The sequence below is a fragment of the Kitasatospora sp. NPDC002551 genome (assembly GCF_040296005.1).
Classification (GTDB): domain Bacteria; phylum Actinomycetota; class Actinomycetes; order Streptomycetales; family Streptomycetaceae; genus Kitasatospora.
The window spans coordinates 56,566-103,348 of the sequence record NZ_JBEOWI010000033.1 but is presented as its reverse complement, the minus strand read 5'-3'; the positions used below and the strand labels follow the sequence as shown (position 1 = coordinate 103,348).

At 75.7% G+C, this 46,783-nt stretch carries 39 protein-coding genes; 24 read left to right on the top strand and 15 right to left on the bottom strand.

From position 1 onward, the window contains the following. Window positions 1–75: 75 nt before the first annotated feature. From ABT093_RS25730 to ABT093_RS25710, 5 genes are all read right to left on the bottom strand, one after another. Window positions 76–1,401, bottom strand: a complete 1,326-nt coding sequence (locus ABT093_RS25730; protein ID WP_350568524.1) for a hypothetical protein — start codon at window positions 1,399–1,401, stop codon at window positions 76–78. A gap of 462 nt (window positions 1,402–1,863) precedes the next feature. After that, window positions 1,864–4,206: an FdhF/YdeP family oxidoreductase gene (locus ABT093_RS25725; RefSeq protein WP_350568522.1), complete on the bottom strand. Its 2,343-nt coding sequence runs from the start codon at window positions 4,204–4,206 to the stop codon at window positions 1,864–1,866. A gap of 87 nt (window positions 4,207–4,293) precedes the next feature. After that, window positions 4,294–5,211 carry a LysR family transcriptional regulator gene (locus ABT093_RS25720; protein WP_350568520.1) on the bottom strand — a complete coding sequence of 306 codons (918 nt, stop codon included), beginning with the start codon at window positions 5,209–5,211 and terminating at the stop codon, window positions 4,294–4,296. Window positions 5,212–5,342: 131 nt separating this feature from the next. Further along, window positions 5,343–6,617 (bottom strand): MFS transporter, encoded by a 1,275-nt coding sequence (locus tag ABT093_RS25715; protein ID WP_350568519.1) that lies wholly within the window; start codon window positions 6,615–6,617, stop codon window positions 5,343–5,345. A 15-nt stretch (window positions 6,618–6,632) separates the two neighbouring features. Further along, window positions 6,633–6,860, bottom strand: coding sequence for a hypothetical protein (locus tag ABT093_RS25710; protein WP_350568518.1), 228 nt, complete (start codon window positions 6,858–6,860; stop codon window positions 6,633–6,635). 492 nt (window positions 6,861–7,352) lie between these two features. Here ABT093_RS25710 and ABT093_RS25705 point away from each other — a divergent pair, with 492 nt between their 5' ends. The 10 genes from ABT093_RS25705 to ABT093_RS25660 all read left to right on the top strand — a co-directional run bounded on the left by ABT093_RS25705 (window position 7,353) and on the right by ABT093_RS25660 (window position 22,170). Continuing rightward, the gene (locus tag ABT093_RS25705) at window positions 7,353–8,570 is read left to right on the top strand and encodes an Hsp70 family protein (protein WP_350568517.1); all 1,218 of its coding nucleotides are present in this window, start codon (window positions 7,353–7,355) and stop codon (window positions 8,568–8,570) included. Between the two features lie 176 nt (window positions 8,571–8,746). Further along, complete coding sequence (locus ABT093_RS25700; protein WP_350568516.1) at window positions 8,747–9,643, top strand: TRAFAC clade GTPase domain-containing protein; 897 nt, start codon at window positions 8,747–8,749, stop codon at window positions 9,641–9,643. A gap of 116 nt (window positions 9,644–9,759) precedes the next feature. Continuing rightward, window positions 9,760–10,815, top strand: a complete 1,056-nt coding sequence (locus ABT093_RS25695) for a hypothetical protein (RefSeq protein WP_350568515.1) — start codon at window positions 9,760–9,762, stop codon at window positions 10,813–10,815. A 109-nt stretch (window positions 10,816–10,924) separates the two neighbouring features. Further along, a complete protein-coding gene (locus tag ABT093_RS25690; protein ID WP_350568513.1) occupies window positions 10,925–12,442 on the top strand; it encodes a hypothetical protein in 1,518 nt (505 codons plus the stop codon). Next, window positions 12,439–14,499: a dynamin family protein gene (locus tag ABT093_RS25685; RefSeq protein WP_350568511.1), complete on the top strand. Its 2,061-nt coding sequence runs from the start codon at window positions 12,439–12,441 to the stop codon at window positions 14,497–14,499. The genes ABT093_RS25690 and ABT093_RS25685 overlap by 4 nt, the downstream gene beginning before the upstream one ends. Before the next feature lie 4 nt (window positions 14,500–14,503). Further along, window positions 14,504–15,448, top strand: a complete 945-nt coding sequence (locus ABT093_RS25680) for a TRAFAC clade GTPase domain-containing protein (protein WP_350568510.1) — start codon at window positions 14,504–14,506, stop codon at window positions 15,446–15,448. Beyond that, window positions 15,445–16,944 carry a dynamin family protein gene (locus tag ABT093_RS25675; protein ID WP_350568509.1) on the top strand — a complete coding sequence of 500 codons (1,500 nt, stop codon included), beginning with the start codon at window positions 15,445–15,447 and terminating at the stop codon, window positions 16,942–16,944. The genes ABT093_RS25680 and ABT093_RS25675 overlap by 4 nt, the downstream gene beginning before the upstream one ends. A gap of 247 nt (window positions 16,945–17,191) precedes the next feature. Next, the gene (locus ABT093_RS25670; protein ID WP_350568508.1) at window positions 17,192–18,331 is read left to right on the top strand and encodes a competence protein CoiA family protein; all 1,140 of its coding nucleotides are present in this window, start codon (window positions 17,192–17,194) and stop codon (window positions 18,329–18,331) included. 474 nt (window positions 18,332–18,805) lie between these two features. Beyond that, window positions 18,806–19,414 (top strand): hypothetical protein, encoded by a 609-nt coding sequence (locus ABT093_RS25665; RefSeq protein WP_350568507.1) that lies wholly within the window; start codon window positions 18,806–18,808, stop codon window positions 19,412–19,414. 131 nt (window positions 19,415–19,545) lie between these two features. Beyond that, on the top strand, window positions 19,546–22,170 hold the full coding sequence (locus tag ABT093_RS25660) for an NACHT domain-containing protein (protein WP_350568506.1): 2,625 nt from the start codon (window positions 19,546–19,548) through the stop codon (window positions 22,168–22,170). 19 nt (window positions 22,171–22,189) lie between these two features. On the opposite strand, the gene ABT093_RS25655 is transcribed toward ABT093_RS25660, so the two are convergent. Together ABT093_RS25655 and ABT093_RS25650 are read right to left on the bottom strand one after the other, a co-directional pair. Continuing rightward, window positions 22,190–23,248 (bottom strand): hypothetical protein, encoded by a 1,059-nt coding sequence (locus ABT093_RS25655; protein ID WP_350568505.1) that lies wholly within the window; start codon window positions 23,246–23,248, stop codon window positions 22,190–22,192. Then, window positions 23,245–23,934: a Crp/Fnr family transcriptional regulator gene (locus tag ABT093_RS25650; RefSeq protein ID WP_350568503.1), complete on the bottom strand. Its 690-nt coding sequence runs from the start codon at window positions 23,932–23,934 to the stop codon at window positions 23,245–23,247. Before ABT093_RS25650 ends, ABT093_RS25655 begins: the two co-directional genes overlap by 4 nt. 329 nt (window positions 23,935–24,263) lie before the next feature. On the opposite strand from ABT093_RS25650, the gene ABT093_RS25645 reads away from it, so the two are divergent. Next, complete coding sequence (locus tag ABT093_RS25645; protein WP_350568502.1) at window positions 24,264–25,802, top strand: S8 family peptidase; 1,539 nt, start codon at window positions 24,264–24,266, stop codon at window positions 25,800–25,802. Between the two features lie 13 nt (window positions 25,803–25,815). On the opposite strand, the gene ABT093_RS25640 is transcribed toward ABT093_RS25645, so the two are convergent. After that, the gene (locus ABT093_RS25640) at window positions 25,816–26,718 is read right to left on the bottom strand and encodes a LysR family transcriptional regulator (RefSeq protein WP_350568501.1); all 903 of its coding nucleotides are present in this window, start codon (window positions 26,716–26,718) and stop codon (window positions 25,816–25,818) included. A 114-nt stretch (window positions 26,719–26,832) separates the two neighbouring features. Here ABT093_RS25640 and ABT093_RS25635 point away from each other — a divergent pair, with 114 nt between their 5' ends. The 3 genes from ABT093_RS25635 (at window position 26,833) to ABT093_RS25625 (ending at window position 29,111) form a co-directional block, all read left to right on the top strand. Then, window positions 26,833–27,759: a pseudouridine-5'-phosphate glycosidase gene (locus tag ABT093_RS25635; protein ID WP_350568500.1), complete on the top strand. Its 927-nt coding sequence runs from the start codon at window positions 26,833–26,835 to the stop codon at window positions 27,757–27,759. A gap of 3 nt (window positions 27,760–27,762) precedes the next feature. Continuing rightward, the gene (locus ABT093_RS25630; protein WP_350568499.1) at window positions 27,763–28,668 is read left to right on the top strand and encodes a carbohydrate kinase family protein; all 906 of its coding nucleotides are present in this window, start codon (window positions 27,763–27,765) and stop codon (window positions 28,666–28,668) included. A 209-nt stretch (window positions 28,669–28,877) separates the two neighbouring features. After that, on the top strand, window positions 28,878–29,111 hold the full coding sequence (locus ABT093_RS25625) for a hypothetical protein (RefSeq protein ID WP_350568497.1): 234 nt from the start codon (window positions 28,878–28,880) through the stop codon (window positions 29,109–29,111). Between the two features lie 171 nt (window positions 29,112–29,282). Here the strand turns inward: ABT093_RS25625 and ABT093_RS25620 are convergent, their stop codons facing one another. Then, complete coding sequence (locus ABT093_RS25620; RefSeq protein ID WP_350568496.1) at window positions 29,283–29,900, bottom strand: HAD-IA family hydrolase; 618 nt, start codon at window positions 29,898–29,900, stop codon at window positions 29,283–29,285. A gap of 350 nt (window positions 29,901–30,250) precedes the next feature. On the opposite strand from ABT093_RS25620, the gene ABT093_RS25615 reads away from it, so the two are divergent. The 5 genes from ABT093_RS25615 to ABT093_RS25595 all read left to right on the top strand — a co-directional run bounded on the left by ABT093_RS25615 (window position 30,251) and on the right by ABT093_RS25595 (window position 34,742). Then, window positions 30,251–31,018, top strand: coding sequence for a putative protein N(5)-glutamine methyltransferase (locus ABT093_RS25615; protein WP_350568530.1), 768 nt, complete (start codon window positions 30,251–30,253; stop codon window positions 31,016–31,018). 109 nt (window positions 31,019–31,127) lie between these two features. Beyond that, entirely contained in the window at window positions 31,128–31,994 is an 867-nt protein-coding gene (locus ABT093_RS25610) for a Rossmann-fold NAD(P)-binding domain-containing protein (protein ID WP_502884316.1), read from the top strand. A gap of 98 nt (window positions 31,995–32,092) precedes the next feature. After that, window positions 32,093–32,446: an anthrone oxygenase family protein gene (locus ABT093_RS25605; RefSeq protein WP_350568492.1), complete on the top strand. Its 354-nt coding sequence runs from the start codon at window positions 32,093–32,095 to the stop codon at window positions 32,444–32,446. 66 nt (window positions 32,447–32,512) lie between these two features. Then, window positions 32,513–33,283, top strand: a complete 771-nt coding sequence (locus ABT093_RS25600) for an HAD hydrolase family protein (protein ID WP_350568490.1) — start codon at window positions 32,513–32,515, stop codon at window positions 33,281–33,283. 223 nt (window positions 33,284–33,506) lie between these two features. Then, window positions 33,507–34,742: a hypothetical protein gene (locus tag ABT093_RS25595; protein WP_502884315.1), complete on the top strand. Its 1,236-nt coding sequence runs from the start codon at window positions 33,507–33,509 to the stop codon at window positions 34,740–34,742. 194 nt (window positions 34,743–34,936) lie between these two features. Here ABT093_RS25595 and ABT093_RS25590 read toward each other — a convergent pair whose 3' ends face one another. After that, the gene (locus ABT093_RS25590) at window positions 34,937–35,674 is read right to left on the bottom strand and encodes a VOC family protein (RefSeq protein WP_350568486.1); all 738 of its coding nucleotides are present in this window, start codon (window positions 35,672–35,674) and stop codon (window positions 34,937–34,939) included. A gap of 91 nt (window positions 35,675–35,765) precedes the next feature. Here ABT093_RS25590 and ABT093_RS25585 point away from each other — a divergent pair, with 91 nt between their 5' ends. Continuing rightward, window positions 35,766–36,821 (top strand): AraC family transcriptional regulator, encoded by a 1,056-nt coding sequence (locus ABT093_RS25585; RefSeq protein WP_350568485.1) that lies wholly within the window; start codon window positions 35,766–35,768, stop codon window positions 36,819–36,821. 26 nt (window positions 36,822–36,847) lie between these two features. Here the strand turns inward: ABT093_RS25585 and ABT093_RS25580 are convergent, their stop codons facing one another. The 4 genes from ABT093_RS25580 to ABT093_RS25565 all read right to left on the bottom strand — a co-directional run bounded on the left by ABT093_RS25580 (window position 36,848) and on the right by ABT093_RS25565 (window position 39,800). After that, the gene (locus tag ABT093_RS25580) at window positions 36,848–37,336 is read right to left on the bottom strand and encodes an anthrone oxygenase family protein (protein WP_350568483.1); all 489 of its coding nucleotides are present in this window, start codon (window positions 37,334–37,336) and stop codon (window positions 36,848–36,850) included. Between the two features lie 168 nt (window positions 37,337–37,504). After that, window positions 37,505–38,203: a histone deacetylase gene (locus tag ABT093_RS25575; RefSeq protein ID WP_350568481.1), complete on the bottom strand. Its 699-nt coding sequence runs from the start codon at window positions 38,201–38,203 to the stop codon at window positions 37,505–37,507. Between the two features lie 84 nt (window positions 38,204–38,287). Further along, window positions 38,288–39,232, bottom strand: a complete 945-nt coding sequence (locus ABT093_RS25570; RefSeq protein WP_350568479.1) for an NUDIX domain-containing protein — start codon at window positions 39,230–39,232, stop codon at window positions 38,288–38,290. Between the two features lie 55 nt (window positions 39,233–39,287). Further along, window positions 39,288–39,800 carry a GNAT family N-acetyltransferase gene (locus ABT093_RS25565; protein WP_350568477.1) on the bottom strand — a complete coding sequence of 171 codons (513 nt, stop codon included), beginning with the start codon at window positions 39,798–39,800 and terminating at the stop codon, window positions 39,288–39,290. A 667-nt stretch (window positions 39,801–40,467) separates the two neighbouring features. Here ABT093_RS25565 and ABT093_RS25560 point away from each other — a divergent pair. Together ABT093_RS25560 and ABT093_RS25555 are read left to right on the top strand one after the other, a co-directional pair. Next, entirely contained in the window at window positions 40,468–42,306 is a 1,839-nt protein-coding gene (locus tag ABT093_RS25560) for a serine/threonine-protein kinase (RefSeq protein ID WP_350568475.1), read from the top strand. A gap of 78 nt (window positions 42,307–42,384) precedes the next feature. Further along, on the top strand, window positions 42,385–42,876 hold the full coding sequence (locus ABT093_RS25555) for a histidine kinase (protein WP_350568473.1): 492 nt from the start codon (window positions 42,385–42,387) through the stop codon (window positions 42,874–42,876). Between the two features lie 15 nt (window positions 42,877–42,891). Here the strand turns inward: ABT093_RS25555 and ABT093_RS25550 are convergent, their stop codons facing one another. Beyond that, complete coding sequence (locus ABT093_RS25550; RefSeq protein ID WP_350568471.1) at window positions 42,892–43,680, bottom strand: methyltransferase domain-containing protein; 789 nt, start codon at window positions 43,678–43,680, stop codon at window positions 42,892–42,894. Between the two features lie 28 nt (window positions 43,681–43,708). On the opposite strand from ABT093_RS25550, the gene ABT093_RS25545 reads away from it, so the two are divergent. Beyond that, on the top strand, window positions 43,709–44,200 hold the full coding sequence (locus ABT093_RS25545; protein ID WP_350568469.1) for a MerR family transcriptional regulator: 492 nt from the start codon (window positions 43,709–43,711) through the stop codon (window positions 44,198–44,200). A gap of 5 nt (window positions 44,201–44,205) precedes the next feature. Further along, on the top strand, window positions 44,206–46,737 hold the full coding sequence (gene pepN, locus ABT093_RS25540; RefSeq protein WP_350568468.1) for an aminopeptidase N: 2,532 nt from the start codon (window positions 44,206–44,208) through the stop codon (window positions 46,735–46,737). Window positions 46,738–46,783: the final 46 nt, after the last annotated feature.

Sequence of the window (46,783 nt, the reverse complement as noted above, 5' to 3'; positions counted from 1 at the left end):
CTCCCAGACGTACGCCGCCGAGACCGGGTGGCTGCGGTACTTCTCCCACTTCGGCAGGCACGCCGCTGGGGAGGGTCAGCCCTTCGTCGTGGCGGGCCGACGCTGCCGCCGGCGCTCCACCAGGGTGCCGACGCCGAACATCGCGGTGGTGAAGGCGACGGCGCCGACCACCTCGATCGCGAACACCGCCACCGGGTCCAGGCGGCGGAGGGCGTTCGTGGTGTTCAGCCAGATCACGAACATCGGCCACAGGACCAAGGCCCCGAGACCGGCGCGCTGGCCCAACTCGAAGACCAGTACCGGCGACGAGAGATGCAGGCGTCGATCGGCGGCGGCCGGTGCGTCGGCGAGGACGGTGGAAGTCCCGGTGGCGCGGTGCTCGGAGCCCCAGTGTGTTTCGCCGTCGTCGAGGACCAGGACGGCCAGGCTGTCGCCGCGGTCCCCGGCCTGCATCCCGAGCCAGCCGGCGGCACCGGCCAGCCGGACGGCGGTCCGCTCGGCGACGTCCGTGTCGGCGAAGCGGTCGGCGTACTCCTGGAAGGCGACCGGGGCCGGCTCCGGGCCGGCGGGGGAGTCGGTGGCCTCGGGGTCGAGTCGGAGGCCGGACCGCCAGGTGGTTCCTGAGTCCTCGTCGCTGTTCGTCCGGAGGCTCCAGGAGAGGACGGTGCCGTGGACCCGCACCCGCCTCCAGGATGCCGACGGCGGGGCGGTGTCATCGGGGGGCTCGGTTGCGGAGGAGCGGTCCGTGGTCCGCAGCCATCTGACGGGAAGCAGGGCGCGGCGGCCGTGCACCGGGATCAGGATGCACGACCAGATCAGCAGCACGACACCGGCGACGACCAGGAAGCCGACGGTCGCGACCGGTCGGCCGGGGTGGACCAGGGGGAGGTACGGCTCGGGGAAGGTGCCGAGCTCCGGGTGCTCCAGGTCGAGCAGGACTCGGAGGGTGTCCCCGGCGGCATAGCCGCCCAGCTTCTCGCGCTCGTTGGTGAGTGCGAGGGACATCTCGGGGTGCCCGTCGGGGTGCACCGCGAGAGCGCTGCCGGACGGACGTGGCCGGCCCGCGGCTTCGTAGGTGGACAGCGCCACCGTACAGTCCGTCCAGCGGGCGCCTGCCGCGACCAACGCCGAGTGGCGGTCGATCAGTTGACGTTCGAGCGGTTGGTGCGCGGTGAGGAAGACGACCGGGGCCACCCACAGCGCGGGCATCACCATCGCCCAGCCGGTCAGCACCGACCACCTGCTGCGCCTGGCCGCCTTCGCGGTGACCTCGCGCAGATCGGCGCGCGACGGCGGGGGTTGGGGCGGGACCGGCTCGGCGCGTTCGGCCTCGGGGGCGAGCCGGGAGGCGAGCAGCCAGAGCAGGCCGAGCGCCAGGGTGACGGCGAACGGTGCGAGCACTTCCCACCGCGTCCCCGGATGCCACGCGACGACCAGCACGGTGCCCAGCGACCACGTCGCCGCCAACACGGCGGCGCAGCCGGTCCCGAAAGTCCATGGGGTGGCCCGCCGCCCGGTCGTCGCCCCCGCCGCCGCCGGCTGCCGCTCGGCCGGCGGATCCACGTACCCGTTCACGGCACCCCCCTGTGCCCGACGACATCGCGGTGACCACGTTAGCCCGGTCGAACGCTCGGCCACGCCGGGCTGCCCCCGGATAGAGTTCTCCCGCGCCCACCACGCGAAGCACCCTGAAGGACCGAAATGCCCGAATCCCAACAAGTTGCAGAATCCGGCCCCACCGCTGCATAAACCGGCAGCTCACGAACTCTGCTCCCCGCACGCGCGGGGACGGTCCCGGATGGGTCGAAGGCCGGCAAGGGGGACGGGGCGTGGGTCGCTCCGAGTCGAGCAGTCGGCCACGCGTCAGGCTGCGGCCTTCGTCACCGTGACCTTCAGGTGCTTCATGATCGGCTGGTCGCTCTGGGTGCTGTAGTCGCCGATCGCGCACAGCACGTTCAGCTCCGGCATGTACCCGGCCGCGCAGCCGCGCGGGATGTCGTAGGGGACGGCCAGGAAGCCGTGCACCGAGCGGGTGCTGCCGTCCCGGGCGGTGCTGGTGATGTCGACCCGGTCGAACTCGGCCAGGCCGCGCCGGCGCATGTCGTCCCGGTTCATGAAGACCAGGGTGCGCAGGTTCCTGATGCCCCGGTAGCGGTCGTTGTCGGAGTAGATGGTGGTGTTCCACTGGTCGTGCGAGCGCATCGTACCCAGCGCCAGGGTGTCCGGCTCGGGGACGACGTCGGGCAGCGGGGCGGCGGAGAACTCGGCCTTGCCGGACGGGGTCTCGAAGACCAGTTCGCGGGCCGGCTGCTTGATCCGGAAGCCGAGCGGGAGCCGTACCCGGCGGTTGAAGTCCTCGAAGCCGTCCAGGACCCGGGCCATGGTGTCGCGGATCCGGTCGTAGTCCTCGATGTACCACTCCCACGGCGTGGGGCTGTCCGGCAGCGCGGCGCGGGCCATCCCGGCGACGATCGCGGGTTCGGAGAGCAGGTGCGGCGAGGCCGGGCGCTTCATGCCGACCGACAGGTGCACCATGCTCATCGAGTCCTCGACCGAGGTGGACTGCACCCCGGCCCGCTGGTGGTCCTTCTCGGTCCGTCCCAGGCACGGCAGGATCAGCGCGCGCCGGCCGTGCACCAGGTGGCTGCGGTTCAGCTTGGTGCTCACCTGGACGGTCAACTCGCAGGACTCCAGGGCCCGGTAGGTGTACGGGGTGTCGGGCGCGGCGAGGGCGAAGTTGCCGCCCATGCCGACGAACACCTTGATGTCGCCGCGCCGCATCGCCTCGATCGTGCCGACGGTGTCCAGCCCGTGCTCGCGCGGCGGTTCGATGCCGCAGACCTCGGCGAGCCGGTCCAGGAAGCGGGCGGCGGGCCGGTGGTCGATGCCGCAGGTGCGGTTGCCCTGGACGTTGCTGTGCCCGCGCACCGGGGAGGGGCCGGCTCCCTCGCGGCCCAGGTTGCCGCGCAGCAGCAGGAGGTTGACGATCTCGCGGACGGTGTCCACCCCGTGTTCGTGCTGGGTGACGCCCAGGCACCAGCTGAAGATCGAGCGGTCGGCCTCCCGGTAGACCCGGGCGGCCTTGAGGACGTCGGCCCGCTCCAGCCCGCTCTGGCGCTCGATCTCCTCCCAGGGTGTGGACTCGCAGAGGGCGCGGTAGGCCTCGAAGCCGGTGGTGTGGCGGTCGATGAACAGCCGGTCCAGCGCCCGCTCGTCGGTCGCGGACTGTTCCAGGATCGCCTTCGCCATGCCGCGCAGCAGGGCCATGTCGCCGCCGATCCGCGGCTGGAGGTTCAGGGTGCTGGTGCGGGTGGACCGGTTCAGCGCCATGTCGGTGAAGTCGTGCGGGATGATCGTCCGCGTCGCGGCCGCCTCGACCAGCGGGTTGACGTGCACGATCTGCGCGCCGCGCTTGTACGCCTCGGCGAGCGAGGTGAGCATCCGCGGCGCGTTGGAGGCCGCGTTGACGCCCAGGATGAACAGCGCGTCGGTGACCTCCCAGTCCTTGAGGTCGACCGTGCCCTTCCCGGTGCCGAGCGCGGCCTGCAGGGCCCGGCCGCTGGCCTCGTGGCACATGTTGGAGCAGTCGGGCAGGTTGTTGGTGCCCAGCTCGCGGGCGAGCAGCTGGTAGAGGAAGGTCGCCTCGTTGCCGAGCCGCCCGGAGGTGTAGAACGCGGCCTGGTGGGGGGTGTCCAGCCCGCGCAGGGTGTGGCCGACCAGCTCGAAGGCGTCCTTCCAGCTGATCGGGACGTAGTGGTCGGTGGCCGGGTCGTAGACCATCGGCTCGGTGAGGCGGCCCTGGTCCTCCAGTGCGAAGTCGCTCCACCCGGACAGCTCGGTCACCGTGTGGGCGGCGAAGAACTCCCGGCCGACGCGCTTGCGGGTCATCTCCCAGGTGACGTGCTTGATGCCGTTCTCGCAGATGTCCAGGTGCAGGCCCTTGGTGTCGTCGGGCCAGGCGCAGCCGGGGCAGTCGAAGCCGGTGTTCTCGTGGTTCATCCGCATGACCGCCCGCGGCCCGTCCAGGTAGGCGCCCTCGCGGAGCAGGAAGCGGGTGACGCTCTTGGCGGCGCCCCAGCCGGCGGCCGGGTGGTGGTACGGCCCGGCCTGGGGCGGGCCGGCTGGGGAGGGACCGACGTCCTCCTTCCGCTCCTGCGGCTCCCGCGGCTGCTGCGGGGGAGTGACGGCGTCGTCGGAGGTGGTCACGGTGGTCGCCTTCCGTCGCAGGGGGGGTCTGACACCCGGCGCTGGGTCGAGGCTACGTCGGCGGCCCGGGGCCCGCGCGTCGAGCGCTCACGTGTCCGGCAGGCTGCCCAGGACGGCGGCCACCTCGGTGCGCCGGGCGACCTCCAGCAGCGCGCGGGCCATCACCGAGCCGGGCTCCCTGGCGGCGGTCACCAGCCCGATGGGAGCGCTGTGCGCCGGCTCCGTCAGCGGGACGGCCCGCATCCCGCGCGGCACGCCGAACACGTGCAGCCAGGCGTACGGCACGATGCCCGCCCACTGGCCGGTGCGGACGTGGGCGAACAGCGAGGCGACCGAGTCGGTCTCGATCCGGGGCGCCGGCTCCAGCCCGAGGCGCGTGAACACCTCGTCCAGCACCCGGCGGCCCTGCATGCCCGGGTGGAGCAGGCACAGCGGCAGCCGGGCGGCCTCCTCCCAGGTCGCCCGCGGGTGCCGGGCCAGGTCCTCGGCCGGGCCGGTCAGCAGGACGTACCGCTCCTCGTAGAGCGGCAGCGCGCGCAGGCCGTCGGCGCCCGGCCCGGGCAGGTAGGTGATGCCCGCGTCGATCTCGAAGTTCCGCACCTGGCGCAGGAGGTCCTCGGCGCGCAGGTCGGTGGAGAGCTCCACGGCGGCCAGCGGGTGGGCGGCGCAGAACGGTGCGGTGAGCAGCGGGACGGCGCCCGAGGCGGTCGGCACCGAGCCGATCCGCAGCCGTCCGCCCAGGCCGGTGCGCAGCGCGTCCACCTCGTCGCGCAGGGCATCCCGGTCGGCGAGGATGCGCTGTGCCCGGAGCACGATCCGCTCGCCCTCGGGGGTCAGGCCCTCGTAGGCGCGGCCGCGCCGCACCAGCAGCACCTTGAGCTCGTCCTCCAGCTTGCGCAGGGCCTCGGAGAGGGCGGGCTGGGAGACGTGGCAGGCCTGGGCGGCGCGCGCGAAGTGGCGCTCCCGGGCGAGCGCGACGAGGTACTCGAGCTGGCGGAAGAGCATCTACTCGGCTCCGGCGGTGGCCTCGACGCGGCCGCGCGGGCCGCGAGAGGAGGGGGTGGCGGAACCGCGCTCCGGCGAGGGGCCGGGACGGCGCCGGGGCGAGTCCGGGCGAGGCGCTCTGCGGGGTGCGGTCACTCGGCCCACGGTCGTCGGCTCCTCGGTTCGGTCGGCCCGGTAGGTGCGGCCGGTGCGGAGGCTACGGATGCATCCTCGCGCGTCCGGGCGTCCGGGGGCACGCCGGCGGGCAGGTGGCGGCGGCTGTGGGCGGCGGTGACCGCCAGGCAGAGCAGGCCGACGGCCGCCATGCCCGCCAGCAGCGCCGGGTACGAGGCGTGGCCGGCGGTACCGGCGAGCAGCAGTGGGGTGAGGAAGCCGCTGGAGGTGGTGCTCTGGTAGAGGGAGGCGGAGGTCGGCCCGGAGGACCGCGGGGTCAGCCGCTCGACCTCGTGCAGCCCGGCGCCGAGCGTCAGCCCGTACCCCGTGCCGAGGACGAGGGCGGCGGCCAGCACCAGGCCCACCGAGTCGCGGGCGGCGGCGAGGGAGCCGAGCAGCAGCCCGGCGATCACGGTGGCCATCGCGGTGAGGGTGGCCCGGGCGCTTCCCGCGTCGTCCAGCCGGGCGGCGAAGGGCTGTGCGACCACGCCCGTGGCCAGGGTCAGCGCCGCGACCAGGCCGCTGAACAGCGGCGCGTAGCCGGGCACCCGGTCGGCGACCAGTGGGGGCAGCACCACGTACGCCACCGTGGCGGCGCCGAGCACGGCCGGGCTGGCGGGCAGGACGACGTAGCGGAACCGGGGGTGGCGGACGGCCGCCGTGCGGTGCGGTGGCGGGCCGTGATGGCCGCGGGTGGTCTCCGGGAGGGCGCGGGTGGCCCGCAGGACCAGCAGGCAGCCCAGCGCGTGGGCGAGCGCGGGCAGCACCGTCGGGCCGGGCAGCCACTCGGCGATCACCCCGGAGGCCAGCGCGCCCGCCGCGAAGCCGGTGCCGGTGGCGTACATCGCCCGGCGGGCGGCCTGCTCGGGCGGGACAGCGGGCCCGGAGAGCTCGCGCAGCCAGGTGGTCCCGGCCAGGAAGACCAGCCCGGCGGCGAAGCCGGTGGCCAGGCGGGCGGCGTACACGGACGGCTCGTCCGGCAGCGCCAGCAGGACGCTGGCGGCGGCGGACAGGCCCAGGGCGCCGCGCACCGTAGGCCGCCGGCCGTACCGGTCGGCGGCGGGGCCTCCCAGCAGCAGGCCGGGCACCAGGCCGACCAGGTAGACCGAGAACATCGCGGCCAGCGACAGCGCCGACCAGTCGGTGCGCGCCCGGTACACGGTGGCCAGCGCGGTGAACTGGTTGGCGCCCCAGGCGGCGACGGCGACGGCGGCGGCCGCCGGGAGCCAGCGGGCGGTGCGGGACGGGGGCATCTGCTGCTCGTCCCCTCAGGCCGCGGGGGGTGTGGGGACCGGCACCGCCGTCGAATCGAGCACGTCGGCGAGGGAATTCCCGCGGAGGAATTCGACGGTGTGCTCGGCGGTGTGCGCGGGGGCGTTCTCGCCGTATTCGATGAGGCGCGGATCATTCGGCACCGGCCCCGGCTGGGCGCGTGCGGTGCGGCGCGGGGAGGTCCGGGCGAGCACGTACCCCACCGGGTCGTCCATGGTGCTCATGCTCGGCGCCGCCCCTTTTCCGGGTTTTCGGGAATTGTGGATCCATTGTCGGATCGAATTCCGGATCGCGTCAAAGAGGTGTTTCCTGTGACGTGATAGGCGCGACTTGTCGAGGGGATTTCGACGGCCGGGTGGGTGCGTCCGGGCGGGAATTCCGCTCGTCGGTCCGGTCGCGGGAGGCCGTGCTGTGGGAGGGCGGGACGTCCGGCGGGGCGGGTCGGCGGGAAGGCGTGCGGATTCGGTCACCTGACGGTGTCTTGGCCGGGCGTCGCGCCGAGACTGGTCGAGGCACCCCGGGCCGGGGGCGGGGTGCCGCCCGGGAGGGGGTCCGGGGAGCGGCTATCCAGTAATGAACATGTCATTGTTACAAGATGTGCTGATTTTCTCCACAGTTCCCCCCGGGGCCCTACCATCCTGCGCGGGGGTGTCGGAGGCCCTTCCTCCGGCTCCGTCCGTGCGCCGTGCTCCGCCGCAACTGCCTTGCGAGGAAACGTGTCTGACTGGTCGTTGGCGATCGACTTCGGTACCTGCTTCACCACCGCGGCCGTGCGCGCAGAGCAGGCCGGCGCCGGGTCCGGCGCGGTGGCGGCGGTCGAGATCGAGAACAGCCGGTACCTGCCGTCCCTGGTCTGCCTGGACGACGACGGCCGGCTGCTCACCGGCCGGGCCGCCGTCCACCTCGCCGCCCAGTGGCCGGAACGCGCCGAGCAGCACCCCAAACGGGCGCTGCTCCGGCAGTCGGCCGTGCTGCTGGACGACCGCGAGGTGGACACGGTCGAGCTGGCCGCCGCCGTGCTCGCCCGCGTGCTGGAGGAGGTGCGGGCGCGGCACGGCGGGACCCGGCCGGGGCGTACCGTGCTCACCCACCCCGCCGACTGGTCGCCGGGTGATCTCGGCAGGCTGGTCGAGGCGGCCGGCCGGGCCGGGCTGGAGGCGCCGGAGCTGCTGCCGGAGCCGGTGGCCGCCGCCCGCTTCCACGCGGCGGACGCCGAGGCGGACGGGGGCGGGGAGGGAGAGCGGCCGATCGCCGTCTACGACCTCGGCGGCGGCACCGTGGACACCGCCGTGCTGCGCCGGGAGGGCGACGACTTCCGGGCCGTCGCGGTGGCGGGGGATCCGGACTTCGGCGGCCGCGACCTCGACCAGGCCCTGTTCGAACTGCTCCGCGAGCGGGCACTGGACCTCGACCCCGAGCCCTGGCAGCGGCTCTGGGCCGACCCGGCACCCGCCGCGGCCCACCAACGAGCTCAGCTGGCGCGCGAGTTGACCATGGCCAAGGAGTCCCTGTCCGCCACCGGCACGGTCTACCTCGCGGTGCCGGGCTACCCGGACCGGTTCGTGGTCCAGGGCGGCGAGTACCGGGCGGCCGTCACCCCCGCGCTCACCGCCTCGGTCGGTCTGCTGGAGCGGACCGTCGCCAGGGCCGGTCTGACCCCGGCCGACCTCGGGACCGTCGTGCTCTGCGGGGCGGCCAGCAGTACGCCGCCGCTGGCCGATCTGGTGGCCGCCTGGCTGGGCCGGTCGCCCGACATCGCCGCCGACCCGAAGGCCGCCGTGGCCCTCGGGGCGCTCACCGATCCGCCCGCCCGTCCGGCCCCGGCCGACACCGGGACCGCCGGTGACGGGGAGGGCGGCGGGCCGGTGGCCGGCCCCGGTCGCTGGACCGTCACCCACTACCCCGACGAGGTCGACCCCGGGCTCTGGTTCTGAGCCCGCCGGCCCGGGCCGTCCGGGCCGGAACACCGCGACACCCGCACGACACCACGAGATCTTCACCCCACCGCGCCACCGTCCCGGCGCCGACCGCGGCACCGCCGTGCCGCGCCCCGCCCTGCCCCGCGACGGACCGCCCGCCCGAGGACCCGCGAGAACCGCGAGGAAACCGCATGGACATCGTGATGCTCGGCCACAGCGCGGCCGGGAAGACCAGCTACCTCTCCCTGATGTACGCCGCCATGTGCGACGGCGTCGAGGGCATGACCCTGCGCACCGCCGACCGCGACGCCCACAGCTCGCTGCTGGCCGACGCCCGCGCCATCCTGCGCGGGCGCTACCCCCGCGCCAGCGACCGGCCCCACCGCTACGAGTTCGTGCTCTGCCACGAGGGCGAGGAGATCTTCCCGTTCCGCTGGAGCGACCACCGCGGCGGCGCGCTCACCGAACACCGCCGCTCCAGCCCGCAGGCCGCCCGGCTGCACGACGACCTGGTCGCGGCGGACGGCATCGTGCTGTTCGTCGACGCCCTGAGCCTGGACACCGACCCCGAGGCGGAGGAGGACGTGCGCCGGCTCGTCGTCCGCGTCCACCAGGCCGTCGCCGACCGGGAGGAGAGCGTGACCCCGCTGGTGATCGCCCTCACCAAGACCGACCTGGTCGACCTCGACGCCCCCGACGCGGACGAGCGCTTCGTCGGCCCGTTCCTGCCGCTGATCGAGGCCGTCCAGGAGACCCGGCACATCCAGGGGGCGTTCATCCCGCTGGTCTGCGGGCCGGAGCCGGACGGCGTCGCGCTGCCGGTGCTGTGGACGCTCCGGTTCGGCATCATCGGCCGGGCCATGGAGCTGTCCGCCTCGATCGACAGCCTGATGGCCTCCGCCCGGCTCGCCGACCAGCGCGACACGCTGTGGGACCGGATCAGCAGCTGGTGGGAGGACGAGCCGTCCTGGGCCTCCATCCGTGACCGCGACCGCGCCCGGGCGGCCGCCGAACTGGCCCGCCTGGAACCGCTGGTGGAGCCGGCCGACCGGCTCGGCGAGCTGCTGGAGGACGTCCTCTCGTTCTGACCGGCCGCCGGCCGCGTCACGTCGGCCCACCGCCCCGCCCGTACCACCGACCCCTGCCCCGCCCGTACCCCGGCCACCGTCACCGACGGCCCCGACGAGACGAAGGACAGCGCGCGATGACCGTCCCCACCCTCACCCTGACCATGCTCGGAGCCAGCGGCTCCGGCAAGACCGCCTACCTGCACGGCATGTACAACCGCCTCTCCATGGGCGTGCAGGGCTACTACCTCTACACCACCGACCCCGACCTCGACCTCGACCTCGCCGCGGACTGGGCCCGGCTGCGCCGCACCGGCGCGATGCCCAAGGCCACCTCGGACAAGCCGATCTCCTACGAGTTCGTGTTCCGCCGGGGCATGCGCGACCTGATGACGATCGACTGCGTCGACTTCCGCGGCAACGCCGCCCTGGACCGCCGTGCCGACGCCGAGGACGTCGCACTGCTGGAGGACAGGCTGATGCGGTCCGACAGCATCGTCCTGGCGCTGGACTCCGAGCACGTGGCGGAGTGGATCAACCACGGCGCGCCCGGCAACCTCGACCGGGACGACGACCCGATGGAGATCTCCCGGTTCAGCCGGGCGATCTCCCGGGTCTTCAGCCGGCGCCTGGCGGACGGCGACCCGGTCCCCGGGGTGACCGTCCTGTTCACCAAGGCGGACCTGCTGGCCGAGCGCACCGGCCTGCGGCCGGCCGAGGCGCTCCAGCTGGCGGGGCGCAACTTCCCCAAGCTGGTGCCGGTCCTGGCCGGCGACGACGCCGAGGGCGTCACGGTGGCGCTCTGCGCCGTCCAGCTCGGCTACTTCGGCGCGGCGGACCAGACCACCGTGGACGCCAGCCGGATCGCCCCGAAGAACCTCCACCTGCCGATCATCTTCAGCCTCCGCCACTACCTCAGCGAGGGCATCGTGCGGAACCGGCAGGAGATGGACCGGCTCGCCGAGAGCCTCGACTCCTCGCGCGGCGAACTGGCCGCGCTCAGCCAGGGGCTGTTCGGCGGGCTGTTCAAGGGCGCGCAGAAGAACAGCGCCCGCCAGGAGATCGACCGGCTGCTCGCCAGCAGCTCGGCGACCTCGGCCGACCTGGAGCGGGCCCAGGACCGCTGCCGGGAGCTGGACGAGGAGCTGCGCGGGGTCGTCATCTACAGCGACGGCCAGCTGCTGACGGACTGACGGGACGGACAGGACGGACAGGACCGACAGGACTGACCGGGCCGACGGAGTGACCGAGTGACCGAGTGACCGAGTGACCGGCCGAGGAACCGAGGGACGGACGAATTCCATGACGAGTACGACGAACCACGGGCCGCGGTCCGGGCCCGGGACGGACGGTGCGGCCCCCGGCGGCTGGTCGGCGGTCGTCTACGGCCGCACCCTGCAGGTCGACCAGTGGTGGCGGGCGCTGCCCGCCGGGGTCGCCCGGCAGGGGCCGGTCGGGGACGCGGTGCGCGCCGCCGTCGCCGGCGGGAACCGGCTGGAGCACGGACCGCGCTTCCTGCTGCACCGCGACGAGGGCGGCGTGCTGGTCGGGGCCGCCTGCGAACTGGGCCTGATCAGCCGGGAGATGGTGCACGACCGGTTCGGCCGCGCGCTGTACGGCTTCGTGGGCTGGTACCGGCCCGCGTCGCTGGACGGCGGCGGGCGGATCCCCGAACTCGCCGAGCTGGCCGAGCACCTGGCCGACTGGGCCGGACCGGTCTACGCCGAGTGGATCGCGCCGACCTGGGAGGCGGTGGACCGGGTGGAAGCCGAACCGCTGACCACCCGGCCGGTGGCCGCCCCATGGCCGGAGCGGACACCGGAGCAGGCCGTGGGGGCGGCGGGCCCGGAGCCGCTGCCGCCGGCCTGGCGGCCCGTCCATCCGCAGGGGAGCCACCTGCTGCCCGAGGCGGTCGCGCCCGGCCTCTGGACGGCGGCCGCGGCCGGGCGCGACCGGTGCGTCCTGGTCACCGGCTGGCGGCGGCGCTCCGACGCGGAAACGGGCCGGATCACCCATCTGACCAGTACGGACTGCCACGGCTACGAGCTGCTGCTGCCCCCTCCGCCACCACCGCCCCCGCCACCACCGCCACCACCGCCCCCGCCGCCGCCCGCGCCCCCGCGGCCCGGGACGGTGCCGGGACAGGGGCCCGAGCCGGGCCCCGGACCGAAGCCCGGTGGGACGCCCGGTGCGCGGTCCGGGGCCGCGCAGCCCGGTGCGAAGCCGGGACCGAGGCCCGGGGCGAGGACCGGCCCGTCCGCGTGGGGGAGGGCCGCGCGCGGACTGGGGGAGGGGCTGGGCAAGGGCCTGGGGAAGCTGCGGAGGGAGGTGGCCGACGCCTTCTGGTCGGAGGATCCCGCGCAGCAGGAAACCGGTGGGAACGCCCCCGAACGGCAGGAGCCCGCCCCGAAGCACCCGGGCGACGGTCCCCGGTTCGGCCAGGGGCCGGGCCGCGACCCGTACGACGGCCTGGGCACGCCGCCCGCGCAGGACACGTTCCGCACCGGTGCGCCCGGCACCGGCGCGCCCGGGGCGGCTGCCCCGGGGGCCGCCCCACTCCGGCCGGGGCCCGCCGAGCGGCCGCGCTGGCGCACCCGCGCCGTCGACCCCCAACAGGCCGACTTCACCGGCATGTTCGGCGAATTCGACGACGAACCCGCCCCGCCGCCGACCGCCCCGCCGCCGTCAGCCCCGTCCGCCCCGCCCACCGCCCCGGCCCCGCCCGCCCCGCCGACGGGCGCCGCGCCCGGGCACCCGCCGAAGAGCCCCTCCACCGACCCCGGCGACCGGACCGCCTCCGACACGGGAGAACCCTCATGACCGCGCCCCGCCCCGAAACCCCCTCCCACGCCCGCGTCCTGGACTACGCGGCCCGCACCGCCGACCTCCTCGAACGCGCCGCCCGCACCGCCGCCGCCGAAGCCCCGGCGGAGGCCCCCGGCACCCCCGGCAGCCCCGAAGCGGCGGCCGGGACGGCCGAGTCGGCCGCCGGCGCCACCGCCGAAGGCGCCCGGCGCCTGCGCGCGGAGGCCGCCCGGGCCGCCGACGGCGCCGCCTCCCTCGTCGTCGTCGGCGAGAAGAAACGCGGCAAGAGCTCCACCATCAACAGCCTGGTCGGCGTCTGGGACCTCCTCCCGGTCGACGCCGACGTCGCCACCGGCGTGCACGTCGTCGTCCGGCACGGCGAACGCCCGCGCGCCGACGCCTACCTGCTGCCCGCCGCTCCCGGCACCGCCAACCCCGGCACCGCCACCCCCGCCTCCGCCGGCGCCGACCCGCGCCCGGAGACGATCCCGCTGGAGCGGATCGCCGAGTACGCGGCCGTCGACCCGGCCACCGGCCGGCCGCACCGCCTCGACGTCCACCACGTGGAGGTCGAACTGCCCGTCCCGCTGCTCGCCGCCGGCCTGGAGCTCGTCGACACCCCCGGCGTCGGCGGCCTGGTCAGCGGCCACGCCCGACTCGCCCTGGCCGCCCTGGAGAACGCCGACGCGCTGGTCTTCGTGGTCGACGGTTCCAGCGAACTCACCCGCTCCGAGCTGGACTTCCTCGCCCGGGCGACCGAACGCACCGCCGAGACGGTGTTCGTGCTCACCAAGACCGACAGCCACGACGCCTGGCCCGCCGTCCTCGAACGCAACCGCGAACTGCTCGCCCGGCACGCCCCCCGGCACGCCGACGCCCCCTGGTTCCCGGTCAGCAACCGGGCCCGCCGGGACGCCGCCGACGCCGCCGGATCGGGTGAACTCCAGGACGCCGCCGAGCTCCTGGAGGAGAGCGGCTTCGAACCGCTGGACGCGCTGCTGCGCCGCCGGATCGCCGCCCGTGCCGCCGAGCTGCGGCTGGCCAACGTGGTGCACGTCGCCCTCGCCGCGCTCGCCGCCCCGCTCGCCGAGCAGGAGCTGCGCCTGCGCTCGCTCCAGCAGGACCCGACCCTGGCGGCCGAGGTCGAGCGCGCCGAGGAGGCGCTGCGCCTGCTCCAGCCGGAGAGCGCCCAGTGGCGGCGCGTGCTGACGACCGGCGCCCGTGACCTCAAGAACACCCTCCAGCTCGGCTTCCGGCGCAGCATCAACGACGTCCGCCAGCTCGCCGAGGCGAAGATCGCCACCTCCGAACCGGCCGCGCTCGCCCAGGAGTTCCCGGCCGACCTGGAGGCCCAGGTGGAGGCGCTCTGGCTCCAGCTGGACAACGCCGCCCGGCGCGGCCTGGCCGTGCTGGAGGAGCGGGTGCGGCACGAGTGCGCCGCGGTGCTGGACGCCGGGCGGCCGGACGGCGCGGGCCCCGGCGCGGAGCTCGCCGTGGTCGAGGACGGCGCCGTCATCCGCGCCGAACGCGGCGCCGCGCTGCCGGAGATGGTGCGCTCCACCCACCGGGACGGCGGCGCCCTGGGCGTGATCGAGAACATCATCCCGTCGATCGGCACCGCCGCCACCTTCGGCACCGTGGTCGCCCTGGTCACCAGCAGTGTGATGCTGCCCGCCGTCGCCAGCTACGCGATGCTCGCCGTGCTCACCCGCCGCCGTCGCCAGCGCGCCGAACTCGGCCGGGTACGCGGCGACGCCACCCGCCACCTCAACCGGGTGATCACCGAGCTGAGTACCGAGATCCCCGCCCAGATCACCAGCCACGTCGACGAGTTGACCGACCGGCTCGCTCTCGCGCTCGACCAGGCGATCGCCGACGAGCGGCTCCGGCTGGAGCGGCGGCTCGGCGAGCACCGGCGCAACCTGGCCACCGCCGCCGCCGACCTCGGCGCCGCCCGGGACCGCGCCAAGCGCCGGATCGGCTCGCTCACCGCGCTGCGCGACGAGGGCCTCGCCCTCGCCGGGGCGCTGGGTGGAACCACCAACGGCACCCCCGGCCCGGACCGGAGCTGACCTCATGGACCTGATGAACCTGCGAGTGGTCGCCCTCGGCCACAGCAGCGCCGGCAAGAGCAGCTACCTCGCCGCGATGTTCAGCCACCTCGCGCGCGCCCGCAAGGGCTTCCGGCTGGTCGCCGCCGACCGCCTGATCGCCGAGGAACTGACCGCCGCGGGCGGGAGGTTGCGCAAGGGCTTCTACCCGCCGCCGTCCTCCCGCCGCACCGACCTGAAGGCCGAACTGCGGTACGGGCGCGGCGAACTGCTCGGCTTCGACTGGACGGACTACCGGGGCGGCGCGCTCACCGGCTCGGCCGCCGACGACCCGGAGACCGCGCGGCTGCTGGAACGGCTCACCCACGCGGACGCGGTGGTCGTCTTCGCCGACGCCCACCGCCTCGCCACCGATCCCGAATCCCACGACGAGGTGCGCCGCACCGTCGTGCTGCTGCACCGCGCCGTCGACGGGCAGGGGCCGCCGCTGCCGATCGTCCTCGCCTACACCAAGGCCGACCTGGTCACCGACCCGGCCGACTGGGCGCGCGCCCGGGCCGCCATGGCCCCGCTGGAGGAGCTGGTCGCCGACGGCGGCCGGGTGCGCGGCACGGCGGTCGCGCTCTCCTGCGGGCCCTCGCCGCGCGGCGTGGCGGTGCCCGTCCTGTGGTGCCTCTCCACCCTGCTCACCCACCGGGCGCAGGAGGCGCAGGGGCGGCTGGCGACGGCCGAGGGCTTCGTCAAGGACCTCCGCAAGGAGGCCAACGGGATCGACAGCCTGGTCTCCTGGTTCAAGGGCGTGGAGAGCGCGGCCAAGCGGCTCACGTACTGGGAGGAGGAACTGCGCGAGCGCACGGAGGAACTGGCCGGGCTGCGCCGCCCGGCCCGGCGGCTCGCCAGGCTGCTGGAGCGCGAGCAGCGCGGCACCGCCCCGCCGGCCGGCGCGCCCGCCCGGGCGGCGGCCCGGTGACCGCCGCGCCGGGCCAGGGGGCGGGCGGCCCGCCGCCGTCGGACGAACTCGCCCCGTTGGTGGCCGCGTTCTGCGCCGAGCTGGCCGGCCGGCTGCCGCCGGGACCGGCGGAGAAGGCGGTGCGGGCGGTCCACGAGCGGCTGGCCGAGCGCACCCTGCGGATCGCCGTCGGCGGCCGGATGAACGCGGGCAAGTCCACCCTGGTGAACGCCCTGCTCGGCCGCCGGCTCGCCGCCTCGGCCGCCACCGAGTGCACCACGGTGGTCGCCTGGTTCCGGCCCGGCCGGCTCAACCGGCTCCAGGTCCGGCTGCGGGACGGCACCGCCCACTGGCAGCCCGGCGGCCTGCCCCGCGACCCCCGGGGCCTCGGGGCGGGCGCCGAGCAGATCGCCGAGGTCGTCGTCGAGGCCGCCGGACTGCGGCCCGCCGGCGACTGCGTGCTCGTCGACACCCCCGGCCTCGACTCGCTCAGCGGCCTCGACGAGCCCGCGCTGGACGCCCTCGCCCGGGCCGACGCGATGATTTACGTCATGCCGCACCCCGGCGCCGGCGACGCCGAGGCACTGGGCGCCCTGCGCGCCCAGGCCGACGGCCGGATGACCGCGCTCAACGCCGTCGGCGTGCTCAGCCGGATCGACCTGCTCGGCGAGGGCCACGGCGACCCCTGGCCGCGCGCCCGGCAGGTCGCCGCGACCAACGCCGGCCGGCTCGCCGGACTGGTCGACGAGGTGCTCCCGGTGGTCGGCCTGCTCGCCCAGACCGCCCTCGGTGACGACTTCACCGAACCGGACGCCGCCCTGGTCCGCCGCCTCGCCGACGCCCCCGGTGCCGACCTGCGCCGCGCCCTCTACTCCGGCCGCCGCTTCCTCGACTGGGACGGCGCACCGCTCACCCGCCCCGAACGGCAGCGGCTGTTCGGCCTGCTCGGCGTCTACGGCATCGACACCGCCCTGAACGCCGCCCGCCGGGCCCGCACCGAGGGCCGCCCGATCGGGGCCGCCGCCCTGCTCGTGGAGTTCCGCGCGGCCTCCGGCATCGGCGCCGTCGTCGAACACCTGCGGCTGCGCTTCGTCGACGCCGCCGACGCGCTGCGCTCGGCCGCCGCCCTCGGCGCCGTGGAGACGGCCCTCGGCACCGGCGACGGCCTGCCCGCCGAGGTGCTGCACCGGGCCCGCACCCGGATCGGCGAGTTGCGCCGGCACCCGGAACTGCGCCGCCACGAACTCGCCCGGGCGCTGGCGGCGGTGGCCGGCCGGCGCCTCGAACTCGACGAGGACTCCGCCGCCGCCCTGATCGCCCTCGCCACCGGCCGCACCCCCGCCGCCCGGCTGCGGCTGCCCGCCGACACCGCCCCCGCCGACCTGCGCCGCGCCGCGGCGCGGGCCGCCCGCCACTGGCGCCGCCTGGAGGACGGCCCCCTGCGCGACGTAGGCCGCTACGCACGGATCGCCCGCGAACTCTGCGAGGGCCTCTACTTCGCCGTCCCGCCCGCCTGACCACCGCTCACCGCGGGTGGCCTGTTCCGAGGGGCCGCATTCCGGGTGATCGACCAGAAATACGGCATCTCCAGCGCAGGGCTGGTCGGATTGCCGCAATGGCCGGGAGATTCGGCGCGGGATCAGGACAACTGTCCGGAGAACCTGGGAATTCGGAGGCATCCGGGAGCGCGTAGGCGTTGGAATCACAGCTGCGGTCCCTTTCACCCGAGCCTACCCCGGTAGTCGAAGGCAGAGAAGAGATGCCATGGACGATTTCGACGGCGAAACCTCCACACGCAACCCGGTTTTCTGCACCCTCGTCAACGCCACCCTCGACCTCGACCGCGAGGACCTCGGGCACCCCGGCCACCCGGGCCTGTGGGAGCGTCTGCTCGGCGACCGGCGCCCGGTCGACCAGCGCGGGCTCCACTGCCCCGACTGCCTCAGCACCCGTGGCATCTCCGCGTGGATGTACGTCTTCGAGCGCCGCGGCGTCCGCGTCGCCGCGCACCACCACCCGCCTCACCACCGTCACCACCGCGAGAGCGACGAACACAAGGCCTACAAGGAGCGCTACGTCCGCGCGGCCGAGAGCGCCGGCCACCGCGCCGAGGTGGAGGCGCTCGGACCCGACGGGCGGCGGCGCACCGACGTGCTCGTCACCGGCGCCGACGGCATGCGGTACGGCTTCGCGCCGCAGCTGTCGTACATCACGGCGGCGACGGCACGGCAGCGGGACGCCGCCGACCGCGCCGACGGCATCACGCCCGTCTGGCACACCGTCCAGCCGAACTCCCCGCTGATCGACGCGGTCCACTGGACCCGCACGGACGACCTGCCCGCCGCCGCCATCCGCGACGACCGCCATCTGCTCGTCCGCGGCGGCGTCAGGGCCCTCGCGCTGGAGCAGTGCGACCGGATGCCGACCCCGTGCCCGGTGCGTCGGCATGGCAGCTGCGGCCGGCGCCACCCGCGCTGGGACCCCAGGCCCCGGCAGTTCGACGCCCTCGTCCGGGACATCGCCTCCGGCGCCTACCTGCCGCTCACCCTGAAGGCGGGCCGCGGCCTGCGCCGCTTCTGGGCCCCCGCCGGGGATCTCGACGCCTTCCTCGCATGCACCGCGGATCCGGGGGCGCCGCCGCGCGGCCGCACGACCGGCTCGCGCCCGCGCCGCCGGGGACAGTGCGTGGTCGACCGGGCCGAGCGGCACGGCCGCCGCTTCGAGGCCCCGCCCACCCTGCCACCGGCCGCCGAGCCCCCGCGCCCGATCGCCCGGCCGCCCCTGGCGCCGGTCGTGCCGCACGTCTGCTCGGCAGGCCACGGCGCCCGCTGCGGAGCACCCGCCCGCCCGTACGCGGGAGGCTGGTTCTGCGACGACCACCGGCCGGGCACGAAGCCGGCATGAGCGTCCACCCGCGGCGAACCGGCCGGCCTCCGGACGCCCCCCCGTCGGCACCGGGTGGACACGGTGACGGCGAGGCCGACGCCGCGTCCACCCGGTGGCGCGCGGTCAGGCTTGGCGGAACAGGACCGCGTGGTACGGGGCGTCCTGGAGCTCGATGGTGGACTTCTGGTCCAGGATGGCGTCGGGCTCGCCTCCGCACGTGTCGTTCTTGTACAGGTACGCCTTCTGGTCGGTGCCGTTGTACCACTCGGTCCAGTTGGTGAGGCCCGGGTCCTTGGGGGCGTCGGGGAGGGCATGGCACCCTTCGGGGTTCTCCAGGCTGAAGTAGGGCCGTCCGGCATGATGGCTCCCGTACGAAGCGCCCCGGGAGGGGGCGTGCGTCGGAACGGGGAGGGCGGACCGATGAGGCGTCTGGCGGCAACGGCGGCGGCGGGTGTGCTGGCGGGGTTGGTGGCGGTGACCGGCTGCGGAAGCGTGAGCGTCACCGGAGCCGGAGCCGGAGCCGGAGCCGGAGCCGGAGCCGGTGGCGGTGGCGGCGGGACCAGCACACCCACCGCGTCCGGCTCCGCCGCCGCGCCCGACTACGCCGAGCAGCTGCGGCAGGGTGTCGCCGAACACGACCGGCTCTTCCCCCAGGTGGCGGCGCTGGGCTGCGCGTCCGCGCGGCCGACCCCCTCCACCGCGGGTACGGGAGCCGCCCCGGCCGCCCCGGCCGCCCCGGCCGAGCCGGCCGATCCCTGGGCGGCCAAGCACGCCGAGAACTCGATGTACAAGCAGATGGCGCCCCTCACCGCGGTGGACCGCTGCCGGGGCGAGGCGCACGGCCAGCGGATCTCCGAGGCGCTCAAGGCGCGCGCCGCGAAGGCGCCGCTCACCCAGGACGACGTCCGCGGCATCCTGGAGTCGCTCGGCTACCCGCGTGACTCCGCCCAACTCGCGGCCGTGGGCGGCGAGATCTCGTTCGAGCTCACCGTCCCGGGCACCGGCCCCTGCGTCGGTGGCCGGCTCGGCAGCACCGTCACCGTCCAGGCCCACGGTTTCTACCTGGACGGCGGCTGCACCGAGCCGAAGGGCGGCCACTGACCCCGGGCACTGACCCCGGGCACCGCTTCGGGCCCCGCTTGGGCGAGGAGCCCGGTCGGGTGAACGAACGGTCGCGGCCCTGATACAAAGGAGTGGCGCGCGGCAGCGGGCGACAGAGGCGGGGCGGGGGAGTGACAGCATCCGAACAAGGCCACGGGCCAACGGACATCCGCAACATCGTCACCGACAGCACGGTGCACTACCTGGTCCAGATCGGCGTGCTCAACGGTGAGCTGCACCTCACCGTGCCGCCGCCACCCGTACCGCCGGCGACACCCCTCGCCCTCGCCGAGGAGCGGCTGGCCCGCAGCCTGCTGTACCAGTGGCGGGCCGAGGCCGACGCCTGGGACATGGCCGACCCCGAACCGCTGGCCGTCCGCTGGGTGCACAGCCGCACCGCGCTCGGGGCGGGGACCGGACTCGGCGGGCGCGGCGACCGGGTGGGCACGATGGCGCAGGCCCTGCTCGGGCTCGACCACCGCCGCCTGCTGATCCTCGGCGGGGCCGGCGCGGGCAAGACGACCCTCGCCGTGCTGCTCACCCTGGAACTGCTCGCCCGCCGGCTCACCCGCGGCGAGGACGTCCCGGTGCCCGTGGTGCTCTCGCTGGAGTCCTGGGACGCCGAGCGGGTCAACTTCCACGACTGGCTGATCGGCCGGATCACCGAGGAGCACCCCGGTCTGCCGCGGGTGGACGGACGTCACCCCGCCGGGCAACTGGTCAGCGAGCGGCGCCTGCTGCCCGTCCTGGACAGCCTCGACGAGCTGCCCGAGCACCGGCGGATCGCCGTGCTCGGCGCCCTCGGGCGCCAACTGGGCCAGGACGGCGGGGTGGTGCTGATCTGCCGGACCGAGGCCTACCGCGACCTGGTGGCCGCGCAGCAGGACGTGCTCCGGGTGGACTCGGCGATCGAGGCGCTGCCGCTGGACCCCGCCGACGTGGTGGCCTACCTGCGCGAGGCCTGCCCTCCGTCGCGCGTCGAGGAGTGGGCGCCCCTGGTGGCGGAGCTCCGACGGCGGCCCGACGGCCCGGTGGGCCGGGCGCTGTCGACGCCGCTGATGGTGTGGCTGCTGCGGCGCGGGTACGAGCGGGCGCCGGCGGATCCGGGCGAGCTGGTGGACCGCCGGCGCTTCGCGACCGCCGGGCAGGTGGAACGGCACCTGCTCGACCGGATCGTTCCCGCGTCCTTCCCGCAACTGCCGCCGGGGCCCGACCGCCTGCACCCGCCCCGGCAGTGGGAGCCGGAGCGGGCGCGGGTCTGGCTGTCCCACCTCGCCAGACTGATGAGCCGTCAGGGGACCGCCGAGCTGGCCTGGTGGCGGCTGTTCGGCGCGCCGGTGCCGCGGGCGCTGGCGGTGCCCGTGCTGATCGCGACGGGGATCGCCCTGTCCGCGCTGTTCGAGCTGGTGCTGGGGTCCGTCGGGGACACCGCGGGCCGGATCTTCGGCTTCGGGACCGTGCTGGGCCTGAGCGTGACGCTGGCGGGAGCGGTCCGGCTGACCGGACAGGCGTGGTTCGGGGACCACCCCGCGACGCCCCGGCGGCGGGCCAACCCGCTGCGCTTCGCCGGCGCCCTGCGCTCGGCCGGCCGCAACGGCAGGCTGGGCCGGGCCTGGCGGCTCACGGTGGTGATCGGCGGTCCGCCGGTGATCCTGGGCCTGGGCGTGTTCCAGGTCCTGGAACCGTCGACGGCGGGGCTCACCATGGTGCTGGGCGTGCTGCTGCCCGGCTATCTGATGATCGTGATGGCGGCACCCTCGGACACCGTGGACGCCGCGACCCCCGATGCGCTGCTGCGCTCGGAGCGGACCTCGGTCCTGCTGACGATGGGCGTCCTCGCGCCGCTGATCGCCGCCGGGGTGGCGCTGATGGGCTGGTCGCGGACGTACTACCGGGTGGACTGGGCCGACGCCCTGGCGGCCTGGTGCGGCTCGTGCGCGATGTTCCTGCTGCTCAGCCCGTGGAGCCGGTGGCTGCTGGCGCGGTGCTCGCTGGCGCTGGTGGGCCAGGTGCCCTGGGCGCTGATGACGTTCCTGCGCGACGCCCACCGGGCCGGCCTGCTGCAGCGCACCGCCGGGACGTACCGCTTCCGGAACCTGCGGCTCCAGCAGCACCTGGCCGCCACGGCCGGCCCGGCGGCGGCGCCGGTTCCCGGTCCCCGTACGACGTCCGGCGGCGCGGCGGCCGTGCTGACCGACCCCCTCTCCGGGGCGGCCGTGCGTCCGGCCTCGACCTGGCGGGGCTTCACGGTGCGGCGCGACCCGGGCTCGTACCTGCTCAGCGGCCGGACCCGCGCGGTGGTCCTGGCGCACTGGGGCCCGCTCGGTGCCCTGATGGGCCTCCAGCTGGTCCGGACCACGGTGAGCGGCACCTGGGACCGGCCGGAGTCCTGGGCGCCGCTGGTCTTTCTGCCCGCCGTCGGCCTGCTGCTGATGCTGATCCGCTTCCTGCCCCGGCGGCGGTTCGAACTGCACATCACCGACACCTTCATCGCCGCCCGGTGGGGACGGCGCCGCTGCCGTCACGCGTGGCAGGACGTGATGGAGGTGGCGGTCCACCGGGTCCACAGCCGTGGCCGCGACGCCCGCGTGCACGGCATCCACGTCCGGCTGCGGCCGGGAGCGCCCGTTCCCCCGGCGCGCTACCGGGGGCAGGACGGGTGGTACCTGGTGCAGCCGCTGGGCATCGGGCGCTCCCTGCCGCCGGACATCGCGCAGGCGCTGGCCGAACTCTCCGGCGGCCGCTGGCGGCCGTAGCCCCCGCCCCGCGGACGGCTCAGTGGTGCGGCCCGTGCCACCAGTGGTCCGGGGAGCCGTCCTGCGGGTCGTGGCCTCCGTGGCCGTCGTGGGTGTGGTGGTCGTGGTGGTCGTCGTACGGGATGCCGGTGTCCTCGTGGTGCGGGTCGTGGTGGTGCGGGTCGGCGTCCCAGGCGTCGTCGGCGAAGGCGTCGGTGCCGTAGCCGTCGTGGTGCGGCCCGTGGCCGTCGTGGTGGTCCGCGGAGCCGTCCTGCGGCCCGTGGCCGTCGTGGCCGTGCTGGGCCTCGTGACCGTGGTGAGCGTGGTGATCGTGCCCGGGGCGGCCGTCGTCGTGGTGGTGCGGCGGCTCGTCGTCGTGGGGGCGGTGCGGCGGGGTGGCGCCCAGGGCGGCGCCGGCCAGCCCGTCGCCGAGGCCGCGCAGCAGCGCGGAGCCCGCCGACCGGCGCCGGGAGCCGGGCGGGGCGGGCGAGGGCAGCACCACCAGCGCGCCGGAGCGGGGTGTGCCCACCCAGGCGCGCGCCTCGAAGCGCTTGGCCGGGATCTCCACGGTGATCCTGGTGAACTCCTCGACCGGCACGCCGTCCCCGCCCGCCGCGAAGGTGTCGGCGAACAGGTCGTCGGCGACCACCAGCGCCAGATCGGTGTCCGGCGTGTCCTTGAGCGCGGCCCGGGTCTCCTGGCAGTCCAGCAGTCGGCAGGCGGTCTCCACCGAGCGGGCCACGAAGCCCAGCGCCGCCCGCTGCACCCCGCCCTGGGCGAGGGCCGCCCGCACCCGCAGCCGTCCGGCCGTCCCGGGCGCCCGGTTCAGCGTGTGCAGCGCGTCGCGCAGGCCGAGCACCAGGCCCGGCAGCGCCTTCGCCTCGTCGGCGTCGGGCGGCAGCAGGAGCAGTTGGCCGTCACCGCGGTCCTGGGTCTCGCAGCGGGCCCGGTCGACGCCGGCCCGGCCGCAGGCGTGGTCCAGCGCGCGGTCCAGCCGCTCCTGCACCTTCTGCTGCACCCGGTACGGCCGGCCGCTGTAGGCCTCGATGTCGACGACCAGGCAGATCCGGCGCAGCCGGGGGGTCACCGCGCCGCTCACGCCCGGCCACCGCCGCCCGGCGGGAGCGGCACGCCGGCCGCCCGGGCGAGCGCGGCCTGGTCGCGGACGACGAGTTCGCGGTAGCTGGTGCGCACGGCGCCCTGGTCCCGCAGGGTGCGCAGCGAGCGTTCGACGCTGGCGGGGGAGAGCCGGGCGAGCGCGGCCAGGTCGGCGTGGCTGAGCGGGATGTCGATCCGCAGGCCGTCCTCGCCGGGGGTGCCGTAGGAGCCGAGCAGGGTGTGCAGGGTGCGGGCGAGCCGGGCGAGGCCGGTGCCGTGGCCGGCGTCGACCCGGTGGCGGGTGGCCGAGCGGAGCTTGCGGGTGACCGAGCGCTGGACGGCGAGGGCCGCGGCGGGCCGGTCGGCGAGGAAGTCGAGGAAGGCCGGGCCGCCGATCTCCCGGGTGGTGCTGGTGCGGACGGCGAGGACGCTGGCCGAGCGCGGTTCGCCGTCCAGCACGGCCAGTTCGCCGAGGAGTTCACCTGGCAGCCGGACGGCGAGCAGCGCCTCGCCGCCGTCCTCGGTGGCGGCGACCACCTTGACGCAGCCGGTCAGCAGGATGGCGGCCCGGTCGCCCGGTTCGCCCTCGATCATCAGGGCCTCGCCCGGTGCGTAGACCCGCCGGGTGCCGAGCCGCCCGAGTTCCCGCAGGTCCGTGGCGTCGAGGCCGGTGAACGGCCCGCGCACGAAGGGAGTGATCCGGGAGGCGCCGGGTCTGCCCGGTTCCCCGTCCGGCCGCGTGACATCGCGTGCGCTGTGCATGGTGCCTGCCCCCACCGGTCGGCAACCCCGCCCCAACGGGGCGATTCCGTACGGAAGATAGCGCACCGACCGGCGCGGTGTCAGTCTCGGAACGCCGTGCGCCGCCGGACCGCGCCGGTCCCGGACCGGTCGTCGGCGAAGCACAACGACCTTCGGTTGCCAGCGATTTGACGATCCGTCAGTCTTGTGGGCGGGTCCATACCGGAGGGGGTTCGATGATGGGTTCGGGGCGACGTTCACGAAGGGTCTGCGCGGTGCTGGGCACGGCCGCGGTCCTGACGATCGGGGCCGGCGGGGTGTTCCCCGCCTCGGCGGCGGTTCCGGAGGGGGTCGTGCAGGGTGAGGGCTCGCCCGGGGCCGTTCCCGGCAGCTACCTGGTCGTGCTCAAACCCGCCGCGGCGAAGGCGGGTTCGGTCGCGGACGGCGCGGCGGCGCTGGCGCGTTCCTACGGCGGCACGGTGCGTCGCAGCTTCGACGCCGCGCTGCGCGGGTTCTCCGCCGATCTCACGGCGAAGCAGGCGCGCCGGCTGGCCGCCGACCCGTCGGTGGCGCTGGTGTCGCGGAACCGCCGGGTGCGGGCCGAGGGTGTGCAGACGGCGCCGGAGTCCTGGGGGCTGGACCGGATCGACCAGCGCCGCTTCCCCTACGACGACCGCTACACCTCTCCGGACGCGGGGGGAGCCGGGGTGACGGCGTACATCGTGGACACCGGGGTGCGGGTCACCTCGGAGGAGTTCGAGGGGCGCGCCTCCTACGGCTACGACGCGATCGACAACGACGACGTCGCCCAGGACGGGCACGGTCACGGCACCCACGTCGCGGGAACGGTGGCCAGCCACACCTACGGGGTCGCCAAGGCCGCGAAGATCGTCGCCGTGCGGGTGCTCGACGACGACGGAGAGGGCACCACCGAGCAGGTGGTCGCGGGCATCGACTGGGTCACCAGGCACGCCGTCCGCCCGGCCGTGGTCAACATGAGCCTGGGCAGCGACCCGGACCCGGTGATGGACGCGGCGGTCGCGGGGTCCATCGCGGCGGGCCTGACCTACACGGTCGCGGCGGGCAACCAGAGCGTGGACGCGAGCCAGCACTCCCCGGCCCGGGTGCCGGGCGCCATCACCGTCGGCGCGTCCGACCGGGACGACGTCCCGGCCTCGTTCTCCAACTACGGCCCCCTGGTGGACCTCTACGCGCCGGGCGTGGACATCACCTCGGTCTGGTCCGTGGTCGACATGGGCGGCCTGGGCATCGACATGTCGGGAACCTCGATGGCCTCCCCGCACGCGGCGGGCGCCGTGGCCCTCTACCTGGCGTCGCACCCGACCGCCACCCCCGCCCAGGTGTCCGCGGCGCTGACCTCGGCGGCGACCGCCGGCTCGCTGCACGGGCTCGGAGCCGGCTCCCCGGACCGCCTGCTGTACACCGGCACGGTGCCGAACCGCCCGCGCGGCCCGCTGTTCGCCGCTCCGGGGCCGGTGCCCTTCGACGGGGTCGGCACGGTCGATTCGCCCGTCACCGTCACCGGGGTCCCCGGCAGGGCGCCCCGTGACCTCGACGTCTCCGTGGACATCGGCTACTGGTGGCGCGGCGACCTCAAGGTCGAGCTGATCGCCCCGGACGGCGCGGCGTTCCTGCTGCACGACACCGACATCGGGGAGGCCTACTCGAACCTGGTCGGCGTGTACGGTGTCGACGCCTCCGCGCACACCGCGGCCGGGGTGTGGCGGCTGCGGGTGACCGACGTCGGCGGCTACTTCCCCGGCACCGTCAACGGCTGGTCGCTGCGGTTCTGAGCGGCCCCGCGGCTCAGAACGCCTCCAGGGCGGCCGCCTCCTCGCGGACCAGCTCGCGCAGCGCCGCGAGCGCGGGGCGGCGGTCGTCCAGGCGCCACTGCAGCTCCAGCGGCAGCGTGGCGCGCCCGGCCAGCCGCACGGTGACCACGTCCCCGGTGAGGTGGCCGGTCATCGAGGCGGGGACGAGCGAGAACGCCCGGCTCTGCGCCAGCAGGTAGAGCCGGGAGCCGACGATCCGGGCCGGGCCGACCAGCACCGGCGGCTCGACCCCGCGCTCGGCGCACAGCGCCAGCACATGGTCGTAGTAGCGCGGGCTCTGCTCGCGCGGCCACAACAGCAGCGGCAGGTCGCCCAGTTCGTCCAGCCGGACGGCGTCGCGCCCGGCCAGCGGATGGTCCCGGCTGAGCGCGATCCGCACCGGCTCGTCGGCGATCCGCTCCCGCCGGTAGCCGGGCACGTCGTCCAGGAAGCGGCCGAGGCCGATGTCGGCGAGCTCGGCGGCCAGCGTCGGCGAGACCCGGCCGGTGTCCACCGACAGCTCGGCCAGCACCAGCTCCGGCAGCTCCCGTTCGGCGCGGCTGACCACGGCGGGCAGCAGCCGGTTGACCACGGTGGGGGAGGCGACGATCCGCGCGGTGCCCAGCCGGGCCTCCTCGTGCAGCCGCACCCGGGCGAGCAGCGCGTCGGCCCGGGCCAGCAGGCCGGCCGACTCGGCGGCCATCACCTCCCCGGCGGAGGTCAGCCGCACCGCCCGCCGGCTGCGGTCGAACAGCTCCACCCCGACGGTCCGCTCCAGCCGGGCGACCTCCTGGCTGACCGTCGGCTGGGAGATGTGCAGCCGTTCGGCCGCCCGGCCGAAGTGCAGGGTGTCGGCCACCACGAGGAAGACCTCCAGCTGGCGCAGGGTGAGACTCATAGCCGGAAGTCTATGAGAAGGGCTGGTATTCATTCTGGATCCCGATGTGATCGCTCCCTACGCTGAAGCCACCCCTGCCACACCGTGGTGGCAGCCTCACAGGGAGCACCCACCATGACCGGACTGCCCATCCGCATCTCCGAGGAAGTCGCCGAGGCCGTCGCCGCCGGCGCCCCCGTCGTCGCCCTGGAGTCGACGATCTTCACCCACGGGCTGCCCCGGCCGCGCAACCTGGAGGTCGCGCTGGAGGCGGAGGAGCGGCTGCGGTCCACCGGCGTCGTCCCGGCCACCATCGGCGTCTACGCGGGTGTGCCCACGGTGGGCCTGTCCGCCGGGCAGATCGAGGAACTGTCCGCGGCCGACGACCTCGACAAGGCCAGCCTGCGCGACCTCCCGGTGGTCGCCGCGCTCGGCCGCCACGGCGGCACCACCGTCGCCGCCACCGCCTTCCTCGCGCACCGCGCCGGTATCCGGGTGTTCTCCACCGGCGGCCTCGGCGGCGTGCACTTCGGCGCCTCCGAGAGCTTCGACGAGTCCGCGGACCTGACCACCCTGGCGGCCACCCCGGTCACCGTGATCAGCGCCGGCGTGAAGTCGATCCTCGACATCCGGGCCACCCTGGAGCGCTTCGAGACCCTCAACATCCCGGTCATCGGCTACCGCACCCGCCGCTACCCCGGCTTCTACGTCACCGACTCCGGCCACACCATCGGCTACCAGGTCGACACCCCCGAGCAGGCCGCCCGGGTGATCGAGGCCCGCGACGGCCTTGAGCTGCCGCAGGCCGTCCTGATCGCCAACCCGGTCGACCCGGCCAAGCAGCTCCCGCCGCAGGAACTGGACGCGCTGCTCACCCGCGCCTGGGCCGAGGCGGAGCGCCGGGGCATCACCGGCAACGCCTCCACGCCGTTCCTGCTCGACTACATCCAGCGCGACACCCAGGGCCGCAGCCTGGAGGTGAACGTCGAGGTCTACCGGGGCAACGTCCGGCTGGGCGGCGAGATCGCCACCGCGCTGGCCGCCGCCCGAAGCGAGGGCTGACCGGTGCTCGGCGTGCTCGGCGACCTCGTCGAGGACATCGTCGTCTGGGTGGCCGGCCCGCTGCGGCACGGCACCGACTCCACCGCCCGGGTCTTCCGGCAGCGCGGCGGCAGCGCCGCCAACGTCGCCGCCTTCGCCGCCGGACAGATCCCCACCCGCTTCCTCGGCTGCGTCGGCGACGACCCGGCCGGGCACGGCCTGACCGCCGAACTGGCCGGCCACGGCGTGGACGTACGGGTCGCGCGGCGGGGGAGCACCGGCAGCATCGTCGTCCTGATCGACGACGCCGGCGAGCGCACCATGCTCCCCGACCGGGGCGCGGCCACCCTGCTGGAGGCCGTCCCGGACGCCTGGCTGGACGGCCTCGCCCACCTGCACGTCCCCGCCTACTCCTTCGACGGGGAACCGGTCGGCACGGCGGCCGTCGACGCGCTGCGCCGGGTCCGCGCGGCCGGCGGCAGCACCTCGCTGGACGCCTCCTCGACCGGCATGCTGGAGGGCTTCGGCCGCGAGCGCTTCCTCGGCCTCGCCGCCGAACTCGCGCCCACCCTGCTGTTCGCCAACCGCGAGGAGTCCGCCTACCTGGGGCTGCTCGTCGACGGGCGCCCCGGGCCGGAGCGGGCCCGGCTGGCGGCCACCACGGTGATCACCAAGTCGGGCGCCGAGGCGACCACGATCGACGTGCCAGGACAGGCGCCGCTCACCGTGCCGGTGCCGCCGGTCGGCGAGGTCCGCGACCTCACCGGCGCGGGCGACGCCTTCGCGGCCGGCTTCCTCGCGGCCTTCCTGGACGGCCGCCTGACGGGCACCGGCCCGGGCACGGCCGGGCTGCGCGAGGCCGCCGCGCGCGGCCACCGCTGCGCGGCCCGGGTGCTGGCCTCGCCCGGCGCCTCCTGCCCGCAGGACTGAGCGGGCCTTCCCCCCCGGACCGCCGGGCCGTGCCACCCATCCCCCGGGCGGCGCGGCCCGGTGCCTTGTTGTCGGGGACACGCTCACCAACGGCGCAGGGTCCGACCCGCGGGGCGGCGGCTGGGATAGGAGATGGCTCGTCCCATCACCCAGCCCACTCACCCACCCGACTCGCCCACCCGAGTCATCCGCCCGACAAGGGGTCCGCCATGACACTCGCCAGATCCGCCGCCCGCGCGATCGGGTCCGCCCTGCTGCTCGCCGCCGCCCTGCTGGCCATCCCGCTCACCACCGCCCAGCCGGCCGCCGCCCAGGGACCGCGCAACGAGAAGGAGGCGGCGGTGTGCCGCCAGGTCCTCGGCACCTTCCTCGGCTTCGCCGGCCACCACGTGACCGAGGCCTGCGCCGTCCGGCCGCAGGAAGCCGCCCCCGCCACCCGCTGAGGCCCGCCGCCCGCCCCGTCCTCCGGGGTGGGACGGGCGGCACCGCCGTCACCCCCGTGAGCCTCGCCGCCACCGGGTGGTGCTCACTGGGAGGTGCTCACTGGGAGCTCACCGGGCGCCGCGGGCAGGGTCCAGGTGGCGGTGGCCGGTGAGCGGAGCAGGGGCCGGGCGTCAGTCCAGCAGCGGGGCGAGCGCCCGTGCCAGGTCCAGCGGCGTCCGGAAGCGCACCGTCGTCATGCCCAGCCCCGCGGCGGCGGCCACGTTGCGGGCGCTGTCGTCGACGAACAGGCAGCCCTCCGGTGCCACGCCCGCCCGCTCGGCCGCCACCCGGAAGATCGCCGGGTCCGGCTTGGCCGCCCCGACCCGGGCGCTGTTGACCACCCCCTCGGCCAGATCGGCCAGCCCGAGCGCCGCCAGGTCCTCCTCCAGCCACAGCGTGGCGTTGGTCACCAGCAGCACCGGAGCCCGGCGCCGCGCCCGGCGCAGCAGCGCGACGACCTCCCCGTCCGCGCGGACCGGCGAGCCGGTGAACGCGGCCGCCAGCGCCGCCGCCCGCCCGGCCGGCACCCCGGAGCCCAGGCCGCCCGCGATCTCCGCCGTCCACTGCGCCCGGGTCAGCCCGCCGAGCACCAGCCGCCGGCCCAGTTCCTCCGCGAACGCCACCTCGAACGTCGTCCCCGGCGCGAGCCCGGCCGCCGTCTCCAGTCGGGCCACCTCGCGGTGGTCGAAGTGCCGGATCACACCGTCGATGTCGCACAGCACCGCGCCGGGCGGCTGAGGGCTCGTCACCGCTCCTGTCTACCACCCGCCGCCCGGGGCCGGTGCGGCGTCGGTGAAGAGCGTTCGTGGGCGGGCGGCGGGTGCGGTATGGTGACCGTCGCCGCAGCAGTACGCCTAGGAACGGGGAGGTGAGAACCCATGACCGCTGTGCCGGAACGGGTGCTCCCCGGCCGCGACAGCGACGCCCTCGCGCAGGACCACGCCCGGCCGTAGTACCGGCCGCCGTCGGAGCGCGCGGGACCGTCCGCCGTCCGGCGCCGTATGTGCGCGGGAGCCCCGGGTCGGACGACATCCTCCCACCTGTGCTCCGAGGGGTTCCCTTGCCTGTCCACCCGTCCACTTCCCTCCGCTCCGCCGTCATTGCCCGGTTGCGCGCCGCCGGCTGCGTCTTCGCCGAGGACGAGGCGCGCATCCTGCTCGCCGCCGCCGCGACGCCCGCCGAACTCGCCGTCATGGTCCGCGACCGTGCCGCCGGCCGGCCGCTCGAACACGTCGCCGGCTGGGCCGAGTTCGCCGGCCTGCGGATCGCCGTCGACCCCGGGGTCTTCGTGCCCCGCCGGCGCAGCGAGTTCCTGGCCCGCTCCGCCGCCGCGCTCGTTCGCGAGGACGCGCTGGTGGTCGACCTGTGCTGCGGCACCGGCGCCCTCGGCGCGGCGCTCGCCGCCACCGCGGAGCACCGCGTCCGGCTGTACGCCGCCGACGTGGACCCCGCCGCCGTGCGCTGCGCCCGCCGCAACCTCGCCGCGACCGGCGCCGGGGTGTTCGAGGGCGACCTCTTCGACGCCCTGCCGCCCGGCCTGCGCGGCCGGGTGGACGTGCTGCTCGCCAACGTGCCGTACGTGCCGACCGACGACATCGCGCTGCTGCCGGCCGAGGCCCGGCTGCACGAGGCCCGCCCGGCGCTGGACGGCGGCGCCGACGGCCTCGACGTGCTGCGCCGGGTGGCCGCCGACGCCCCGCACTGGCTGGCGCCGGGCGGCGCGCTGCTCTTCGAGACCAGCGACCAGCAGGCCGGCACCGCCCTCGGCGTGGTCACCGCCGCCGGGCTCAGCGCCACCCTCGGCTACGACGACGACCTCGACGCCACCGTGGTCACCGCCGTCCGGCCGGCGCCCGGGGTGCGGTAGCCGCGCCGGCGGCGTGCGGCCGTCGCGCGGTGGCCGTCCGGTCGTAGACGCGTACACATGCGGCTGAGCGCGACGGCCATGTCCGGGCGGCGGCGCGCGGAGTTGACTGATGCCCATGAACGAGAAGCCGAACAGCACTCAGCAGCCCAGCACCTCCGCCACCGCCGCCGCCCGGACCGTCCTGGTCACCGGCGGGACCGGCAAGACCGGCAGCCGGGTGGCCGAGCGCCTCACCGCGCTCGGCCACACCGCCCGGATCGGCTCGCGCACCGCACCGGTCCCCTTCGACTGGGCCGACGACACCACCTGGGACGCCGCCCTCGACGGCGTCGACGCCGCCTACCTCGCCTACTACCCCGACCTCGCCCTCCCCGGCGCCGTCGGGACCGTCGAGGCCTTCGCCCACCGCGCCGCCAAGGCCGGGGTCGGGCACCTGGTGCTGCTCTCCGGGCGCGGAGAGGAGGCCGCGCAGGCCGCCGAGGCGGCGGTCGCCGGGGCCGGCACCGGCTGGACGGTGGTCCGCTGCTCCTGGTTCGCGCAGAACTTCTCCGAGAGCTTCTTCCTGGAGCCGGTGCTCGGGGGCGAGCTGGCGCTGCCGACCGGCACCGCGGCCGAGCCGTTCGTCGACGTCGAGGACATCGCGGACGTCGCCGTCGCGGCGCTCACCGCGGACGGGCACGACGGCGAGGTCTACGAGCTGACCGGCCCGCGGCTGCTCACCTTCGCGGAGGTCGCCGCCGAGCTGTCCGCGGCCACCGGGCGGGAGATCCGGTTCACGCCGGTCACCGTCGAGGAGTACCGCGCGGTGCTGGCGGGCGTCGGCCTGCCCGGCGAGTTCGCGGACCTGTTCACGATGGTCCTGGACGGCCGCAACGCCCACCTGGCGGACGGCGTGCGGCGGGCGCTCGGCCGGGAGCCGCGCGACTTCGCCGACTACGCCAGGGACGCCGCCGCGTCCGGCGTCTGGAACGTCTGACCCGCCCCGAAGTCCGCTGCCCCGCCCCGGTCCGGGGATCCGCGCGAACGCCGCGATCCCCGGACCGCCCCGCCGCCGCCCCCTCCTGGAGCCCGCTCGTGCCCGCCACCGAAACCCTCGCCGCCGCCGCTGCCGCCGTCCCCGCCCGGGGCTCCGCCGCCACCGGCCCGGTGCTCGCCACCGCCACCACCGCGATGGGCCTGATGTCCGGCCTCTTCTTCGCCTTCGACGTCTCCGTCATGCCCGGCCTCGCCGCCGGCGACGACCGCACCTACGTGACCGCGATGCAGCACATCAACGCCGCCATCACCAACCCGGTCTTCGCCGCCGTCCGGGCCGCCTTCGCGCCGACCTGGACCACCGCCAACATCGCCCGCACCGTGCTGTGCACCGCCGCGCTGGCCGCCCTCACCCGCACCCTGCTGGTCCACCGCCGCCCCGCGGCCCGCTGAGCCCCCGCCGGCCCGCTGAGCCCCCCGCCGCCCGCCGGCGCGGTACCGGATCGATACGATCTCCTCATGATCATCTCCAGCGCCCGCACCACGGTCTTCGACATCGACGGCACGCTCTGCTTCGACGGAAGGACGATCGACCGCCGGATCCTCGCCGCCGTCGAGGCCTGCGAACGCGCCGGGCACCAGCTGGTCTTCGCCTCCGCCCGGCCGGTCCGCGACCTCCTGCCGGTCCTGGACGGCGCCTTCCCCGCCGCCACGCTGATCGGCGGCAACGGCAGCCTGGTCTCGGTCGGCGGCCGGGTCCGGGCGCGGGCCGCCTTCGAACCCGACGGCCTCGGCAAGCTGCTGGTCGAGGCCGAGCGGTTCCGGGCCGGCTACCTCGCCGACGGCCCGTGGGACTACGCCTACACCGGGCCGGCCGGCCACCCGATCCTCGGCCGCGTCGACCAGGCCAGGCTCGCCCGTCGCGTCGACCTCGCCGACCTCCCCGCCGTGGTGAAGTTCCTCGTGGTCGACGCCACCGACCCGGCCGCCCTCGCCGAGGCCGGCCGGGTCCTGGGGATGACCGTCAACCACCATGCCGACGAGTCGATCGTCGACTTCGCCCCGGGCGCCACCAACAAGTGGGAGGCCCTGACCTCCCTGGGCATCGAGGAGTACAACGCCTTCGGCAACGACGTCAACGACCTCGACCTGCTGCGCCACGCATGCCACGCGGTCCGGGTCGGCGCCCACCCGGCCCTGGACGCCGTGGCCGGGACCACCGTCGCCCCCGACCCGGCCGCCGTCGCCGACGAGATCACCAGGCTGGCCGCGGCGGCGCCCGCCGCCTGAGGCCGGTCCGGGCCGGCGAGGTCGATGCGGGGCCCGGTCAGGTGGACGGTCGCGGTCCGGTCGCAGCGGGCGGCCTGTCTTCGCGTCCATTTGGCCAGTTCAGGCCTCATGCCACTGCCTCCCTGGCCGCTACATTCGATCCCGATTGGCCATGTACACGACCAATGGGAAGTAGGCAGCGATGCGCCCCACAGGACCCGTCAGCCGCATCGGCACATCACTCATGGCGGTGACCGCCACGGCGACCGCCGTAGCGGTCACCGCCATGGGCCTTGCCGCCTCACCGGCTGCCGCGGCACCCACCGCCACGACGGCGCCCCGGCCCGGTGACACCTGTACGGCGGCCGACCTCGGCACGCGACATCCGTACCTCAGGACCACCGAAGTGTCCCCGGCGATCACCCACTTCAAGGGCTGGTACGTCACCGAGGGCACGACCGGCTCCCAGACCGTCAGCACCAGCACCGAGACCACCATCTCGGTCTCCGTCGGCCTCGACAGCAAGATCGAGAGCAGTTTCGCCGTCGAGACCCTCGGTACCGTCGGCGCGAGCCTGGGCCTGAGCGTCAAGGCCGAGTACTCCTCCACCGGCAGCGTGTCGAATTCGGTCACGTGGAACTTCGGCCAGCCCGGCTACTACGGCGTCTACAAGGGCACCAGGAAGGTCACCGGCACGTACGGGAGCCTCAACTGCAACCGCGTCCAACAGGGCGGCGGCAGTTGGGCGTTGAAGTGGATCGAGGGGCCCGGCGGCGGCAGCTTCACCACCTTCACCACCCTTGAGGAAGGCGCGGTGCGCTGCCAGGACGATGTGCCCGCGGGCAGCGTCGTGGCCAAGGCGCAAGACCTCCTCGACTGCGGCTCGGCCGCCGCGAAGGCCGAGTACCCGGCGGGTGAGGTGGCGCCGACGGCGAAGCAGGGGCGGGACGGCCTCGCCCAGCGCCCGGCTCTCACCGGCGGCACGCCCGCCGAACGGCCCGAGGCCACCGGGCCCAGCGCGCAGGCCGCTCTCACCTGCGAGCCCGGCGCCTACAAGATCGCCGTACCCGGCACGCCGCTGTCCTGGGGCGCGCCGCTCCTGGCGGCCGACGGCGTCCGCCTGCGGCCCTCGACGATCTTCAGCGCCCACCTGGACAACTGGCGCCTGTGCAACGTGACGGAGAACAACGGGGTCCTTGAGGCGTCCCTGTGGAACTGGGGCAACGGCGGGTGCGCGACCATCGCCGCGCCGGACGCGGCCACCGAACGGGCGGTCCTGATGACCGTGACCTGCGCGGAGGACGACCTCCAGCGGTTCCACGTCTACCGCGACGTCCCCGGCAGCTCGAAGATCGGTGTGCAGAACAAGTACACCGGCTCCATGATGGGCCACGACCGTTACGCGGACGGGGAGTTCATCCGCCAGTACTCCAGCGGCAGGCAGGACGGTACGGGTACCTACACCCTGATCGGGGTCTGACGGCCCACGCCCCGTGAGCGGCCCCGCAGCCGCGGAGGCGGGCCGCCCGTGACGAGAAGACCGCGAGCACCTGCCTGGCCGCACTCCACGGTGATCGACGGAACCGTGACGATCGGTCGGAACGGTCATCGGAAGGGGGTCCCGCCGACCGGCGGGACCCCCTTCCGCGCGGAGGTGAGCTCCGGGCGCGCAGGTCAGCGCGGGCTGAGGAGGCAGAACTCGTTGCCCTCCGGGTCGGTCAGGATCCGCCAGGAGATGGTGGACTGGTCGATGCCGGGGTCGGAGGCGCCCAGGGCGCGCAGGCGGGCCTCCTCCGCGGTCGGGTCGTCACCGCGGTACGGGGCGACGTCCAGGTGGACGCGGTTCCACCCGTGCTTGGTGTCGGGGGTGCGGACGAACTCCAGGTAGGGGCCGACGCCGTGGGCGGAGCGCAGGGTCGCGTGGTCGTCGGCGACCTCGTGCACCGTCCAGTCCGTCGCCCCGCCCCAGAACCGGGCCATCGCCCGCGGGTCGGCGCAGTCGACCACCACCGCGGCGATCGGCCCGGTGTCCCGGTAGATCTCCCGGGGTTCCAGGACGCAGAACTCGTTGCCCTCCGGGTCGGCCATGACCGTCCAGGGGACGTCGCCCTGACCCACGTCGGCGAGCGTCGCGCCGAGATCCTTCAGGCGCGCGACCAGTTCCGCCTGATGGGCCGTCGAGGTGGTGGCCAGATCGACGTGCACCCGGTTCTTCGCCGTCTTGGGCTCCGGGCGGGCGATGAGGTCGATGCAGACGGCCGAGGGGTCGGGGTAGGCGAAGCCGACCGGTTCGAGGTTGGTCACGCCGGGGCCCTCGCTGTCGACACCCCATCCGAGTGCCTCCGCCCAGAACCCGCCGAGCGCGGAGTCGTCCCGGGCCTTCATGTTGATCTGTACGAGTCGTGTTGCCATGCCGAAGATCATAGAAGCTGTTGCCGCCGGCCCGGGCCGCCGTGACCAGGCATGTTCTCGCGGCTCCGGCATGCCCGTAGGCTGGCCCACCATGGACACCCTGACCGGGCTGCTCGACGGTCCCAAGGCCCGTGGCGCGTTCGTGCTGCGCTCCGTCCTCAGCACGCCGTGGGCGCTGCGGGTCGAGGACCGCGCGCCGCTGTCCCTGCTCACCATGCTGGACGGCGAGGCGTGGATCCTGCCCGACGGCGGACAGCCGGTCCGCGTGCGGCCGGGGGACCTCGCGCTGCTGCGCGGACCGGACGCGTACACCGTCGCGGACGACCCGCGCACCGAGCCGGAGATCCTCATCGGCCCCGGCCAGGTCTGCTCCCGGGACGGCGCCAGCGTCGCCACCTCGATGGCCCTCGGGGTCCGGACCTGGGGCGAGACCCGGCCCGGTGACGAGCGCCCCTCGGTGATGCTCACCGGCACCTACCTGGCCGAGCACGAGATCGGGCGCCGGCTGCTCGCCCACCTGCCGACCCTGCTGGTGCGGCCCGCCGGGGCCGACACCACCGAGGACACCCTGGTCCGGCTGCTCGCCACCGAGGTCACCCGCGCCGATCCCGGCCAGGAGGTGGTGCTGGACCGGCTGTTGGACCTGCTGGTGGTCGGGGTGCTGCGGGGCTGGCTCGCCGCTCCGGACGCCGATGCGCCCGGCTGGCTGCGGGCCCAGGCCGACACCGTGGTCGGTCCGGCGCTGCGGCTGCTGCACGACGATCCGGCCCGGCCGTGGACGGTGGCCGGGCTCGCGGCCGAGGTCGGGGTCTCCCGGGCCGGGCTGGCCCGGCGGTTCACCGCCCTGGTCGGCGAGCCGCCGATGGCCTACCTGGCGAACTGGCGGCTGGCGGTGGCGGCCGACCTGCTGCGCGACCCGGAGTTCACCGTCGCGGCGGTGGCCCGCCGGGTCGGCTACGGCGACGCGTTCGCGCTCAGCACCGCGTTCAAGCGGGTGCGCGGGCTCACCCCGCAGGAGCACCGCCGGCTGGCCGCGTCCGGCGGTCCGCCGGCCGATCCGTCGGTGGCGGCCCCGGAGCCGGCGACGGGTGCGGAGGCGCAGCCCTCCCGCCCAGGGTCGACCACGGTGGTGCTGGAGGCCGGCTGATCGGGCCAACAGCCTTGCAGCCGACCTCAGTTCGGGATGGTCTGGCAGTGCAGCACCAGCGCCCAGCAGAGGAACCCGAGCGCCCCCGTGGACAGCAGTGCCCGCACCGCGTTCCACCGCACCCGCTGCGCCCCGGACGGCGCGCACCGCTCCGCGTACCCCGCCAGGCCCGGCTCGCCGGCCTCCGCCAGCGCCTGGCTCAGCGGAAGGTTGAGCACCCTGGTCACCACCAGCGCGCCGGTGTAGCAGACCAGCGCACCGACCGCCGCCGGCAGCACCCGGTGCCCCTCGCTCGGCAGGTGCAGCACGACGGCCACGCCCGTGAACACCAGCGTGCCGACGAAGCCCAGCAGGTACCACCCGTTGAGGACGGCCACGTTGAGCCGCTGCATCACCTGGGCGACCGCGAGGCTGTCGGCGGAGCGCAGCCCCGGCGTCGCCGAGGCGTAGGTGTAGAAGAGTCCCGAGGTCAGTCCGGTCGTGATGGTCGCCGCCACCAGTGCGAAGACCCGCATCGCCTCCATGTCGCCCTGCCCCCGTCCTGTCGGCCGGAACCGCCCGGTCGAAGCGGCCCGCGTGCCGATCATCCGTCATCGAACGGGTGCTTGCCCACCGAATTGGCCGATAGGGCAATGATGATGACGCATGGTCATGGCTCGGCGGCCGGAACCCGCCGCGGAGGCTCAGCCTCCGGTGCGCCCGGCGAGCACGGCGAGCAGCGCGTCGACGGTCCAGTGCCCGGCGGCGCCCGGGCGGGTGCTCAGATAGGCGGCCGCGCGGCGTGGCGACCAGCCGTGCGCGTCGGCCAGTCCGGCGGCGATGGTGCGCAGGTAGCGGGCGCGCGGGGCGTTCAGCCGGGCCTCGGCCAGCGCCCACGGGGCGGTCAAGGTCAGCACGGGGGCGCCCTCCAGGGTGCCGGGGCACACCAGGGTCTGGTACCAGCCCGGCCCCTGCGGGTCGCGCCCGGTCCGCAGCACGGTGGTCAGGTCCAGGTCCCCGACCGGTGCGCCGCCCATCTCCTGGGCGGCGATGTCGCTGAACTGGCCGACGGTCAGCAGGTATGCCCGGGCGGGCACGGTGCCGGGCCGGCGGGGGTCGTAGAAGGCCACGCCGCCGCCCCAGTTCCGGGACTCCAGGGCGAAGTAGAGCAGCCCGGCCAGGCGCACCGGCACCGACCGCTGCGGCGGCCGGGTGTCGCGGCAGCCGGGGTGGTCGAGGGCGCCCCCGGGGAGCCGTCCGCCGCGCAGGTAACAGGCGAGCCGCTCGGCGTGCATGTTCGAACCGTACGCGGCGTACCAGATCAGGGGCGGTGCGGCGGGCGCGGGCGGCGGGGCCGGCTGGAGGCCGGGCAGCGGCCTGACGAGTGGTCGGATCTCCTCCACGGCCGGTGACGCTACCCGACCGGCCCGCCCGCGCGGCCCCGCCCGCGCGGGCGGAGCGGTTCTCCCGGGCGCGCCGGTGGCCGGTCAGCCCGAGGCCTCGAACGGCCCCGGCGGGTAGGCGGTGGTGACGGTGCGGCCGGACGCGCGGGCCGCCAGCGCCCGCCGCGCCGCGTACCCCCGGGCCGGGCCGGCCGCGGCGTCCAGCTCCTCGCCGGGGCGCAGCCAGGCCCAGTCGGTGATCTCCCCGTCCGGGCAGCCGAGCCGGACCACGGCGGGGTCGGCGGTGCCGAAGTCGTGGAAGAACTGCACGATGGGGTGGTCCGCGCCCGGCGCCGGATGCTGCCAGACCACCGCGAGCAGCGGCCCGGCGGGCCGGTCCAGGCCGGTCTCCTCGCGCAGTTCGCGGGCCGCCCCGGCCGGCGAGTCCTCGTGGGTGTCGAGCACACCGCCCGGGAAGTTCCACCGCCCGGCGTCCGGCCGCCGGTCCGGCTCCCGCACCCGCGGCTTCACCATCAGCAGCCGCCCGTCCGGGGCGGTCACCACGGCGGCCGTGCACAGCCACGCGCGCGGTGTGGTGGCCAGCCACTGGGGACGCGGCAGGTGCGGGCGCGCCGGGGCGTGCGCCCGCAGGAAGCGCACGGCGGCGGGGGAGACGCCGGGCAGGTTGTCGGTGAAGAACCAGGCGTGCGTGGCGTGCCGGGGGAGCACGATCCGGTCCAGCGCGCCGGGCGCGTGCGCCGACAGCGCGAACACGTGGCGCCGCGCCGGGCGTTCCGCGTGGTCGGCCGCATCGGCCCCGTCCTCGAACACCCCGACCGGGCACACCGCTTCGGCGGCCACCCCGCAGAGCTCGGCCAGCGCGCGAACGGCCGCCGCCGCAGGGGCCTCCGCCGGGCGGACGGGCGCGGACGGCAGCTCCCACCGGCCGTCCGGCCGGCGCAGCAGCAGGACCCGGCCGAGCAGGTCGGTGACGAGCATCTCGGCGACGAGCGCGGCGGCGATCGCCGCCGGACGGGACGGACGGTCCACCTGGGGGCCTCCTTCGGCGAGGGGAACGACGGGGTCCACGGGGCCGGACAACACGTCAGCGGGAGCGGCGCACCGGCCGTCCGGCATCCAGGCTCAGCCGCATGTACCCGTCCACCGGACCGAAGCCGAGCGTCCGGTACTGCGGCGCGCCGGACTCGGTGGCCCGCAGCTCGACCGACCCGCAGCCGCGCGCCCGGAGCGCCGCGACCAGCGTCTGCGTGACGGCCCGGGCGTGCCCGCGCCGCCGGTGCGCCGGGTCGGTGACCACCGTGTGGATCCGCCCCCACCGGCCCGTCGGGCGGCTCGGGCCCCGGTAGCCGCGGTACACGATGCCGATCGCGCAGGCCGCCGGCCCGCCGTCACCGGCCGGTACGACGAAGGCGAGCAGGTCCGGGTCGCGGCCCAGCCGGGCCCGCATGTCGTCGCGGAAGGTGGTGCGCCACGCCTCGTCCAGCGGTTCGCCGTCCAGCACCGCGACCCGCAGCCGCAGCAACTCGTCCGCGTCCGCCGGCCCGGCCGGCCGCACCGCGCCGTCCGCCGCGTCCTCACCCGCCGCGTCCTCACCCACCCGGGCCACCTCCGTCCGTCCCGCGCCGGCTCGCCGCTGCTGCGGGCCCCTACCCGCCCGCGCCCGGCCCGGAACCCCCGCCGGGCGCCGCGTCCTACGCGTCGGGCGGGGGGCGTGAGGCAGGGGCCGACGGGCCGGCCGGGCGGTGCGGGATGGCTGAGCAGGGACCAGAGCATCCACCCCGTCAGCCCGTCGGGCGCGACCACGACCCGGCTCCAGCGCGTGCCCAGCGGCGAGATCCAGGTGTCGACGATCTCGGCCGGATCGCCGCACCGGGCCAGGCCCAGCACCGCGCCGTCGACCGAGTGCTCGCGCCGTACGTTGGCCGCGCTCGCGGCGACCACCCAGCCGCGCGGCGCGTCCGGCGGCGGCGGGACGCGGCGGGGCTCCGGCGGCGGGCTGTCGTGGGTCGCCACCGCCACCGCCGGGACGGTGAGGACCAGGAGGGACAGCGCGGCCCAGGCGGCCCTTCCTACGTGTGCAGACATACCGGGCCCAACGAGTGGGCCCGGCGGTCGCGGACCGTGCTGCGGCCACGGCCACCCGGAAGGCCCTCCCGCCTCGCCCAGGAGGGTGCACCGGTCAGGGGGCCCACGACCCCGGTCAACGGGCCCACGAACCCGGGCGGCCGGCCGCTCCGTGGGTGGCGGCCCCTACCATGTGCGGCATGAACACTGGGGGGCCGGAGACGCGGCTCATCGACAACCGCTTCGAACTGCTGGAACGCCTCGGCGGCGGAGGCATGGGCCTGGTCTGGCGCGCCCGCGACACCATGCTGCACCGCGAGGTGGCGCTCAAGGAGGTCCGCCCGCAGGACCCGGCGATGGCCGCGGCCGACCCGACCGCCGCCGACGAACTGCGCGAGCGCGTGCTGCGCGAGGCCCGCGCGCTCGCCCGACTCCAGCACCCGAACGTCGCGGTGATCCACCACATCGTCGACACCCCCGGCCACCCCCACCCGTGGCTGGTCATGGAGCTGGTCTCCGGCGGAAGCCTCGCCGACCGCATCGCCCGCGGTCCGCTCACCGTCCCCGAGGCCGCCCGGATCGGCCGCGGCGTGCTCGCCGCGCTGCGCGCCGCGCACGCGGCCGGTATCCAGCACCGCGACGTCAAGCCCGGCAACGTGCTGCTGCGCGCCGACGGCACCCCCGTGCTCACCGACTTCGGCATCGCCGCGATGCAGGACGCCACCGCGCTCACCGCCACCGGCGCGCTGATCGGCTCGCCCGAGTACATAGCCCCGGAACGGATCCGCGGCGAGGAGGGCAACCCGTCCTCCGACCTGTGGTCGCTCGGCATGCTGCTGTACGTCGCCGTCGAGGGCCACCACCCGCTGCGCCGCGGCACCACGCTGGCCACGCTCGCGGCCGTCCTCGACGAGCCGCTGCCGCCGCCGACCCGCTGCGGGCCGCTGGGGCCGGTGCTGGCCGCGCTGCTGGCCCGTGACCCGGCGGTGCGGCCGGACGCCGCGCAGCTCGACCAGGCGTTCGCCGCCGCCGAGCCGGGCGCGCTCGGCGGTCCGGCGGCGATGGCGCCGCAGCCGTACTGGCCGCCGGCGCCCCCGCCGGTCGCCGATCCGTACGGGTCGCCGCACGCGGCTCCGTCCACCGGCACGCACCCCGTCCCGAACCCCGTCCAGGATGCCGTCCCGCCGGGCGCGGCGTATCTCCCCGGGCCCGGCGGCGCACCCCTCCCGGGCGGCGGGCCCGCCGACGTCACCGGGACCCACTACCTGGGCACGGCCGCCCCCGCCGAGCCCCCGCCGCCCGCCCGCCGCCGGACCGGCGCCACGATCACCCTCGCCGTCGCCGGCGTCGCCCTGGCGGGCGTGCTCGCCTGGACGCTGCGCCCGGACGGCACCGGCGGCGCGACCGACCAGGGCGGCGCCCCCAACGGGCCGGCCGCCGCACCGTCCGCCACCCCGCCCGCCGCGCCGCCCGCGACCGGTACCGCCTCCAAGCCCACCTCCACCTCCACCTCGCCCCCGACCCCGACCCCGACCCCGACCCCGACCCCGACCGCCACCGCCCCCTCCGCCGCCCCGACCGCCAAGCCGCCGGCGAACGCCCCCAAGGACCTGGTGACCCCGGACGGCGTGCGCACCGTCGTCGCGGCCATCACCGCGCAGAGCGGCGGCACCAAGGTCAAACAGCTCGCCGTCCACCCCGAGCACGCCAGCGCCCAGGTGCCCACCGCCGACGGCCGCGGCTACGACTGGTACGACTACCGGGACGGCAAGGTCACCAAGCGCCCCGGCTCCTCGATGGGCAAGGACAAGCCGGTGGACCTCGCGCAGTACGACTGGGATGCCGTCCCCGCCCTGCTGAAGAAGGCCGGTGAGACCCTCAACGTGCCGAACCCGACCAGCCGTTACCTGCTCATCGACACCTGGTCGGCCGACGGTGTGGCGAGCATCCGGGTCTACCTCTCCAACGACTACCACATCAGCGGCTACCTGCTGGCGGACAGCAAGGGGAACGTGCGCCGCACCTTCGCCGCCGACTGAGCCGGCCGGCGGCGGGCCCGGCCACGGACGGTGCACCAGCGCAGGGCGCGCGGCCCGCTCCGGGCCCAAGCTGGACGGGTGAGCGAGAACCACCATGTCCTGCTGCTCGACTTCACCGACCGCGCCGCCTGCCGCGCCGCCTTCGACGAGGCCGCGCACCTGCCGGGCCTGCGGCAGTCCGCGATCGTGGAGCGCCGGACCGACGGCACCCTCGACTTCCCGGCCAGCCAGGTGCGCGGGGCGGGCGCGCCGACCGTGGGCGCGGGCGTGGTCGGCGGCCTCGCCGGGGTGCTCGGCGGCCCGATCGGCGTCCTACTGGGCTGGGCGGCCGGCACGGCGCTCGGCAACGCCGCCGAGACCTGGCGCGACCACGAGGGCGGCGCCGGGCTGATCGTGCTCAGCGAGGAGGTGGACGAGGGCCACAGCCTGCTGGTGCTCGACCTCGTCGAGACCTCACCGCGGCCCGCCGACGACCTGGCCGCCCGCCACGGCACCACGCTCCGCCGCCTGCCCGCCGCCGAACTCGCCGAACGGGTCAAGGCGGCCCGCCGCGCCGCCGAGGAGTCGTAGAACCCGGCCCCCGGCTCAGCGGGGTCCGGTCGCCGAGGCCAGGAACATCGGCAGCGCGAGGAAGAGACGGTCGGCCGCGGCCCGTTCGCGCTGCTCGGCGGTCCAGCCCTCCGCCTGCTCACGGGTGAGCGCGCCGGCCGCGCGGGCGGCCTCGGCCAGGCCGGTGAGCAGCGGCAGCGCCGCCGGGCCGGTCCGGACGAGGGTGTGCACCTCGACCGCGACGTCCGCGAACCCCGCGTCCAGCAGCAGGGCGCGGTAGCGGCGGGCGGCCCGCGGACGGACGGTCAGCCCGGCGCGGGCGTGCACGACGGCGCGGGTGAGCACCGGATCGTCGGAGTCGACGACCACGGTGTCCCAGTCCTGGCCGACCAGCACGATCCGCCCGCCGGTCACCAGGACCCGGCGGGCCTGCGCGAGCGCGCGCCGCGGATCGTCCAGGTCGTGGAACACCTTGTCGGCGCGGTAGCCGTCCACCGAGGCGTCCGGCAGCGGCAGGTCACCGGCGTCGCCGACCCGCAGGTCCGCCGCGGGCCACCGGCGGCGGGCGACGGCGATCGTGCGCGCGTTCGCGTCCACCCCGACGGCCCGGGCACCGAGCCCGTTCAGCTCCGCCACCGCCCGCCCGGCGCCGCAGCCGACGTCCAGCACCGTGCCGCCGGGCCCGGCACCGAGCAGCTCGTACGAGCGGAAGCGCAGCCGCTCGGCGTCGGGGAGGCGGTCGGCCGCGTCGAGGCGCGCGAGGAGACCGCCGGCGTCCCGTACTTCGTCGTCCGGCGTGGTGGAAGGACTCTGCTCACTGGTCATGCACGCCATGCTGGGACTTAATGTCGACATGAAGTCAACCGAGCCCCCGACACCGCACACCGACGAGGACGCGCCGATGGCCATCGGCGCGCTGGCCGGGCGCTTCGGCCTCGCCACGCACGTCCTGCGCCACTGGGAGTCGGTGGGGCTGCTCGCCCCGGCCCGCGACGGCGCCGGCCGCCGCCGTTACGGCCCCGCCGACCTCACCCGGGTGGCCGTGATCCTGCGGGCCAAGCAGGCGGGGCTGTCCCTCGACGCCGTCCGCGCCCTGGTCGCCGCCGACGGCGACGCGGGCGCGCGCCGGGCCCTGCTGAGTGCCGAGGCGCAGGCGCTGCGCGCCCGCATCGCGGCGGCGCGGGCCTCCCTCGACCTCCTGGAGTGCGCGCTCGCCTGCGACCACGAGGACGTCACCCGGTGCGCCCGGTACCGGCAGGCCGTGGCCGGGGGCACGGGCGTCTGCCCGCCGTCGCGCCCGGAGCCGAAAAGCGCGTGCCGCCCGCCGTCGGATGGAGCAGCATGACCCGTATGTCCGAAACCTCAGTGCTCACCCGTGCCGAGGCCGTCGAGCGCCACCGGCTGCTCGACGTCCGCACCGTCCACGTCGACCTCGACCTGACCCTCGGCCGGGAGGTGTTCGGCTCCACCACGGTGATCCGCTTCGGCTGCACCACCCCGGGAGCGGGGACGTACCTGGACGTCAAACCGTCCGGGCTCCGCCGGGTGGTGCTGAACGGCCGCGAACTGGACGCCGCCGCGCTGCGGGCCGGGCGCTTCCCGCTGACCGGTCTGGCGGCCGACAACGAGCTCACCGTCGAGGCCGACATGGCCTATTCGCACACCGGCGAGGGCATGCACCGCTTCACCGACCCCGCCGACGGCGAGGACTACGTCTACACCCAGGCCTTCCTCGACGACGGCCCCCGGGTGTTCGCCTCCTTCGACCAGCCCGACCTCAAGGCGCGGTACACGGTCTGCGTCACCGCGCCGCAGCAGTGGACCGTGGTCGGCAACGGCGTGGGCCGCCAGGTCTCGCCGGGCCGCTGGGAGTTCGCGCCCACCCCGCCGATCAGCAGCTACCTGGTCGCCGTGGTGGCCGGCCCGCTGCACTCCGTGCGCGCCGAGCACGACGGGATCCCGCTCGGTCTGCACTGCCGCCGCTCGCTCGCCGCGCATCTGGACGCCGACGCCGCCGAGCTGCTGGAGATCACCCGGCAGGGCTTCGACCACTACCACCGGGCCTTCCGGCACCGCTTCCCCTTCGACAGCTACGACCAGTGCTTCGTACCGGAGTTCAACGCCGGCGCCATGGAGAACCCGGGCTGCGTCACCCTGCGCGACGACTACGTCTTCCGCTCCGCCGTGACCGACACCGAACGCGAGCACCGGGCCATGGTCGTGGTGCACGAGATGGCGCACATGTGGTTCGGCGACCTGGTCACCATGACGTGGTGGGACGACCTGTGGCTCAACGAGTCCTTCGCCGAGTACATGGCCTACCGCGTCACCGCCGCCTCCACCCGCTTCACCGGTGCCTGGACCGGCTTCGCCGCCAACCGCAAGACCTGGGGCTACGACGCCGACCAGCGCCCCTCCACCCACCCGGTGGCACCCACCACGGTGGAGGACACCGCCCAGGCGCTGCAGAACTTCGACGGCATCTCCTACGCCAAGGGCGCCGCCGCCCTGCGCCAACTGGTCGCCTGGCTCGGTGAGGAGGCCTTCCTGGCCGGCGTCAACGACCACGTCGACGCGCACGCCTTCGGCAACGCCACCCTCGACGACCTGCTCCGGGCGCTGGCGGCGGCGAGCGGCCGCGACGTCCACGGCTGGGCCGACCGCTGGCTGCGCACCACCGGCGTGGACACCCTGCGGGTGACCGACGGCCGGATCGCGCACACCTCGGCCGACGGCGTCCTGCGCCCGCACCGGCTGACCGTGGGCCACTACCGGCGCACCGCCGGGGGCGGCCTGGAACTCGCCGACCGGGTGCCGCTCGACCTGCCGGCCGATGGCTCCGGGGCGCGGCCGGGCACCGCCGAGCTGACGCTGCCCAACGACACGGACCTCGGATTCGTCAAGGTCCGGCTCGACCCCGGCTCCTGGCGGACCGTGCGTTCCTCGCTCGGCGCCGTGCCCGAGGACCTGGCCCGGGCGGTGCTCTGGGGCTCGGCCCGGGACCAGGTGCTCGACGGGGAGCTGGCGCCGGGGGAGTACCTGGAGCTGGTCGCCGCCCACCTGCCCGACGAGAGCTCGGTGCACCTGGTGGACGCGGTGCTCTCCTTCGCCCGCGGGTTCGTCGTGGACTGCGCGGTGCCGCCGGCCGGGCGGCCGGCGGCGCTGGCCGGACTGGCCGGGGTCTGCCGGAGCCTGCTGCGGCGCACCGACGGCGAGCCGGAGCGCGGTGAGCCGGACCGTGGTGAGCAGGACCGTAGTGAGCCGGACCGCACCGGTCTGCGCCTGGTGGCCGTGCGCGGCCTGATCGGCACCGCCGACGACACGCGGACCGCCGAACTGCGCGACTGGCTGGCGGCCGGCACGGTACCCGGCGGCCCGGAGCTCGACCCGGACCTGCGCTGGCTGTTGCTGCTGCGGCTGTGCGTGCACGGCGCCGCGGGTGAGCCGGAGATCGCCGCCGCGCTCGCCGCCGACCCCAGCAGCACCGGCGAGGAGGGCGCCGCCCGCTGCCGCGCCGCACTGCCCGACCCGGGGGCCAAGGAGGCCGCCTGGCAGGCGCTGTTCCACGGCGAGCTCTCCAACTACCTGGCGAGTGCCACCGCCGAAGGCCTGTGGCAGCCCGAGCAGGCCGACCTGCTGGACGAGCTGACCGTGCGCTACTTCACGGAGCTGGGGCCGGCCGCGGCCCGCCGCGGACCCGCGCTGGCGCGGGTGCTCACCGCGGTCGGCTTCCCGGTCTTCGCCGCCACCGAACGGACGGTGCGGGCGGCCGAGGCCTGCCTGGCCGACCCGGACCTCACCGCGGCGGCCCGGCGCGGGCTGGTGGACCGGCTGGACACGCTGCGCCGCGCGGTCCGGGCGCGGGCGCTGGCGGAGGGGTAGCAACCGGCGGGCGGCGGGGCGACGTGGTTCGTCGTCCCGTCGTCCC

Coding starts and splice junctions, on each gene's coding strand:
- ABT093_RS25670 (WP_350568508.1), top strand. CDS start 17,192: ATGGACGATTTCGACGGCGAAACCTCCACACGCAACCCGGTTTTCTGC.
- ABT093_RS25695 (WP_350568515.1), top strand. CDS start 9,760: ATGACCGTCCCCACCCTCACCCTGACCATGCTCGGAGCCAGCGGCTCC.
- ABT093_RS25590 (WP_350568486.1), bottom strand. CDS start 35,674: ATGGCAACACGACTCGTACAGATCAACATGAAGGCCCGGGACGACTCC.
- ABT093_RS25595 (WP_502884315.1), top strand. CDS start 33,507: ATGGCGGTGACCGCCACGGCGACCGCCGTAGCGGTCACCGCCATGGGC.
- ABT093_RS25560 (WP_350568475.1), top strand. CDS start 40,468: ATGAACACTGGGGGGCCGGAGACGCGGCTCATCGACAACCGCTTCGAA.
- ABT093_RS25610 (WP_502884316.1), top strand. CDS start 31,128: ATGCCCATGAACGAGAAGCCGAACAGCACTCAGCAGCCCAGCACCTCC.
- ABT093_RS25710 (WP_350568518.1), bottom strand. CDS start 6,860: ATGAGCACCATGGACGACCCGGTGGGGTACGTGCTCGCCCGGACCTCC.
- ABT093_RS25580 (WP_350568483.1), bottom strand. CDS start 37,336: ATGCGGGTCTTCGCACTGGTGGCGGCGACCATCACGACCGGACTGACC.
- ABT093_RS25715 (WP_350568519.1), bottom strand. CDS start 6,617: ATGCCCCCGTCCCGCACCGCCCGCTGGCTCCCGGCGGCCGCCGCCGTC.
- ABT093_RS25600 (WP_350568490.1), top strand. CDS start 32,513: ATGATCATCTCCAGCGCCCGCACCACGGTCTTCGACATCGACGGCACG.
- pepN (WP_350568468.1), top strand. CDS start 44,206: ATGTCCGAAACCTCAGTGCTCACCCGTGCCGAGGCCGTCGAGCGCCAC.
- ABT093_RS25690 (WP_350568513.1), top strand. CDS start 10,925: ATGACGAGTACGACGAACCACGGGCCGCGGTCCGGGCCCGGGACGGAC.
- ABT093_RS25550 (WP_350568471.1), bottom strand. CDS start 43,680: ATGACCAGTGAGCAGAGTCCTTCCACCACGCCGGACGACGAAGTACGG.
- ABT093_RS25545 (WP_350568469.1), top strand. CDS start 43,709: ATGAAGTCAACCGAGCCCCCGACACCGCACACCGACGAGGACGCGCCG.
- ABT093_RS25700 (WP_350568516.1), top strand. CDS start 8,747: ATGGACATCGTGATGCTCGGCCACAGCGCGGCCGGGAAGACCAGCTAC.
- ABT093_RS25720 (WP_350568520.1), bottom strand. CDS start 5,211: ATGCTCTTCCGCCAGCTCGAGTACCTCGTCGCGCTCGCCCGGGAGCGC.
- ABT093_RS25625 (WP_350568497.1), top strand. CDS start 28,878: ATGACACTCGCCAGATCCGCCGCCCGCGCGATCGGGTCCGCCCTGCTG.
- ABT093_RS25635 (WP_350568500.1), top strand. CDS start 26,833: ATGACCGGACTGCCCATCCGCATCTCCGAGGAAGTCGCCGAGGCCGTC.
- ABT093_RS25585 (WP_350568485.1), top strand. CDS start 35,766: ATGGACACCCTGACCGGGCTGCTCGACGGTCCCAAGGCCCGTGGCGCG.
- ABT093_RS25680 (WP_350568510.1), top strand. CDS start 14,504: ATGGACCTGATGAACCTGCGAGTGGTCGCCCTCGGCCACAGCAGCGCC.
- ABT093_RS25640 (WP_350568501.1), bottom strand. CDS start 26,718: ATGAGTCTCACCCTGCGCCAGCTGGAGGTCTTCCTCGTGGTGGCCGAC.
- ABT093_RS25685 (WP_350568511.1), top strand. CDS start 12,439: ATGACCGCGCCCCGCCCCGAAACCCCCTCCCACGCCCGCGTCCTGGAC.